The following is a 57,671-nucleotide window of genomic DNA, read 5'->3' as shown; positions in this document are numbered from 1 at the left end:
CACGTCACCAAAAAACCCATAAAGGAAACACTGCCTGAAAGAGCCTCAACATCCGGGATAAAGACCTGGGTCGTAACCTCCTGCCATTGCCGTTCGAAGGCGCTCAGGGACCGCAGGACAAACACGGACATAGCCGCGCCGCCGAGAGCTACCGCCATCAGACCGACAGAAACGGTCATGCCTAAAAGCTTAATAGATAAAAACTTTGTTGCGTTTGAGACGGCCATGATTTTTCCTGTGTTTTCCCCGATTCCAATCCTGAAAAGAAATACACAGATCTACGCCGTTACCTTCATGCAGGCTTCCCACTATAGACGAAAAATCCTGTTTTTCAAAAGAGCTTGATTCCTACACACCCGTGTCCGGTTTTGTACGGCTCCGTTTGGTAATCAGCTTATTGAGCGCGTGCACATAGGCCCTTGCAGAAGCCACCAGCGTATCGGCATCTGCGCCCTGGCCGTTCACCGTTTTGCCGGCCTCTTCCAGACGGACCGTCACTTCCGCCTGCGCGTCCGTGCCGCCGGTGACCGCATGCACCTGATAAAGCTGCAGCCTGGTGCCTTCATGCGGCACAATATCGCGGATAGCCTTGAAAATCGCATCCACGGGACCGTTGCCTTCGACTTTGGCCGTTTTGGATTCGCCCTCAACCTTCAGCTCTATCTCCGCCGTTTGGGGGCCCTTTGTGCCCGCCACAATCTGAAGCGAAACGAACTTGATCTTGTCATGTTCGCGCCCAACCTCATCTTCGATCAACGCCTCAATGTCATCATCAAAAATCTGTTTCTTTTTATCCGCCAGATTCTTAAAGCGCTTAAAAAGGTCCTGAAAAGCATTGTCGCCCAGATCATATCCCAGTTCTTCCAGACGGGCTTTCAGCGCATGGCGCCCCGAATGCTTGCCCAGCACCAGCTCGGATTTACGGAGCCCGACCGATTCCGGCGTCATAATTTCGTAGGTCGCCGCATTTTTAAGCATTCCGTCCTGATGGATGCCGCTTTCATGCGCAAAGGCATTCGCGCCGACAATTGCTTTATTGGGCTGTACGTCAAAGGCAACGATTGTCGAAAGCGTTCTGGAAACTTTCGTAATCATCGTGGTATCGATATTATTTTCAAACGGCATCATATCGTGACGCGTACGCATAACCATCACAATCTCTTCCAGCGCCGCATTTCCGGCCCGCTCCCCTATGCCGTTGATTGTACATTCGATTTGCCGGGCCCCGGCCTGCACTCCTGCCAGCGAATTGGCCACGCCCAGCCCCAGATCGTTGTGACAATGCACGGACAAAACCGCTTGGTCGATATTCGGTACGCGTTCCTTCAGCATCCTGATTTTTGCGGCAAATTCTTCCGGCAAGGCATAGCCGACCGTATCGGGAATGTTAATCGTCGTCGCCCCGCACTTGATCGCCGTTTCCACCGCGCGACATAAAAAATCGTCTTCCGTGCGGCTGCCGTCTTCCGCAGACCATTCCACATCATCCGTAAAACCACGCGCATGGGTAACGCTTTCGGCGATCGCATCCAGAACCGCCTCCGGCGTCATTTGCAGCTTGTATTTCATATGGAGCGGGGAGGTCGAAATAAAGGTATGAATCCGCTTTCTTTGTGCCGGCGCGAGCGCCTCTGCCGCCGCGTCGATATCCTTCCTGGTGGCGCGGCATAAACCGCAGACCACCGCCTTTTTCAAAATCATGGCGACTTCATTCACCGACTCCCAGTCCCCCTGGGAGGCTACGGGAAATCCGGCCTCGATCACATCCACGCCCATCTCATCCAGCAAGGACGCAATGCGCAGCTTTTCCGCCAGCGCCATGGAACAGCCCGGTGACTGCTCCCCGTCTCTTAAAGTCGTATCAAAGATGATAACCCGGTCTTTTGTATTTTCTTGCATCGCTGTTTTCTCTCTATCACCGGCTTTAAGCTGTTCTAACACAGCCCTTTTCCGTTCATATCGGTTTGTCTAAAAATTTGGAAGGTTCCCTCTGAGCGCAGACATTCAAAATGCCTCATGACCGCATCAGAGGGTCATGAGGAGAAAACCGGACAGGAGTAAGGTCAAAGCGCTCATATTCATAAGTAAAGACTATAAGCCGCAAAGCAGCCGTTTTGTCAATTATTTCCTGATTTCAGAGTCATCCATCTTGCGGGCTTCCTCCACCAGCATCACGGGAATGCCCTCCCGCACCGGATAGGCCAGTCCCGCCTGATCGGACAGAAGCTCCTGCTTTCCCGCATCATAACGCAGCGGCACCTTGGTCAGGGGACACACCAGAATTTCCAGCAATTTCGGATCAACGTTTTGAGACATCTTATTCTCCTCTTTCATCAGGCCCGGCTGCAGACAGGTCAACAATATGCGGCTTATGCCCGGCCGCTTCAATAAATTTCAGCAAATCCGCCGGCGATAAGGATACGCTCATCGTATTCAGCAGCGGATGGTACGTCACAAGTTCCGTCTCTATCATAGACTGATCGAGCAGAATTTTAACCTGTTTTTCGGTATCATTTATCACCGCAAAGGGGCAAACGGAGCCGGGCCGGACGCCAAGATACTCCCACAACCGCTCTGCCGACCCAAAGGACAACCGGCCAGAGCCAATGACAGACGCCAGTTTCTTTATGTCGACCTCCGTATCATTTTGCAGGACCAGTAGAAAATTCTGCTTCTTTTTGTCCCGCAAAAACAGGTTGCGGCAAGGTGTCCCTGGAATATCCCGGTCGATTTTTTCGGACTCCGCCACCGTGTAAACGGCTTCATGATGGTATAGGTCATATGATATCCCGATCTTATCAAAACAGGCAAAAAGTTGTTCCGGCGTTATCGGCCGGCCTTCTTCATGAAATTTTTCTGCAAAATCAGTCATTTATACTCGCTTTTTTCCCTCTTTTTCATGGAAATTAATTATTTTTGGCGCAAGGCCATATAATTCCGAAAATTTGTGAAAATGTTAACCTTTGTGGGACAATATACGAGGGAAAGGAAAAAAGACATGGCAAAACATCTATCACTTAAAGAGCTCGGCATAACGGGCATCCAGCCCCTGACCACGCTTGACGGCAACGGTCCTTCTCTGGATATGAACAAGGACTTCGGGCTTCCCGGAATTAAGGACGCGGCGCCGATGCCGACCGCCAAATTCTCTCCCCTTGACCCGACACTTACATGATCCAGCTTGGGCAAACGCAGGATGGACGGCTTATTATCGGCAGCAATCAGCCCTTTCCTGCCGATATAAAGCATGTGGAATATTACAGGGAACAGCGGCTTTTCGTACTGGCCTATGAAACACAGGAAACCGAAAGCGACCTGATGCCCTGTGAAATCTCCGCAGATATTGCCCCCCTTGTAGAAGGCCATCCCGAAATCCTGATCCTGACCGCAGGCAAAGGCGGCGCCGAACCCAGCGGATATCAGGTTCCTCTTATTCAAATTGGCGATTAACCGATTTTCCCTTGCTTTTCACCTGAACTTGCCTATAAATCTAGAACTCTCTAATGGGATGCAGGTGTAGCTCAGGGGTAGAGCACAACCTTGCCAAGGTTGGGGTCGCGAGTTCGAATCTCGTCACCTGCTCCACTTAAGGGTATTGAAAACATAAAAAAACCGGCCCAAAGACCAATCAGGTCAAACGGGCCGGTTTTTTATTTGTGTTATTGACAAAGCGTCCTATTTATCCGCTTTTTCAGCTTTCTCTTTGGCCTTGGTTTTGGATTTTGCCTTCGGCTTTTCTTCCTTCACATCTTCAGCCGTCTCGGCATCTCCCTTATCGGCCTTCTTCGCCGCTTTTTTAGCGGGCGCCTTTTTAGGCTGTTCCTTGGCAGCAGCAGCTTCAGCGCCTCCCTTACTCAGGGCGGCGCCCAGAATATCCCCGAGAGACGCCCCGCTCTCCGTAGAGCCAAAGGCCTCCAGCGCGGCTTTATCCTCGGCGATTTCATGGGCCTTGATCGACAGGGTCAGATGCTTTTTCTTCTTGTCGAAAGACATGATTTTGGCATCCACTTTTTCGCCAATGGCAAAACGATCCGGACGTTGCTCAGACCGTTCCCGGGAAAGATCGGCTTTCTTGATCGTGCCCGTGATCCCGTCATTCACCGTCACCTCAATGCCCCGGTCCCCGATTTCGGAAACGGTGCAAGTGACGATAGCCCCTTTGGCAAGGCCTTCTGCAATCCCTTCGTAAGGATCGGCGCTTAGCTGTTTAATGCCCAGTGCAACCCGTTCTTTTTCAGGATCGATATCAAGGATTTTGACCTTGATTTTCTGATCCTTTTCGAAGGCTTTCAGCACGTCTTCCGTCTGGTCTTCCCAGGAAATATCCGAGATATGCACCATACCGTCAATGTCATCGTCAACACCGACAAACAGGCCGAATTCCGTGATATTCCGGATTTCGCCTTCCAGAATTTCACCGACTTTATGCTTGTCGGCAAAATCGGCCCACGGATTGTCCTGACATTGTTTCAATCCCAGAGAGATCCGGCGTTTGCTATTGTCAACTTCCAGCACCATGACCTCAACCTCTTCGGAGGTCGAAACGATTTTGCCGGGATGGACGTTTTTCTTGGTCCAGGACATTTCAGACACATGGACCAGCCCTTCAATCCCGTCTTCCAGCTCAACAAAAGCACCGTAATCCGTGATGTTTGTCACGCGGCCTTTGTATTTCGCTTTAACAGGATATTTGGCTTCCACGCCTTCCCAAGGATCGTTTTCCAGTTGTTTCATACCCAGAGATATCCGGCCGTTTTCCTTGTTGTAGCGGATAATCTGGACGTCGATATTCTGGCCGACCTGCAAGACATCGGAGGGGTGATTGACCCGTTTCCAGGAAATATCCGTGACGTGCAAAAGCCCGTCAATGCCCCCAAGATCAACAAAAGCGCCGTAATCCGTGATGTTTTTGACAACGCCCTGCACAACGGAGCCTTCCTGCAACGTATCCATCAGATCGGAGCGGGCCTCATCCCGTGATTCTTCCAAAACCGCCCGGCGTGATACAACAATATTTCCGCGGGAGCGGTCCATTTTCAAAATCAGGAAGGGTTGAGGCGTTCCCATCAGGGGAGACACATCGCGTACGGGACGGATATCCACCTGCGAACCGGGCAAAAAGGCCACGGCCCCGCCAAGATCGACGGTAAACCCGCCTTTGACACGGCCAAAAATAAGGCCGGTCACACGTTCTTTCGCTTCGGATTGTTTTTCAAGTTCGATCCAGACTTCCTCACGGCGGGCTTTCTCACGCGAGAGAACCGTTTCCCCGTTCCTGCCTTCCATGCGGTCAACATACACCTCGACCTCATCGCCGATGCGAACCTCGGGGTCCGACCCGGGCGTTGAAAATTCGCGCAGGGAAATGCGGCCTTCGGATTTCAGCCCGACATCGACAAGGACAGCGTCGTCGTCGATATCAATAATCTTTCCTTTGATGACACTGCCTTCAAAACTTCCGGCCTGCGTCATGGAACTCGCCAAAAGGGCGGCGAATTCGGTAGAGTCTTCGTTATCTTTTAAATTTGCAGCTATATGAGCCATTGTTATTTATTCCTTTCAAATACGTCATATCGGCCCGTGACAGCGCCGCAATATTTCAGGGTGGTATGCCCGGGCGCCGCAAGGCCGTATGTGTTTTGGGGGAATTAAAAGCCTTTTGCGCGAACCTGTTCCAAAGCCTTTTCCAGCGCCTGACTTTCGTTCATTCGACTGGTGTCGATCACAAAAGCGTCCGGAGCCGGCTTAAGAGGAGCGGTTTCCCGCTGCGTATCCCGCGCATCTCGAGCGTTCATATCCGCCAAAACGGCCTCATATGTACCTTTTACGCCCCTTAATTGCAACTCTTTAAATCGCCGCAGGGCGCGAACCTCCGGATCGGCCGTAATGAAGAGTTTCAGGGCCGCGTCCGGACAGATCACCGTTCCGATATCCCGGCCGTCCAGAACCGCGCCTGCAAAACCTTCCGGCGGATTTTGAGCAAAACCGCGCTGCAGCGCGACAAGCCGTTTACGGACTTCGCCCATAGCGGCCACTTTGGATGCGGCCTCCCCGATCTCTTCCCCCCGCAATGCGGGGTTGTCCAGCGCATCGGACAAAACGGGCGCTTGAGTCAACCTCTCAACCCCCTTCAGGGCGTCGCCCTCGTCGGAAGGGTCTGCGCCCGCGCGCAGCACTTCATAGGCCACCGCCCGGTAGAGCGCCCCCGTATCCATATGCGCAAAGTTCAGTTTTTCCGCCAGCGCGCGCGAAAGCGTGCCCTTCCCGCTGGCTGCCGGACCGTCAATCGCTATGAGGGGAGAGGTTTCGGTCATCATGGAATTCTTTTAACCGCTTGCATTCATCTTTCAAAGTCGTTTTAACACTCTCCTATGCGATATTTTTCTTTCCTTCTTGGTTTCGTCTTGGCCGCCTGCGGAAGCACGGGGCTGCCCCTCAACCCCTATATGGACAAAAACGCCACGCCCCAAAAATTCACAGCATGTCATAACTATGGTTGCAGCCAGCGCACGGCCGTCGGGTTTGGCAAGCGCCAATGGAAGAAGATTTTGAAGGAATTTCGCCACGCTCCCAAAACGCCGCAGCAGGAACGCCAGCGCATTGCAAACGCGATTGCACAGATGGAAACATATGTCGGAAAAGCTGCCGGCACATACCGCGATGTGGGAGAGGCCACCGCCCGTCCGAAAGATAACGGACAAATGGACTGCATTGACGAAACCGTCAATACCACCCTGTATTTACGTTTTTTGGAAGCGGAAGGTGTCTTCAAATTCCATGAAACCGCGTTGCCCCTTCATCGCGGCTATTTTGTAGACGGGGCCTGGCCGCATAACACCGCCGCCATCCGCGAAAAGAAAACGGGCGCGATTTTCGCCGTGGATGCCTATTACAAAGACAACGGCAACCCGCCTTATATGGTTCCGAAGAAAGAATGGGTATCCGGCTGGAAACCTGAAAAATAACCAAACTGATTATCGAATATTCGCGCCGAGCCTGTTCATTAAATCCACGAAGGTCGGGAAGCTGGTTTTGATCGGGCCGGCATCGTCAATTTTCACAGGGTCTTCCGTCACGGTCCCCAACACCAGAAAGCTCATGGCGATGCGGTGGTCCAGGGCAGTCTTCACGCATGCGCCGCCTTTGGGCGGCCTGCCGGTCCCGAAAATGTTCAGGCTGTCTTCGCCCATCTCCAGCTTCACGCCGCAGGATTTCAGTCCTTCAGCCACCATCAGCAGACGGTCGCTCTCCTTGACGCGCAGCTCGGCCAGACCCGTCATCCGGGTGGGACCTTCCGCGCACGCCGCCGCCATCGCCAGCACCGGAAATTCATCAATCATCGAAGGCACCCGCCCGGCAGGAACGTCAATCCCCTTGAGAGGGCCGCTCCCCCTGACCCTGAGATCCGCAATACGTTCTCCGGCTTCGGTACGTTCATTTTCAAACGTAATATCCGCCCCCATTTCAAGAAGGCTGACATAGAGTCCGTCCCGGCGCGGATTCATCCCGATATTCGGCAAAAATATATCCGAGCCTTCCGTCAGGACGGCAGCCACAACCGGAAAAGCGGCGGAGCTGGGGTCCGCAGGAACGCTCACAGGCGCCGCCTTCAAATCCTGCTGGCCGCGCACGCGAATGGCCTGCGCGCCATCTTCCAGATCTTCAATTTCGACCTCAACGCCGAAATGGCGCAGCATGTTTTCCGTGTAGTCCCGCGTGGGCTTTTCCTCAATCACGCCCGTTTGCCCGCAGGCGCTCAGCCCCGCCAGAAGAACCGCAGACTTTACCTGCGCCGAGGCCACCGGTAACCGGTATTCAATCGGCAGGACCGTCTCGGGCCCTTTGATTGTGAGAGGAAGCCTTCCATCTTCACGCGCAGAAATTTTTGCCCCCATCATTTCCAGCGGCGTTATCACCCGTTTCATCGGACGCTTTGAAAGAGACGCATCTCCTGTGAACGTGGTTGTCATGTTGTGCCCGCCAGCAAGCCCCATCAAAAGACGGGTGGAGGTACCGCTATTGCCCATATCCAGCGCCCCTTCCGGCTCATGCAGTCCGCCGATCCCGACCCCGTGACAATGCCACAGGCCGTCCGGCGTTTTTTCGATTTTTGCGCCCATCGCACGCATGGCATGGGCCGTACAAAGAACATCCTCCCCTTCGAGAAGGCCGGAGATAACCGTCTCGCCTATCGCGAGGCCGCCCAGCATCAAAGCCCGGTGTGAAATGGATTTGTCACCGGGTATGGCCGCCGTGCCGGAAAGCGGTTTGGCTTTTGAAGACGTAAGATTGCCTGTCATCGTTTTTCAATAGCGTGGACAGCCGCCCAAAACAATCAAATTTATGAAACGTCCGGCCTTACTTGTCAAAATAGGAAAGGTTGCCGGAGTAGCTTTCTATGAAAGAGCTGAATTCCTCTGACGGAATGGCTTTTGAATAACGGAAACCCTGAACCTCATCGCAGCCCTCATGCAAAAGGAAGTCCTCATGGTCTTTTGTTTCTACGCCTTCGGCAATAACCCTTAGATTGAGAGAACGTCCAAGACTGATGATCGTTTTGGCAATTGCGGCATCGTCAGGATTGTTGAGTGCGTTCCGGGTAAAAGATTGGTCGATTTTCAAATGATCGATCGGAAACATCCGCAAATAAGACAGCGAAGAATACCCCGTTCCAAAATCGTCAATGGCCAGTTCAACACCCAAAGAATGCAGATCCTGAAGAATCTTTACCGTATGATTGACATCATCCATAAAGACGCTCTCCGTCACTTCCATCTCCAGATTCTCAGGGGCCAACCCCGTTTCCTGCAAGACCTTCGACACATGACTCACAAGATCGCCCTGATAGAATTGCGCGCCGGAAACATTGACAGCCATACGTACTTTTTGGCCGTTTTTTTGCCATTTGGCCGCAGTTTTGCAGGCCTCTTTTATAACCCATGCCCCGATGGGAACGACAAGACCCGATTGTTCGGCAATCGGCACGAACTCGGCCGGAGAAATAAATTTTCCGCCTTCCTTGCTGTTATCCTTCTTAAACCAGCGCAGCAGCGCTTCCGCCCCGATGAGGGCGCCTGTGCGCAAATCAAATTGCGGCTGGTAATGAAGCAAAAGCTCGTCATTCTCCAGCGCATCCCGAAGGTCGCGCAGCAACTGGAAGCGCTGTTGAACGGCCTGATCAAAATCTTCCGAATATTCCCTGATCCGGTCGCGGCCCTCCTCTTTTGCCCGGTTGAGCGCGATATTTGCATCTTTAAGAACCTGATCCGGATCGATATTGTCATCCGGAAAGGTCGCCACGCCAATAGAAGCGCGCACCTGAAACTCCTCGTTAAAAACCTTAAAGGGTTCGGACGAAATCACCTTGCCGACTTTCTCGGCAATTTCATGCGCGCTTGCCCCCCCTGGGATCAGCGGAGAGGTAATGGCAAACTCATCCTCTCCCGATCTCGCCACAACGGCACGTTCGGGCATGGCGGAGCGCAGACGTTTTCCAACGCCGCGTAAAATGGCATCCCCGATGCTATGCCCCATTGAATCGTTGATATCTTTGAAATGATCAAGATCGAGAGCAATAACGGCAATACGGTTTGTTTTTTCTTCCCCGGCCTGCCTGGCTTGCTCGGAGAGCTTTTGCAAAAAGAGCGTCCGGTTCGGAAGACCCGTAAGGGAGTCATAGTACGCAAGCTTATGGATTTTATCTTCCGCAGCCGACTTAATACGTGTCAGGTTATCGGCATTTTGCCGGATCAGATTTTGGGCCAGAGCAATCGCCCCTCCCACTTCATCCGCCGGATCGAAAGTGGAATCTTTGATATCCGGCTTTTCCGGGTTTTCCGACGCCGCAAGCAGGTTTTCCCTTAAAAAGAGAACGGGTTCCAAAAGCCAGCGCCCCAGAGAGATCATCAAAACAGTCGTCACAAAGGCGGACATCAGAAGCATGACCAGAACGGTCTGCTGCACGTAAGAAAGAATATCTTTTGATATATTTTCGGAATTCAGGCGTGTGACGATAACGTAAGGCCTGCGTAAATCATTTGGACGATAAACGACTTCGTAGGACTTCCCATCGCTCGACCAGTTGGTTTGGTATAGGCTGTCCTGATCCAGCATTACCATCGAGACCGGTTCGCCGAAAAGCCCCAAAAGATTCAAATCGGCGGAATATACGGCGATCCCCTTTACCAGTGTTGAGGTTAAAACACGCCCCACCCTTTCCTGCTTGATAGGGTTTTCCAGAAGGTTTGACACATTGCTTTCCATAACGGAAACGATCGCCGTCCGGCCAAGCTCACGGGTTTTATCCAGCAGGGCGATTTCCCGTTGTTTAAGAGTCAAGGTGAGGATGGCGACCTGTACGATCAGGATGGTCAGGAAGACGGACAGCGCAATGCGCCAGCTGATTTTGCTGCGCCATATGTGCGAAGATGAGCTTGTCAGTACGCGCGCGCTAAAAAACCGACGTTTCTTGACAGTCTTTCCGTCCTCATTAAGCCAATCTGTTGTCATGCTGTCCAGTTGTGCTGCTTTCCTGTGAAGGGTATTCTCTGCATTCTTCAGAATAGGCAAAATAAATTAAGAAGCTCTTTACGATGAACGCAGAAATGAAAATTTCAACTGAAGGGATTCTAATCCAATAGGCTGAAAAATAAAAGTTTTTCCGGCCAATTTAAAAATCAATTAAAATTCTTGATAAAAATAAAATAAATTTTACGATTCAGGCTTCATTCGGTGAAGACAAGAGCAGGATCGTCCTTCCCGTCAATCCGCCGGTAAAAACAGCTCTTTTTACCCGTGTGGCAGGCACCGGACCCTTCCTGATCGACGAAAAGGACAAGAGCGTCCTGATCGCAGTCGATCCGGATTTCCTTCACCTGCTGGATAGCGCCACTGGTCGCGCCTTTGTGCCAGAGTTCCTGACGGGACCGGCTCCAATAATGGGCCTGACCGGTTTCAAGCGTCTTGCGCAGCGCGTCTTCATTCATCCAGGCCAGCATCAAGACTTCACGGGTTTTAAAATCCTGCGCAATCGCAGCAATCAGCCCGTTTTCATCGAATTTCGGGGCAATTTTTGTTGCGGTGTCGTTCATGTTTCAATCGACCATGGGAGGGACGCATGTCCTAGACCGAGAGGAAGCGGTATAACCGGCCCTTCGGACGTTTCAAGTGCGGCAAGAGAACGGGATTTTTTTGTCAGGGTAAACGTCTTTTGCGACATCGGAAGACCATAAAACGCCGGGCCGTTTTCACAAAGAAAGGCCCTGAATATATGCTGGTCTTCTTTCGTGGATAAATCTGCGCCGGCCTCTTCGAAGCCTTGCGCATAGAGTTGCGGCGCGATTCCGCCCGTGAAACAGCCGGCGGCGCAGCCGCATTCGGTCGCTTTTTGTGTATGGGGTGCGCTGTCCGTGCCGGCAAAAAACTGCGTATTTCGAGAATCTGTAACGGCTTCACGCAGTGCAGCGCGATCCTTTTCGAACTTGACCACCGGCAGGCAGTAAAGATGATAGTTCAGGCCCTGCATTAAATGTCCGGCTGTATAAAGAAGATGCTGGGGAGTCACGGTCGCAGCGACATTCGGTCCGGCCTGCCGGACAAACCCGGCAGCGGCGCGGGTTGTAATATGTTCGCAGACTATTTTCAGTTTCGGAAATTTCTCGGCAAGGCGTGGCATTTGCCGGCGGTAGAAAATATCTTCCGCATTCACATCCGCATCGAAATAACTTTCTGCCGGGAGACCGTGCGCTTCGCCATGCACGCATAAAACCACCCCTTGCGATTCCATGGCCTCCAGCACGCCGTTTTCAATGAAAACGTCAAGGGGCTGCCCGTGACCCGCATTGGTCGTACCGTGCGGCGGATAATATTTGGCCGCGCGCAAAACGCCGCTCTTTACTCCTCCTTCGATCATTTGAGCTGTTGTATCTTTGGTCAGATAGAGAGGCACGATGACATCTATGAATTGATCGCCGCCGGCGGCACGGATCATGTCAAGATATTCCTCGATGCTCCAGTAAGGAAGATCGTCCCCCGCAAGAATTTTACCCACCGGCGGCTTCGTATTCGGCATGGCCAAAACACCTGCGCACCCCATATCGCGCTGGGCCTGAATAAGAGGAGCCAGCAGGGCGCCTTGCCGTAAATGCATGTGCAAATCATACCATTGGGGAAGGGTAAAAGACGTCATAGGCCGCAGTTTAACAGGAAAGCAAAAGAACTGTGACTTTTTTTTGAACGTCTTTTTCAATGCCCGGCAACGCCGCCGGGCGCCGCCACGGATTTAAAAGAGGCGTCAATCCCGCACCAGGTCCAGAAAACGGCGGCGAAGCTCTTCACTGTCCTTGAACTTGCCGGTAAATGTCGTCGTGACCGTCGAAGAAGCCGCTTTTTCAACGCCGCGTGTACTCATGCACTGATGATCGGCGCGAATCAAAACGGCGCTGCCTTTGGCTCCGAGAGCGCTATCAATGGCGCCGGCAATCTCGCGGGTCATGTTTTCCTGCGAGGTCAGACGCTTGGCAAAAATATCGACCACACGAGCAAGCTTGCTAATCCCCACAACCTTCTTATCCGGCCAGTAAGCAACGCTGGCCGTCCCGATAATAGAGGCAATATGGTGCTCGCAGTGGGAGACAAACGCGATATCCCGCACGATAACCATGTCCTCATAACCCTGAATGTCATCGAAGACCTTGCCGAGTTCCTCTTCGGGATTACGGGCATAACCGGAGAAATATTCCTCAAAGGCGCGCACGTAACGCGCCGGCGTTTCCCGCAGCCCTTCCCGCGCCGGATCATCGCCCGCCCAGCGGATCAGGACTTCCACGGCTTTTTCCGCTTCTTTGCGCGAAGGCCGCTCCTGCGCGGCGGTTTTGGTGACAAAGGATTCGACGCTCATCTTTTCCACTATTGCTTTTATTGTCGGAACTGTGTCTTTATGACGAAAAAGGACGCATAAGAAAAGGAAAATAATGGCAAATAAGCTGAAACTCTATAATTCCCTGACACGGAAAAAAGAGGTTTTCACGCCTCTCGACGCCGCGCACGTACGCATGTACGCTTGTGGCCCGACCGTCTACAACTACGCCCATGTCGGCAATGCCCGTATGGCCGTGGTGTTTGACCTCTGGGCACGCGTGCTGAAACAGCTATATCCGAAAGTAACGTACGTCTCCAATATCACGGATGTAGAGGATAAGATTATCCTTGCCGCGCGCGAATCCGGGCAGCCGATTGCCGCCGTAACCGAAAAATACGCCCGTATCTATAACGAGGATATGAGGTCTTTGGGCGTGAACCTGCCGGATATCCAGCCCAAGGCAACCGACCATATTCAGGAAATGATCGACCAGATATCCCTGCTGATGAAGCAGGGGCACGCCTATGAAGCACAAGGGCATGTTTTGTTTGACGTACCGTCCGATCCTTCCTACGGCGCACTGTCCGGTCGCAGCCGGGATGAACAAGTGGCCGGCGCGCGCGTTGAAATCGCGCCTTACAAAAAAGATCCTGCGGATTTCGTGCTCTGGAAACCCAGCCGGGACGACGAGCCGGGCTGGGACAGCCCGTGGGGCAAGGGCCGTCCGGGCTGGCATATCGAATGCTCCGCGATGGCCGAAAAACATCTGGGGCTTCCCTTTGATATCCACGGCGGCGGCGCGGATCTGAAATTTCCGCATCATGAAAATGAAATTGCGCAAAGCTGCTGTGCGCACGGAACGGAAAAAACGCCGGAAAGCTTTTCCAGATACTGGGTCCATAACGGCTTTGTCACGGTCGAAGGCGAAAAAATGTCCAAATCCCTCGGCAATGTTTTGCTGGTGCACGACCTGATCGAACAATATCCGGGCGAGGCGATCCGCCTGACCTTGCTGTCCGCCCATTACCGCCAGCCCCTGGACTGGAGCGAAAGCAGCCTGCAACAAAATAAAAAGCTGCTGGACAAGCTCTACCAGAGACTGAAAGAGATGAAAGACATTGACGCAAAAGCCAAAACGGAAAATATTCCCGCCTCCGTTCTGGCCGCTTTATGCGATGACCTGAATACGCCGCAGGTTTTGACCGAATTGAATCAGTTGCTGAAACTTGAAAATTCGCAGGACCTGAAGGCGCAGCTTTTGGCGGCCGGCGATCTGCTGGGCATTTTGCAAAACGATCCCGATGAATGGCTGGGATACGGTCAGGCGGGACATGATGCCGATGCGGCAGAGATTGAAAAATTGCTGGCGGAGCGTACGAAAGCCCGTGCCGATAAAGACTTTGCCCGCGCGGATGAAATAAGGAATATTTTGGACGCACAGGGAATCCTCATCGAGGATTCTCCGGATGGTCCCAAATGGAAAAAAATTTCGTAATCTAGTGCGCCTGCGCCCAGCTCCGCGCGCTTCCGACTTCGGCGATAAGGGGAACGTCCAGCACCGCGACATTTTCCATGACGGATTTTACGAGAGCGGCAGTGGCGTCCAGCTCTTCTTCCGGCACTTCGAAGATAAGCTCATCATGAACCTGAAGCAGCATTTTGGCAGATAATTTTTCTTTCTCCAGCGCCGCAGGCATGCGCGCCATCGCCTTTTTCATGATATCGGCGGCGGTGCCCTGCAGCGGCGCGTTAATCGCGGCGCGTTCCGCCCCGGCACGCCACGCCCCGTTTTTGGCGTTGATATTAGGCACAAAACATTTGCGGCCATAGAGCGTTCTTACAAATTCATGTTTGCGCGCCTCTTCCTTGACGGCTTCCATGTAATCCCGGATTTCGCTGAACGTATTTAGATATTTTTTGATAAATTCGTTCGCATCTGCCGGATCGCAATCAAGCTGCTTTGCCAGCCCCCAGCCGGAGATGCCGTAAATAATGCCGAAATTAACGGCCTTGGCCTGCCGCCGCAGGTCCGGCGTGACATCTTCCAGCCCCACCCCGAATACCTGACTGGCGGTCAGTGCGTGAATGTCCACCCCCTCCCGGAAAGCCGCCTTCAGGGCTTTGACATTTGCCATTTCCGCCACAAGCCGGAGCTCGACCTGGGAATAATCGACGGACAAAAGAAGATGGCCTTTCTCGGCGACAAAGGCTTCGCGGATTTTGCGCCCTTCTTCGCTGCGGATCGGAATATTCTGGAGATTCGGATCGCTCGAGGCAAGGCGCCCGGTGCTGGTCCCTGCCATCGAAAAAGACGTATGGACCCGGCCTGTTTCAGGATTGATCTGCTCCTGCAACGCATCCGTATAGGTGGATTTAAGTTTGGACAGCTGCCGCCATTCCAGAATTTTCGTGACAATATCATGCCCTTGCAGCGCAAGTTTTTCGAGCGTGCCGACATCCGTCGACCATTGCCCTGTTTTGGTTTTTTTGCCGCCCTCCAGCCCCATCTGCTCAAAAAGAATTTCCCCGATCTGCCGGGGCGAGGCCACATTGAATTCCGTACCGGCGGCCTTTTGAATATCCGATTCCAGATCGGCGAGCTTTTTGCCAAACTCATGACTCATGGACTTTAAAATGGCGGGATCGACTTTGATGCCGCTTAGTTCCATTTGCGCGATAACGGGAATCAGCGGCCGCTCGATATCTTCATAAACGCCTGCCATTTTTTCCCGCGCCAGACGCGGTTTGAAAACACGGTACAAACGGTGAGTGATCTCCGCATCCTCCGCGGCGTAATCCAGCGCGGCCTCCACGGGCACACGGTCGAACGTCACCTGCTTTTTACCCTTTCCTGCAACCTCTTCATATTTGATGGGCGTGTGATCCAGAAACTGTTTCGACAGCTCGTCCATCGCATTTGAATGGCTGGTGCCATCCAGACAATAAGAAAGAAGCATCGTATCATCACAGGGAAACATTTTAATCCCGTGCTTAAAAAGCATTTGCCAGTCATATTTTATATTCTGGCCGATCTTGAGAACGGCTTTATCCTCCAGCAACGGCTTGAGGGCCTGCAGACACTCTTCCAGCGGGATTTGCTTCAGCTCTTCTGCGGCTTCCCCCAGAAGATCGACTTCTTCCGGCGCGTGCCCGAGCGGAATATAGGCTGCGCGGCCAATGGACGGGCTGATGGAAATCCCCACCAGTTTTGCCATGGCGGGCGTAAGATTTGTCGTTTCCGTATCAATCGCCAGATATCCGGTATCAAAGGCTTCATCAATCCATGCTTTTAAAGTCTTCAGGTCATCAATCAGCGTGTATTGGTTGTCCCTGATGTCGGGTAAACCCTCTTCGACATCCCGTTGCAAAACGGGATCCGGAGCAGTGCTCTCTGAACCGGACTGGATCCCGGCCTTTGCCGGGATGCCGTCTGTGTTTTCCCCCAGCCGCGCAAGAATGGATTTAAACCCCTGCGCCCTCAAAAACGCCGCGAGCTTCGGCGTATCCGGATCGTGCGCCTCCATCTCGTTCAGGCAAACAGGCACCTCTATATGCCGGTCAAGCGTGACCAGCTTCAGGGAAATACGCGCCAGCTCCGCATTTTCAAGAAGGGCTTCGCGGCGCTTGGGCTGCCTGATATCTCCCGCCCGCGCCAGAAGCGTTTCAAGGTCGCCATATTCATTGATAAGCTGCGCCGCCGTTTTGAGTCCGATGCCGGGAACGCCGGGAATATTGTCCGTCGCATCCCCCGCCAGCGCCTGCACATCCACGACCTTTTCCGGCGGCACCCCGAATTTTTCCAGCACGTCTTCAGGGCCGATAAACTGCTGTTTCATGGGATCCAGCATCCGCACGCCGTCCCCGACCAGCTGCATCAAATCCTTATCGGAAGAAACGATGGTTACGTTTTTTCCTTTTTCCCGCGCGCGCCGGACATAGGTCGCGATTAAATCGTCGGCCTCGAACCCTTCCATATCAATCGCGGGAATGCCCAGAGCCTCGGTGGCTTCGCGCACCAGCGGAAACTGCGGCACGAGATCTTCGGGGGTTTCGTCGCGATTGGCTTTATAGTCGGGGTAGATATCGTTGCGAAAATTTTTCCGGGCCGCGTCAAAAATCACCGCAATGTAGGGGACATGACGCTCCTTGAGAAGTTTCAGCATCATATTGGTAAAACCAAAAACCGCCCCCACAGGCACGCCGTCCGGATTCGTCATGCCGCCGCCTTCGCCCCGGCCGTAGGCCATGGCGTAATAGGCCCGGAAAATAAAACCGGAGCCGTCCACCAGATAAATTTCGTCTTTCCCGGCCATTCCGGCTTTTTCTTCTTTGGCAACCTGCGTCATGGGACTGTTTTAACCGTCAAAACGGAAAGACGCCAAGATTTATCTTTTTAAGCGTTGACAGAGGCCTTCATTATGCATAATTAACAGAATAACAGAGGAGCGTAAAATGGATAAAAAGATATATATAAGATCCCTGAGAGCCTTGGAGGAAATTTTTAGAGGCGTTGCCCGGGCAGATTGCGGTGAAGTGCGCATTCTGGAAAACCTTGCCGGTTCTATGGCATCTATTTCAGATGCGTTTTTGTATCGGGACCCTCCTGAGGAGGAATTCATGGCCTTTCAGCAGATTGCTTCCCAGACATTTGAAAGATGCGCCAACGCTGTTGGCGATCTTCCGGTCTTTCAGGATGAATTAAAAGAAATGGCAACAGCATATGCCCCTGTAACGAAGGAAACAAAAAAAGCCAACACGAGCATTTTGAGAAACCCTTTGAGATTTGTTGTTCATGGGCCTAAATAGTCGGATCATAAAAAAGGGCGCCTGAAAGCGCCCTTTTTTGATTTGTCTGTAAAATTTGCAGTTATCTTCTATACTTCATCCGTCTGTTGACCGCATCTTGAATGCACGCGTCACGACGTTCACGGATATGTGCTTCCCTGTCAAAACCCCGGGAAACGGCGTCCGTCGCGCCGAGCGCGCCAAAGATAGCTGAAACCGCGCCGATAGCATCGGAAACGCCGTCATTACTGAGCCCCCGGCTTGTTCTTTTTAACGTATCGATGGATCTTTCCCGCTCCCTTGCCGCGTCTTGTGCGGATCTCTCGGCTGTGCGGGTACAATCAGAGATGACCCTGTCCATTTCTCTCTGGGACATGTGCAATCCGTATTGAGCCCTTGACTGGTCGCGGTCAATCCCCGGCGGAACATCGACAACCAGACCGCCAGTAGGAGTCCTGTAATCCGGGGCAGAGGATGACCTGTTAGGTCCTGTCGTTACACATCCGGACAAAGCCGTTGCAACAGCCGTTGCAACAGCAGCAAAAGTTACATTGGCTATAAGACTTGCTTTCTTCATAATTTCACACCTTCAAATTTGTTAAGAATTCATTAATCGGGTATTGTGGTTTTATCGCAAATTGATGGCTCTGTCAATAAAATTATGTAAATAATTTATTGTTTAACGCATAAAGCGCCACGGCGGCGGCGTTGGAGACGTTTATGCTGGGCATGGGGCCGCGCATGGGCAGGCAGGCCAGCGCGTCGCATTGCTCCCGCACCAGTCTGCGCAGGCCGGGCCCTTCCGCCCCCAGCACCAGAACGGCCTTGCTGTACTCCGGCAGCGCCGCGATATCCTCCCCGCGCTCATCCAGCCCGATCGCAAAATAGCCCGCATCCTGAAGCTTTTCGAGGGCGCGCGTGAGGTTTGTTTCATAAGCCACGGGCACATGCTCCACCGCGCCGCAGGCGGTCTTGGCGAGGATTCCGGTCAGGCCCGGCGCATGTTTGCGCTGCAGGATCATGCCCGCCGCCCCGAACGCGCAGGCGGAGCGCAAAATCGCCCCGACATTGTGAGGGTCCGTCACCTGATCCAGCATCAGAAAGACAGATTTTTCCTTCTTTTCCTCCTGAATAATCAAATCCTGCACGTCCAGCTCTTCCAGATCCTGCGCGCACAGCGCGATTCCCTGATGAACCGTGCCCTGGGGGAGGGCGCGCTCCAGTTCCTCTTTTGAAACGATCGTGGGGGCCGGACGCTTCGCCGGCGACCGCAGGTCAAAGCCTTTCAGGGCCTCATCGGTAATATAAAGCGCATGAATATGGCGCTTCGGGTTTTGCCAGGCCGCCACCGCCGCATGGACGCCAAACAGGTCGATTTTAAGTTTTGGACCGGATTTGGGTCCTTTTTGCTTATTTCTGTGATGTTTCATAGTCAGAAGTCATACGCGGACTTGACAGGAGATGCAAAAATCTTTTTCTTGACTGTCGCACCTATCCTGTTGGAGGGATGGCCGAGTGGTTAATGGCAGCAGACTGTAAATCTGCCCTCTTTGAGTACGAAGGTTCGAATCCTTCTCCCTCCACCATTTATTTTACAACCCGCCCCGTTTGGCGGGTTTTTCTATGGCCGAAAGCCCACGTCTGGCGATGTTTTGTATTTTCCCTGCGTACGGTTAGAACGTAAATCCAGCCAGAATTCTCTCTCAAATCTCGCATTCTCTCACGGCCTCTGCGTACGGAACGAAAGTTTCGTCGTCATGGCAACACATTGATTTATAACAGTTTCTGAAAAACCCATTTTGCAAATATAAAATGATGCCTTCGGACATTGTTTCGAACTTTTTTTATTTCGTCGTCGTCGTTTTGAGGTGCAACGGCAAACCAGAGGAGAAGAACAAATTAAAGGAGGTTCTTCTCTATGGATTACACGGCACGCAATCCAGATGAAATGACGAGCGCGGATCGTTATAACGAGATCATCACGATCTTGTCGGGCGCCGTTGTTCGTTATAAAATTTCCCAGCACAATCAATTAAATAGCTCAGAAAATGAGAGAAGTTTGACTGGACTTCCCGGTGCTTCGAAGCATTCATGTCCTAGCCGCAAACTCACGAGAGTGAGAGCGGAGAAAGGGGCAAAAGAATGAAAATAGACATATTAAAAGAGTATGCCGCGCTGGAGGCGATGGATGCAAAGGAGCTGCTCCAAGTCTGGAAACGTTATTTTGATGTGCCTCCCCAATCACGAAACAACCGCACTTACCTGATCAACCAGATCATCTATCGGATGCAGGAGCTGACTTATGGCGGATTGACCAAATCAACGATTGATCGCCTGGAAGCTCTGGCCGAAGGCAAAGCCGTCCAGCAGCGCCGTAGTGATGTTGGCCGCCTGGCAGTGGGAACACGATTGGTGCGGGAGGTCAAAGGCGTTGAGCATCATGTGTATGTGCTGGCTGATGGCTATGAATATCAGGGGCTGAAATATAAAAGCCTGTCCGGTGTTGCATTTGCGATTACAGGCACGCGCTGGAATGGCAATGCATTCTTTGGCTTGGGCAAGAAAGAGGACAGCGAGAAACGCAGCTATCATCGCGCCAGAAAGGCACGGGCATGATGGAAGAAAAGAAAATTCTGCGTTGCGCCATCTACACCCGCAAATCCACCGAGGAAGGTCTCGACATGGATTACAATACGCTGGATGCCCAGCGCGAGGCCGGTGAAAAATATATTGAAGCCATGCGTGGCGAGGGCTGGCGGGCTATCCCAGATCTTTATGATGACGGGGGGTTTTCGGGTGGAAATATGGATCGACCCGGACTAAAGCGTTTGATTGAGGATATCAAGGCTGGCCGCATTGATATTGTGGTTGTTTATAAGGTTGACCGCCTCTCGCGTTCCTTAATGGATTTTGCCAAGCTGGTGGAAATTTTGGACAAACACGGCGTGTGCTTTGTTTCTGTAACCCAGCATTTTAATACCAAGGATTCTATGGGACGATTGACGCTCAACATCCTGCTGAGTTTTGCGCAGTTTGAGCGCGAGGTCACAGGCGAGCGTATCCGCGATAAATTCGCCTCATCTAAAATGAAAGGCATGTGGATGGGTGGCCCGCCACCGCTGGGCTATGATGTGGTTGACCGCAAGTTGATCGTCAACCCCAAGGAAGCTGAACTGGTCAATATCATCTTTGATCGTTTTGCCGCGCTGGAGTCTATATCCCTGCTTGCTCAAGAACTAAATAGAAAAGGTTATCGCACAAAATATTATATCAGCCGAGCAAACAAGCCGGTTGGTGGAAAACCATTCACCGAAAACCCATTGCGCACATTTTTGCAGAACCGTCTCTTCCTCGGTGAAGTCCATCATAAAGGCAAATACTATCCAGGCCAGCATCAGCCGATTATAACGCAGTCGCAGTTTGATACTGCCCAAGCCATCTTTGCTGAAAGTAGCAAAGGCAAACGTAAACGAACCTATCAGGCTAAATCAAAGGCTCTGCTGAAAGGCATTCTGGTTTGCGGTGGCTGCGGCGGTGCCATGTCCCCCACCCATACGAAAAAAGGAAATAAAAATTATCATTATTATTCGGCGAATTCTTATCGCAGGCAATCTTGCGAGCTTTGTCCTGCCAATCGTATCCCCGCGGGTGAAATCGAAGATGTTATCAAAGGGCAGATGCAAAGCATTTTTGTAAAACCACAAGTCATCGTCGATGTCTGGAAAAAGGTAAAAACGGACATCCCCAAGTACAGCGAGCAAGAATTGCACAGCACGATGCAGCGCATGGGGTCTTTGTGGGACATTCTTGTGCCTGCTGAACAAAAACGCATTACGCATTTGTTGATTGACCGTGTAGCGGTGCATGGCAACTGCATCGATATTGAATACCGCGCCAATGGCATCGAAAATATTCTCTCTCAATTGCAGCAGGAAATAGAGCACAAAATTAAACATGGGGCTGAAGCATGAATCTACAATACCACGCAGAAGATCAAAAAATCATCGTTCGCATCCCAATTAACCTGCGGCGCTGGGGTGGCAAGAAAGTGTTGGTCGGCCCGCAAGGTCAAGATTTGAGAAGGCTTGATTTAGAAGTGCGGAAAGATGAAAAGCTGCTCAAGGCGCTGGGTCGTGCGTATCGTTGGCAAAAAATTCTGGCCATAGGTCAGTATAAATCTGTCTCTGAAATTGCCGCAGCAGAAAATATCAATAAATCCTATCTCCAGCGCATGATGCGCATCATGCTGCTATCGCCACGCATTATTGATGCCGTACTGAACGGACAGCAACCCGCAGGTTTCGCGCTGACCGATATTGAAAAGTCATTTTCTCCGATCTGGGCTGAACAGGAAGAGAGATTCGGTTTGGTGATGGTGGTTAAGGGCGTCCAGCGCGGTGCGGCTCTTGTCGGATTGCCAAGCGCAGTTGAGATGACCGCCGATGGTAAAAATTCAAACGCGGATTGCGCGTACGGCCAGTCGCTGGCGGCATTGCCAAGCTGGAGCTGTTTAATAATCTGCGGAAGAACCCGCCTACGAAGGAAAGCGGTGAGCCGTATCCGGCTGGATATGTTCACCTGCCGCAGGTGGATGAAGAATATTTGAAGCAGCTCTGCTCTGAGCAGCTGATTACATCGAAAAACCGCCGTGGCTATGCGGTGCGGGAATGGCAAAAGACCAGAGAGCGCAATGAAGCGCTGGATTGCTACGTTTACGCCCGCGCGGCTGCGGCTGTTGAAGGGCTTGATCGTTTCGGTGATCGCCACTGGCGTGAAATGGAACGATCCCTCGGCCTGGACGAACCCGTTAAACCAAGACCATCAGAAGAAGATCAACCCAAACCAACAACGCGTAAGCCTGTAAGACGGCGTGCGCGGAGCAAAGGCGTGAAATTATGAGTGACACATTGGAAGAAAAGCTAGAACGCGTGCAAAAAGCCATTGCCGCCATTGAAGGCGGAGGACAGAGCGTTTCCTATGAAGGCCGCGCGGTGACAAAGGGTGATCTGAAAACACTGTATGAGCGGGAAACTTATTTGGAAAAGCGGATCGAGCGGAAAAGCCGTGGCGGAATCCGGATGCGCGGAGGTGTTCCGTTATGAGCCGAAAACGCATTTCGCTACCAGAACCTACCACGCTTGATAAAGTCATTGGCTGGATTTCGCCTGAAGCAGGTGTACGCCGCCTGAAAGCCAAAACAGTCATGGCACTGTATGGCGGTTATACAGGCGCACGTAAAGACCGCCGCCAGACCAAGGCATGGCATACGATAGACGGCAGCGCCGATCAGGTCACATTGCCTGACCTTCCGGCGTTACGGGAGCGTTCCCGCGATTTAATCCGCAATGCGCCGCTGGCAACGGGTGCCATTAACACGGTGGTCACAAATGTTGTCGGCACTGGCCTCAAAGTGCAATCCCGCGTGGATCGCGATGTTCTGAAAGGCATTCTGGGCAATAAGGAAGAGGATTTCGAAGCCTTTGAGCGGGCCGCCGAGCGTGAGTTTCGCTATTGGGCCGCTTCCAAATATTGCGATACCTCCCATATGCAGGATTTTTCCGGAATGCAGGATCTGGCACTGCGCTCTGTTTTAGAAGCTGGGGATGTTTTTGTTCTGCGCCGCTTCACACAAAGGCCCGGTGCGCGATATGGCACATGTCTGCAGTTGGTCGAAGCAGACCGCATCAGCAATCCTGACTGGACGATGGATGCACCCAGATTGGCTGGCGGTGTTGAGAAAAATGCGCTGGGATCACCTCTGGCCTATCATGTTTTGCAGGCACATCCCGGTGATGTTCGGGATCCCGGATCACGGCAATGGGTGCGGCTTCGTGCTTATGACCGCGAGGGTAATTGGCTGGTCAATCATCTGGCACGTCCTACGCGGGTGGGCATGACACGGCCAGCACCTTATCTGGCGCCTGTTATTGAAAGCCTCAAGCAGCTGGATAAATATTCCGAAGCCGAGCTGATGGCAGCGGTGGTGTCGGCCATGTTCAGCGTATTCATTAAATCCGAAGATCCGGACGGCCTTGCGCCGATGGAAGATGGTGCTGGTTCTGGGCGCGATGATAAGGATTTCCAGCTTGGCCCCGGCGCAATATTGGATTTGTTACCTTACGAAAGCGTGGAGATTGCCGATCCCAAACGCCCGAACGCGGCCTTTGACCAGTTTGTGCTGGCCATCCTGCGGCAAGTGGGTGTTGCGCTGGAAATTCCCTTCGAGCTGCTGGTGGTGAAGCATTTCACGGCCAGTTATTCGGCGGCGCAGGCGGCACTGCTGGAAGCATGGAAGTTTTTCGCTCCCGCCGGGAATGGCTAGCTTGCATGTTCTGCCAGCCCGTTTATGAGGCTGTGATTACAGAGGCTGTTGCCAGAGGATATTTAAACGCTCCCGGTTTCTTCTCTGATCCTATGATCCGCGCTGCCTATTTGGGCAGTGAATGGATTCGGGCCGCCGAGAGGCCAGATCGACCAGCTTAAGGAAGGCAAAGCTGCGCGCGAACGTGTGGACATGGGTATTTCAACTCTGGCCGAAGAAACAGCGGCGCTGACAGGCGGCGATTGGGAGCGCAAGCATCGCCAACGCGCCAAGGAAAAACGCATGCGTCTGGAAGCTGGATTGGATGAAATAAGCAACACAAATAATCAAGAGAATTTCATTGATCAAGAATGAGTTTTTTTATTCATATACGCTTCCGCGAGACCGGAGAAATAAATTCATCTTGTTTATATCATTATTACTCATAACGTGATTAAGAAATGCAATATTTGCTTCATGCGAGGCGTCAATGAGGTCGCGTAATAATTCTGCATTTTTCAAGCTGGTTCCGCTCAGCGATGAACGTGCAGTGGCAATTTCATCGTGCGTTGTATTTGTTAAATAGGTGTACATTTTTCCAATCAATCCGACAACGATGTCTGAAATCTGTATACCCGGTTCAGATTTGGAATCGGCAAAACGATAATTCTTTACTGGTTGCCCATCTGATATCAGCGTCATAGATTCTAAATCATCGCGAATGGAATCTTCCATATCAAGGATGTGACTTGAATATTTGAATACCGAGATCCGCTTCAAATAAAAGATGGTGAAACTCTCTATTAGAAGGTGGGGTGTGAACCCTTCAATGAAGTCAAGGCTCGGAAGATTACTGCATATTATGCGGTGAATAAGGCTCCTATTCACCGCACAGAATTGGCTGATTCTTTTCTATCCATGTAAATCTTACATAGAATATTAAAATTACATGGTTATTTGGGTGCAAATATCCTTGGAGCCGCTACAGATATGACGCTCTTTCATATTCTAAAATTCAATTAATGTCTATTATAGTACCCCTTATATTGTCTAGCGACTATTTTTCTATACATTATATCCATCTGGCTTGATTTGTCACTTAAAGTATATTATGGTAGTCTTTATAAGAGATAACAGCTCTGATAATAACCGTAAAGGTATAAAATGGCGAAAAAAACAAATCTTCCTATTCCCGTCCAGAAAGCTCTGCGCAAGCTGGGGCAGGACATCAGCGACAGTCGCCGCCGCCGCCGTATCCCCATGGCATTAATGACGGAACGCGCCGGGCTGTCCAGAGCGACGCTCGGCAAAATTGAAAAAGGCGACCCTTCGGTTTCACTGGGGGGGTATGCCTCCGTATTGTTTGCGCTGGGACTGACAGACCGCTTGGGTGATTTGGCAGATGCCAATCATGACGTGGTGGGACGCAGGCTGGAAGAAGAAAACCTGCCCAAGCGCATTCGCCTTCCGTCTAAAGGGGAACACTCATGAGTAGCCGCGAAATTCATGTCTCCATTGAGCTGGGTGATGAAAACCATTCTGTCGGACGGTTGTGGTGTCACAACCGCAAAGGCCGTGAGAGCGCGTCCTTTGAATATTATGATAGCTGGCTGAAACATCCAGAGCATTTCGCGCTGGAGCCTGCGCTGGCCTTGACGGCGGGTTCTTTTCATACGCTAGCTGACCAAAGCTTGTTCGGTTCTATTGGCGATTCCGCGCCTGATCGCTGGGGGCGTGTTCTGATGCGCCGTGCGGAAGGGCAGCGCGCCCGCGCGGCTGGCGAAACAATGCGAACGCTGGGTGAAGCGGATTTCCTGCTGGGTGTTAATGACGAGGCGCGGCAGGGAGCGTTGCGCTTTGCGGACACGCCAGACGGCCCGTTTCTTGCTCCTAAAAGCCAAAGAACAATACCTCCACTGGTGGACTTGCCAAAACTGCTATCGGCTACCGAACGCTTTCTAGCGGATGAAGAAAACGCTGAGGATTTACGCATTCTGTTGGCACCTGGCTCGTCACTGGGCGGAGCGCGGCCCAAAGCCTCCGTGCGCGACACGGATGGCCACTTGTCTATCGCCAAATTCCCGCGCAAGGATGATGACTACAATGTCGTGGTCTGGGAAGCGGTTGCGCTGGTGCTGGCTGAAAAGGCCGGGCTGAGCGTGCCGAAATGGCGACTGGAAACGGTCATGGACAAGCCTGTCTTCATCATCCGGCGCTTTGACCGCGCAGGTGAGAGGCGCATTCCTTTCCTATCGGCCATGAGCATGCTTCAGGCTAAAGACAACGAGCCGCACAGCTATCTGGAGATTGCAGATGCGTTGCGCCAATATGGAGCGGAGCCTGTGGCAGATCTGGCCGAATTATGGCGCAGAATCGTTTTCAGCATTCTGATCTCCAATACCGACGACCATTTGCGCAACCACGGCTTCATTTACGAACGTCATAAGGGCTGGCGGCTGTCGCCTGCCTACGACATGAACCCGACGCCTGTAGAGGTCAAGCCGCGCATACTGACGACCACTATTGACCTCAATGATGGCACGGCTTCGCTTGATCTGGCCTTGTCCGTGGCAAAGGATTTCAGGCTGTCACCTGATGAAGCCAGAGCGATCATTAAAGAGGTCGGCGCTGGGGTGTCGCAATGGCGCGATGTAGCGCAACGTCACGGGCTGGATAGACGAGAAATCGACCGCATGGCCTCGGCTTTTGAACATGCTGATGCGCAAGCTGCTGGCGATATGCAATGAAAATCCGTTGGTAGCACTATGTCCGGCTGCATTTATACCTGCCCGCAAAACGAATTTCCTTTGGTAAGGAAACTCTGGAAGTACGGGGCGCAGCTCCAGGTGACGTAAAGCTTGCTGCTGTCTTGTCCATCAAAGAATACGCCAACGCAACCGGCCCCGGTATGCTTGATGGCCTGCTGCGCCTCCCGCACGAATTTATACTGACGCAAAGTTTTGGGTTCGTTGACAGGCAAACTTCGTTATCGGCCATGAATGAAGCCATGCGTAAAATGATCGCCAGCGAACAAGGCGCCAACAGCCTCATTGAAGATATTGATGAAGCAAGAGACAGCCTAGCTTCGGGGCGTTGTTCATTCGGCGAACATCATTTGACCATTACGAGCATAGCAAAAGCTCCAAGAGATCTTGACCAGGCCATAAGCGCCTGCGTATCAGAATTGGTTAATCTCGGCATCGTCAGTGTCCGCGAAGATATAAATTTAGAACCGGCATACTGGGCGAATTTACCGGGGAATTTAAGTTACATTGCCCGCCGTTCCCTTATATCCAATAATAATTTTGCTGGATTTGCCAGCTTCCATAACTTCCCGGCCGGAAGTAAAACCGGTAATCATTGGGGAGATTCCATTACGAGGCTAGAAACAACGTCCGGCACTCCATATTGGTTTAATTTCCATGAACGTGATGTTGGCAATTTTACCGTGATCGGCCCGACAGGAACGGGGAAGACTGTTCTACTCACTTTCCTATTGGCGCAAGCGCAGCGTCTAAATCCAAAAGCTGTTTACTTTGATAAAGACCGTGGCGCGGAAATTTTTATTCGCGCGATCGGCGGGGATTATACGATTGTTCATGCCGGCAGACCCACAGGGTTAAATCCACTCCAACTACCGGATACGCCTGAAAATAGAAGCTTCTTGCGAGAATGGATAAAAGTGCTTGTTACGTCCGAGAATAACAAGCCCCTCACACCACAAGAAATCGAAATTATTGCTGATGCAGTAAACGCAAACTATGAAACCAAGCCGGAAAATCGCCGCCTTGCTCATCTTTCTGAACTACTTTCAGGGTATGGCTCTGCAGGTGACTACACCTTAGCATCGAGAATTGCCAAATGGCACAGTATGGGCGAAAGAGCATGGCTTTTTGATAATGAAACTGACACGCTTTCTTTGAACAACCGGACTATTGGTTTTGACCTTACCTCCATCCTTGATGATCCAGTAAGCCGCACTCCTTGGATGATGTATATATTCCACCGGGTCAATGAGCTTCTGGATGGCAACAAAACAATTCTCATGCTCGATGAAGGATGGAAAATGTTGGATGATCCGGCATTTTCAGCCCGAATTAAGGACTGGATGAAAACCATTCGTAAACAAAATGGAATATTGGGTTTCGCAACCCAATCTGCCAAAGACGCTATAGGAAGCTCGGTTGGTGATGCCATTATTGAGCAATCCCCTACCCAAATATTCCTTCCCAACGCCAGAGCGTCAGAAAAAGATTACTGCGAAGGCTTTGGCCTTTCTAAACATGAACTCAAAATTATTCGGAATTTAACACCGGAATCTCGATGCTTCCTGGTTAGACACGGTACAGATTCCGTCATTGCGAAACTCGATCTCACCGGCCTTGATGAATTTATTGCTGTTTTGTCTGGTCGTACTGAAAGCGTTCGCGTCCTTGAAAAACTTATGGAAGATCACGGCACAAGCCCGGAAAGCTGGTTGCCTCACTTTACAAACGGGAGAGCCGCCGCATGAAAAAACTTTGCTCTATAGCCTTACTCACCATCCTTGGCTTTACTGCCATAGAGAAGCTATGGAATTACCTCAAAACTAAATGGAGTAGATGATGAAACGACTATTTTTAATTTCACTTTTAGCACTTCCAGCCTTGGCGTTAGGCGGTTGCTCGTCGCTGAAGTACAACGAGAAAAAAGCCCCCTGCCCTCCAAGTGCTTCAATGTCGGAAAACCCTTGTAACCATATACCTATCAATATGGCGGAACTTTTTAATAACGGGAAAGCAAAAGCATGAGAAAAACGACTCTTCTCTTCGTAATGGTAGCGGGGCTTGGCCTTACAGCATGTAACGACGGTAAAAACCCACTTGAAAAGCGCGATTCTAAAGAATTAGCGGAATGGATATACCAGAAAAAAACACCCGCTATTGAACAATGCGGACAGCTTTGGGTCGACCAAAGCAGCGCGACTGAAACCGCCTTAGAAAACTGTGAGAACACAGCGGAAAGCCTTGCAACAATTATGACTGAGGCCGGCTTTGGCAACGTCAAACCCGATCATGTGAAACTGCCTACTATTTGGATGGCCTTCAATGATCGTGTTCAGGCTTCAAAAGCCAACCAATACGATGCGGATAAAGCCAGAGATGCTATGCGCCTTCCTCAAAAAACAACTAAATCCAGAAAAGAACAAGAGGCCGAAGCTAGAAAAAAAGCTCTTGAAGCCATTATGCCGGAAAACCCGTAAAAAATGATAGAAACGCTTATTACAAATGTTGACAATCTAGTGTTTGCTTTGGTCAATGGGGCCTTTGGAAGCCTTACGCCTGTTGTGCAAATACTATGGCGGTTAATGTTTATCATTTTTATCGCAGTATTTGGGTATAAAGTGATTGTCAGCGGGCGTTTCTCAGCTCCAGATCTTCTCGTCAATGTCCTTAAAATCATTATTCTTCTGGTCGTAGCGACCGAGTGGAATACTTTTATGATCTTGGTCTATGACATGGCTACTGACCTTCCCTCCGATGTAGCAGGTCAGATTATGCAGGGCGCTGCAGACACATTAGCCGCCCCCGTTGCCAATGATGAAACCACCGCAAATCTTGCGTTGTCGCAATTTTATGATCGCTCTATGGAAGTTTCAGAAAAGCTTTTAGAGGGTGCTGGCTGGACAAAATGGGGGCTTTATTTCTATGCCGGGGCTATCTGGGTTGGAGCTATCTCATTTACTGCCTTTGCAGCTATGCTCATTGTTTTGGCAAAATTAGCCGTAGCCATTCTTCTTGCTGTAGGCCCGCTGTTTATTTTGCTGCTCATATTCAACAATACAAAAAACCTCTTTGAAGGCTGGCTGCGAACCCTGCTCAATTATGCTGTCATCCCAATTTTTGTATATGCCCTGCTCGCGTTAATGCTGACACTTGCAGAAATGCCGCTTCAATTCATGGAGAATAACTCGAATCCTGATGATCCTCTTATTACCGCTATCGGGCCGTTCTTGTTTACATCGGTTGTCGCAGTTTTATTGCTCGCGCAAGTAATGAATATGGCCGCTTCCATCACCGGCGGGTTATCACTCTCAACATTGGGAGCTGGCTCATGGTTTAGCCGAGCTGGTACAGCAATAGCACGTCGCGCTCCTGCGGCTACAGGGAAAGCCAGTGTCATTGGGTATAATGCTGCCCGACACCCCAAATTAACGGCGGCGGCGGCAAAAAATCGTTTGGGGCAAACTATTAAAAAGATTAGAGGGTTTTAAAGATGCTTATGAATCCTAAGCAAAAAGAAGACTATTATAAAAAAGGACAAACTTGGGAAAATGAGATTGTCGCTAATGCCGTACAGTCAAGAAACCGAGCATGGATTGTTGCGTCTGCAAGTATGGTTGTTTCTGTACTCTGCATACTCTGTCTTCTTTTCCTACTGCCGCTAAAAACTTTTGAGCCATACGTTATTACAGTCGATCGGCAAACAGGTTACACCGAAGTCACGAAGGGTCTTATTGCCGGCAATTTGACACAGGATCAGGCCGTAACAGAAGCCAATCTAGTCAAATACCTTAGCCTTAGAGAACAATAGATTAACACGATTCCTGCCGATTGTGATTTTCTTAGGTTGTTTGCTGCTTTCAGGATTTTTATATCCGGCCGCGGCGGGTACAAAACTCTACGTCAAAGACGGCGACAGTTTTGTTTTAGGCACGCGGGAAATCCGGCTCTGGGGGATTGACGCCGTGGAGCTGCATCAATTCTGCTGGCAAGACGGCCGGGAATATCCGTGTGGCCGGCAGGCACGCGAATACTTGGTCAGCTTGATTGACCCGGACGAGCTGCAATGTCAGGAGAAGCCTCGCGCCAAAAGCGAAACCCGTACTGTGGCGCAATGCTTCGTTGCTGGCGACGATCTTGCCGATCTCATGGTGCGCGGCGGGTGGGCTATTGACTACAGATATTTCAGTCATGGATTTTACGCTGCCGCCCAGGATCAGGCTCAAATCGGCAAAAGAGGTATATGGGGCGGGACGTTTCAAACGCCGCGAGAATGGCGAAAAAGCAACAAATATTGAATTTTCAGGTGAAAAAACATGCTCTCTCGTCGTTCTCACGAAAAAAAATTGCCCTCTGGTACGTTCAACAGCACCAGAGCGCCCCAAAAATTAGCTGCTGCGCTCGCTTTCCTGATAAAGTTTCAGCCTCACGCCGTTTTCGTCAGCTTCATTCGGATCCATAAAGGCATTTGTTCCCGCGAGCTGGCGCCGCGCTTCTTCAAAATCATCCCAATCGAGGCTTCTTGTATATTTTTGAGCAAAGTCGAGTGTTCGGATTAGTGGCTCTGTTAGTCCGTTATGGGTTAGTGCCTTGAGCGAAGAGAGGTAATTGCTTCTATAGATCGTGGGAATAATGATTTTTTCTTCACCAGCCGCCATCAGCTCCGCATTCATCATAATTCGTGCTGCTCGCCCGTTACCGTCCGTGAACGGGTGAATTTCACTAATCAGGAACATCATAAAAATGGCTCGGTACAAAGGGACGCTCAATGATTGGTATATTTCAAATCCTTTTTCTAGTGTGCCTTCCACCAGTTCAGGGGCGACAAAAAGACTTGAGCCGGCCTGGTTGTTTTTGATCTTGTACGCGCCGGGGTGTTTATCCGGCCGCAGCTCCATAAAAACCGCGTGACGGCTTTTCAGCAAATGGGACAATTCTTCCGCTGAAGTTGGCAATTTGGCCATTTCCGAAGTATCGGAAACAATTCTGAATGTCCCTAAAACATCGTGCGCGTCTTCAGGCCGGTCATTCGGGATGCGGCCATTAAAGACAATATCAACGGCCTCATCAATTTCAAATTCCGTCCCTTCAATGAAGTTAGAGAAATAAGCCTCAAAAAACGCCAAATTGGTTCTGGCCGCCCCGGTGGTTTCTCGCGCGCGGCGGTGTACGGGGGCAGATGCTTTTAAGGCTTCAAACAATGTGATGAATTTTTCCAATCTCACAGGATCAAAGGGCATCCCCCCTTTCCTGGCCTTGCCTATATCACTTTTCATTTCTGTGTCGCGCGTTCCAAGCAGCGATCCGATCAGCTCGTCCAGTTCCTTAAATTCTTTTTCCGCATCAAGCTTTTTTACCAATACGCGGGCTTCATCCCGAATGGCATTCAGTCCGGCATGACCGCTTTGCCGCAATACGCGGTCAAGACGTTCTTCAATTTCTTTTCGGGATAAGGTGCGGGAGGTATCGCCGCCGCGCGCGCGGGACGGCCTCATATTTTCAAGATAGGCGCGCCCGGTTGAGGACAGATGTACCCCGCCCAGGAAAGGCCGGTCTGTTTCCAAGCCCCCTACTCCCGGCCTTGGTTTAAAAATAATCCCTGGCAGGACGGTTTCTCTCTTTTTCTTTGAAACGATAAACACCGAGCCGTCTGCCGCAGGCTGGTTTTCAATCGCGGTGCGGTCGGCAATCAGGGCATCGGGGTAATAACGTTTAAGCAAAAAATACCAGTTACGCTTCACGATGCTTTCTGGCGTTGCTTCCAGATCTTTTGTGTAAAGTCTTGTGCCGAGTTTTCGGAGCTTTCCAGATTTCACGGCTTTTCTCACCAATCCTGAAATTTCGGTATTGGAGACAAAGATTTCCGGCAGATCGTCAAAAAAAGTGGGCATTAAAAATCCTTTCAAGGCCACTTTATCCAATTTTTGGGGTTTAAGGAAGGGATGATTCCAATTTTTGGGGTTTAAGGGCTTTTTTGTTTTTTCTCTTGCCTGTCTCCGTAAAGCCCGAAAGCCGAAAATTTTACTGCTTTCCGTCGCAAGCTAGGAAAGACAATAAAATTTCGCCTGCCCCTTCTACGAAGGGTTTCAAGCTTGACGGATCCTGGCGCTTAGAAGCCGCTGCGCGGCCCATAGGAAAGAAGTGCGACACGCACTTTTTAACCTAACCAAAGCAAAAAGGAGAAATACCATGACTTTGCAAACATTACCACTTTCAAAAATCCAGCCTTCAACTGGAAACCCGCGTAAAAACTTTGATGATGCCACTATCGCAGGATTGGCACTGTCCATTAAAACGGACGGATTGCTTCAAAACCTGATTGTCGGCAAACCCAAAGGCAGAAAGAAAATGCACCCGATTATTTGCGGTGAACGCCGTTTTCGGGCTTTGTCTCTATTGCAGGAGCAAGGCGATTTGCCCGAAGATTACGAGGTGACGGTTGAAATCAAAGCCGACTTATCGGATGAAGAAACACAGCGTATTGCCACAATGGAAAATATGCAACGGGAAGACCTCTCTCCAATGGAAGAAGCCGAAGCTATCAAGCTCTTGGTTCAGGATGGCGAAAGACTGGATGATATTGTCGCAAAAACGGGTCTTGCCGTGGCGACTATCAAACGCCGCCTTGCTCTGACAGACCTTTGTGAAGCGGCGAAACAGGCTTTAATCGAAGGTGAACTCACGCTTTCAAAAGCCGAAGCCTTGAGCATCGGAAGCCATGAACAGCAGGAAAGGGTCTTAGGCCGCGCGACTTCCAGTTACAATGACGCGGAAGATGTAAAAGACATGATTCTTGGCAATTTGCCGAGTGTGTCTATGGCAATTTTTGATAAAGCCGAATACACAGGCGATTTCACGCAAGACCTTCTCGCCGAGGATGATGCCACCTATTTCAACGATTTTGAGCAATTTTTCGAGTTGCAAAAAGCGGCGGCAGAAAAACTCGTAGAAGAACACTCAAACACCGCTGAATGGGCTGAATTGCTTGAAGGGCATTTCCATTCATGGGAATACGGCGAAGCCCCAGAAGGTGAGAAAGGCGGCGTTATCGTGGCTATTCATTCAGATGGTGAAGTAGAAGTCCATGAAGGACTTACCAAAACCAAGGCCGATAAATCGACCACGGATGCCCTGAAAAAGCCGAAACCCACCTACTCCACCCCGCTTGTGCGTAATATGTCCATGCACAAGAGCGTGGCAGTACAGGCCGCTTTGCTCGGAAATCCGAGAAAAGCAAAGGAACTGGCTGTGACCCAAAAGTTGTATCGCTTTAAAAATCACGATGCCTTGATTTATTTTATGCAGGAAGGATATACCCCCCCTGCCCTCAAGGTTATCAATGATAAATGCACTGATCTTCTGGGATTGTTCGGTGTCGATAAGGAAGCCATTGAACAGGACGAAGACCGCCAAAGTTGGCATAGTTTGGGCTATTTGTTTTCTTACAATATGGAAGGGGCATATATGGCCGTACAGTCCTTGTCCGATGAACAACTGGAAGAAATTCTGGTGGCCTTGGAAGTTTTAGAGTTTGGTCAGAGCTTTGTTGATCGTCTTGATACCAATGCAGACAGCCTGTTTAACAAGATAGCGGCGGATTTGAATGTCGATATGCGGGATTACTGGCGGCCTGACGAAGCGTTCCTGAAACGCCGCAACAAGGAACAGCTTTTGAAAATTATCAGCGAGGCCGGTTGCTCCCAAAAGTACGGTAGTGCGGCGGGGTACAAGAAGAAAGAACTTGTGTCCTCAATGGCAAAGCACTTCCAGCACGTTTTGACACTGGAAGCTCCGAACCAAGATGAATTAAAAGCTACGTTCTGGATTCCCGAAGCCATGCAGTTTCCCGCTATCAATCCCGATGCCAAAGATGAGCCGGAGGAAGAGAATTTTGAAGAATCCGCCGACTTTGAGGACGAGGAAGAATACGCGGAAGCGGCCTAGTCCCCTGCCCCACTTGCCACGCGGCTATAAACGCCGCGTGGTTTCCTTTTGAAACCGTTACCGCCATCATCCGAGATGAACACGCTCGCCGGGCCGGGCCTTGGCCGCAACCCGTTCTGGCTATCTCTTTCCCGAACTCTTGAGCCACCCTTGCGCCTGACGAGCCAGGCTGTCGATTTTCTCGGCAAGGTCTACGTAATGCTTACGCGGCAATATTCTTATATCATGCGACAATCTTATCAATAACTGCACCACCTGAATGCGCTCAAGGATCATTTCAATGTGATGCTCCTTGTCCTTGGCTGTGTTGGCCTTATAGATCATAACGACCAGCTCAATAATTTCTTCTTTCAGCTTCTGCCCAAGTGTGTGCCTATATTCGCGCGGAAAATTCTTCGTCACCTGCATAATCCGCAAAAGCAGATCATAGGTCAACTTGTAAATTGGCAAATGCTGGTATTGCGCCATTAAAAAACACCCTTCATACAGACCTCTATTGTGCGTATTAACCAACTGTAAGAAAAGATGTTTTTAAAAAATTCTGCAAAAAATTTGTAGCGACCCCGCTTCGCGGGGACAGTTAAATTATTAAATGATTAAATGGTTCATCTCCGGGCACAGCGGACGCTACGGAAAGGCGTCTTATTGCTGCTGCTCTGGCCACCGTCACTGAAGCGCTGTATCCATGCGCCGCCGCTATTGGGCTCCGAGGACGACCAGTACCATTGGCCGCTGAGATCAAAGCTGCTACGCAACGGACCGGTCGTGCCGCTGTTATCATCATCTGTCGCATCATTGACTGTCGGCAATGGATGGTCGGGATCGTCTGTCGCATTCAAATTGGCATAGATCACATCCAGTTCCGAAATCGCCGGCAGATACCAGCCACCGCCGGACAGAGCATTACAGGTTTCCGCCGCCGTGTGCGTACCTGATACATCGGCCACAAGCGTTGCCGTATTGCCAGGGCCATCCGTGGCATTTACATTTGTCCAAGCCGTACCCGTTCCTATATTCGTTGTGTCGGATTCCGTATTGGCATTTTTCCATTGCATCGTATCTCTGGTATTCGGATCGCCGCCGCCATTTTCACAGCGGTCGTCAACCGGGTCATAGTCCTGCCCCAGATCACAGCGGCGCACGAAGAAGTCCGTGGTTGTGCCCGGTACATCCCCGGCATAAACCATCACATCATCCATATCCGTGGGATCCGCCCCAAACAGGCGCGCACAGCCTGAATTGGCCGGGGCGGACAAATCACCGGACGGGCAAGATGAAAGACCTAGAAGGATCGTGCTTACATCAAGGCTTAAATTATGTGGCAGAGCAAATGTCGTATCCAGATCGTTGCCGGACGCATCCTCCAGCTCATCCGCCGCCACAGTGATCGCGGTAATCGTGATCCCGTCCGCGTCATTGTCCCCCGCCTGCACCGTGTAGGTAAATTCGGCGTTACCGGCATTGATCGCGGAGAAATTCGCGGTGCGGGACGTGCCACCAATATTCAGCGTTAAGCTCGGCGTGCCGCTTTGCACAAGGTCTTCATTCGCGTTTAATGTCACCGTGATTATATCGCCAATTCCTGCCGGGTCGCCGCCGCTCGATACCGCCGTAAAGCCTGCAATCGTCGGCATGGTGACATCCGGCACCGTGCCGGACAATCCGCCGCTGACCGTCCGCACCATCGGCGCGCCGTTTGTGCCGGTCAACGTACCGCCGTTCTTCTCGATTTCCTCGGCAACGATATTGGACAATGTTTCATCCGCACCCACAACATCATAAGTAAAGACAAGCGTGGATGTGCCGCTGCCGCTCGCATAATCGGCCAGACGATCCAGACCGCCCAGGGTAAAGCGTAGCCTCGGCATTCCGGTGACCGTGACGCTTCCCGTCAATGGCACGGTAAAGGTCAGTGTATTGCCCGTAGCCAGCGTGCCGGCCACACTGACCGCTTCATCGGCAAAAGGCGCGGCTTTCGGATTGGAAGGCTGCGGGCCGACGAGATCAAGCTGCGTGTGCGCTTCACTTGTATGTGTCTCATAAATGGCCGTACCTTCGGCGCGGATTTGCGGTGCCAGCCCATCCCCATCCTGTGCTTCGGCCAGTTCTTCCGTATTCACGCGCGTTGTACCGGTATCGTCTGTAAAGTCCGCTGCGCCATCACGCACCCGCAGCGTCGTGGTGCCGCCCGATACGCGCACATCCACGTCCGTTCCTATCAGGTCGATTGTACCGCCCGGCACGGCAATAACCGTTATGCCGCCACTGCCGCTGGTGAATTGTATAATCCCGGTAATCAGGACGATCTGGTCTTTTTCAATCCGCACTTGCGTATTTTGTCCCACATCCAGCCTTGCGCCGTTGCCGAAGACTACCGTGGCTCCGTCGCCGCCCGCGCCGCCGGTCGTAATCGTCGTGCCGAAGGCCAGAGATTGCCCGACACTGACATTTGCCCCTTGTGCAAAGGTCACGCGCGCCGTTACATCAGGGTCTTGACGCACCTGTACCCGTATTTCATTGTTCCGGCGCACTTTCTCAAAACGCCGATCCAGAACGGAATCAAGATTGTAAGTCGGGCGCTTCCACAAATCATCCCATCCCTGCCCGAAACGATAATTCAGGCGCATGGTAATCTGCCCTTCCATATCGTCCATTTCATTGTCTCTTGTCGCTTGGGAACGGATCGTAAAGGCATTCACCGGCGTGTATTCCGCCGCAAACTGATAGCCCCATATATCGTCCCCGTCCGGATTGATAACAGGTGTCTTTTCCTGACTCCAATGATAGCCCTTGGCAAACACTTCCAGTTCCGGGGCTTGGGGCAAACGCCCCGAAACTTCCAGATCTTCACCTCCTAATGCTTTTTCTTCATAACCGTCATCACGTCCGCGCCAGTCGGACAGGCCGACATATTTATTGAACGCCACACCGTACAGGCTGGTTTTATAATCCAGCCCCAACGACATGCGATTATGGTGATACGGCCACTGGTGATCGAAGAAGGCATTGGCCCCGAACATATGCTGTTCATCTGGTGTAATGTAGCGGTAAGCAAGCCCGGCATTCACCGTATCGCGGCGCTGGCTTGTATCCGCACCTATATCTTCAACCTGTTTGTTGGCGTAGGAAGCCTGCGCGAAAATGTTATGACGCAAATCGGCACTGTCCCAGAGCGGTTGGACGGTTAAAACCGAGTATTCATCAATTCCGTCACCCGAAAGGGAGTATTCCAGTTCCAGGTGATTCAGAGCATAAATATCGCTTGCCGACGCTGCTGCCTTTACCCCTTCCAGGCCGCTGCGAATGGCCGTTTGTTTAAGATTGCCGCCTAGATCATAGCTTTGCCCTTCCCCGGATAAGCCAATTTGCGATCCTATCTGTGATTGGGCAAAACCGTTCGCCATGTCGCCGGTTCCTCTGGCAATCTCTCCCGTTGCCGCATTCATCGCCGCTGCCGCCATTTTATTATCAATCGCGGGTAAAACATCCTGCAAATTCTCCCGCACCCAGTCCTGCGTCACGTTAGAACCATCCGGCAATATCGAGCGACCACGCTGCGCCAACGTGGACACCACATCATCAAATCTGGGGTCGCCCTCCAGCATTTGCCCCGTGGCAATGACTTCCTGCGCGATACGCCGCTCCCACGCGCTGTATTCACGCTCTTTTTTGGGATAAGGGGTGCTTTTATATAATGAAGAAGAAGCCGCCTCCTCTTTCTGCGCCAAACTTTTCAGTTCACGAATCAGGCTTTTCGCTTCTTCAGGAGAAAGGGCTTCGGGATCAATATTATCAAGTTTTTGAAATACCAGAGAGGATGAAGTTTCCCCTGCATTGACCGGGCTTGCCGAAAATCCCCAGTGGAGCGGGATGAGCAAAAGGAACATAAGTCCAGTGGTAAAATGTCTAAACTGTTTTCCCGGCAAGCGCATATCGAACAAAATCTGGGTTGAATACAATCGTGAGCGGAAAACACTTAGAATTCCACAGTTTATATTATAAAAATCGGGGGGGGGGGGACAAGGGGTAATTTAGAAAAAACGCCAGATTTTCAAGAACTTTGCAAAAAATCCACCGATTTAACAACCGCAAGAGGTGTTAGTAAAAATACTGCCCCAGATAATCACCATCAACCCACATTTTTACGTAGTTGGGTTTTGGGCGCAAAACGGCTTGGTAGCTGTCGCAATAATGATTATCATTGCTGTATCTTCCCGGCGCGCATCTTGCAACATAGCACTTTGCTTGGTTGTATTGCTGGCTTTCCCGCAATACATAGCCATCTTCACAAGGCTCGTAGCGTTCATATCCTAACTGATAATGGCCGCTGACTTTCTCCCCATTCGGGCCGGTAGTACATGACGATAGGAGCGCAAAGAATCTGCGCAAAGTTTTGTGATGTCGTGCTGCATAAGCAACCTCCTGTTAAAGGCTGGACTTGCGGTGGCCGAGAGTGTTTAAAGACAACCATGCCAGCAGGTTTAACAAAGGTTTCCTGCCTTGACTTCTTCTTCAAGGTTGCGGTTGGTCGCCGATAAAACGCGTATGTTTACAGGAACGGCTTTGCTTGCCCCGACAGGCTCAACCTCTTTTTGCTGAAGGATACGCAAGAGCTTTACCTGGGAATCCAGTGGAAGCTCGCCCACTTCATCCAGAAAAATCGTGCCCCCTTCGGCTTCGCGGAACTTGCCTGTGGCCTTATCTGTTGCGCCGGTAAAAGCCCCTTTTTCATGTCCGAACAAGGTGCTTTCAACGAGCTGTGCCGGAATAGCGCCACAGTTGACGGCGATAAACGGGTTTCCCAAGCGCGCACTTTCCCCGTGGATGGCTTGGGCGAACACTTCCTTTCCAACGCCTGTCTCTCCGGAAATAAGGACGGGTATGTCAGATGCTGCGGCTTTGCGCCCCATATTAACGGCCTCCTGCAGACCGCCGTCATGGCCTATTAAATGGTCAAATCTATAGTGGCCTTCCTTTTCGTTTTTTAGCCGTTTTACTTCTTTAGAAAGGATGCTGAGCTTAAGAGCATTTTTAGCCGTTATTGCCATCCTTTCCCCTTCATACGGCTTGGTCATGAAATCGATAGCGCCAAGCTTGATCGCCTTGACCGCCTCTTCAATATCCCTGGTCCCCGTCAGCATAATGACGGGAAGGCCCGGATAACGCTGCGCCATAATCTCCAGAGCCTCCATCCCCCCCATAACGGGCATGTCAATATCAAGAATCACAAGCTTTATAGCTCTTTTGTCATCCCTGCCAAGAATGTCCAAAGCCTCCCGCCCGTTAGGGGCGACTTGTGATTCAAACCCGATTTTCCGGCGCAGCAACGTTCCAAGCATTTTTTGCTGCATAGGATCATCTTCAACGATCAGGATTGAATCGGACATATGGCTGGTCTCCCGAAATGTTTTTACCCCTGTCATCAGGCTAACAAATAAAGATTAAAAAAGCGTTCTAATTTGAGATTTATGCATAAAAATTATCAAAATAAAACGTTTCAAAATGAGAATAACTTAAGGAAGGATTCGCATAAGCCGTTGAAAAATAAGCACAAAAATTTTGGCATGCCGGTTGCTATAAAGATATTATGAAAACTTATTTTAACGGAAGGGAGTCGAGATGAAAATTGTTAAAGAAGATGCCGAAAGGTCCTTGTTTGACTCTATTCAAAACCATTGGAAAAAGAACACATCGCAAAGATGCCTTTATTTAAAGTTCTCTCAATCCGGCATTGAGTCACAAAAATGGTTTCAGCCCTTCATAAAAGAACTTGATGCCTTTTTTGACGATAAAGCGGGGGAGGTTTTTCTTTGCAACGATAACGACGTGTTTATTTTGACAAAGTTTATCACCAAGAAAAACCTCGGCCGGTTTTTAGCCCATTTAGCCGCCAAACTTACGCCTGCCCCCTTCTCCCGGCCTCTGTTTTCGAAGGATCTGGCTTTTCTTTATGAAATCAAGGTTGATCTGGAAGCGCTCAAGCCCATTTGCGCCCGTAAAATTGAAAATAGTGAAATCGAAAAAAACAAACGCGCACAGCAAAAAGCCGAAAAAGAGGCGGAACTGTACCGGCAAAAACTTCTGGATATAGAAATTGAAAAAAAGCTTATATCCACATTATCGTCCAGACGCTCTGCAAGGGACGTCCCTGAAATCCTTTTTGTTGAAGACGATTTATTTTCGCAGCGGCTGATTAAGAACGCCCTCGGCAAAGAACATTATGTGCTTACGGCCAAAAACGGCCGTGAAGCCATTATGACTTACGCGGGCAAAGCGCCCGACATTCTTTTTCTGGATATCGGACTTCCTGACATTACGGGCCACGATGTTTTGAAAAAAATCTTTGAAATTGATCCTGACGCTTATGTGGTCATGCTGAGCGGTAAGGGAGACAGGGAAAATGTCTTAAAGGCTGTCGCGCAGGGCGCCAAAGGATTTGTCGTCAAACCTTTTACAAAGGAGAAGCTTTTCCAATACATCGAAAAATCACCGTTCGTTCAGGCAAAACAAAAGGGGGAAGGAAATGGATATTCAATCCGGTAAAAAAGACAAAAGACTGGTTCAAATTATTACATCCATCGGCAAAACCCCTTTGAGTTGGCAGGACTGGAGGTGCCTGCATATCGAATTGGACGAAGAAGGCGACAAGGCATCCTTTTCAGGCTGCATCCCTTTAATACAGCCCCTGTTACAATCGTATTTCAAAGAGATAGAAGGAGAGGTCTTTTTTTGTGAAAATTTCCAGATCCATCTTTTTTGCAAGAACGTATCAAAACGCGCTCTGGCCCAGGCCGGTGAACAGATACGCCATATAATCGAAGACGAGACTTCGTTATCGAGCGCGCTTGCCATTTATGATCTGGAACAGGAGGGGCCTTTATATGTTCGGCGCGCGCTTAAACAAGAGGATGAAAGCCTTTCGGTTTCCGCCTCGGCTTATGCCGATCTTTACGCCTTTCCTGATGAAAAAGGGGCGCCGGACATAGGAACGTTCGCTGTCAAAACCAACAAAAACAGACAAGGACAAACAAGGGTTCTTTTGGTCGAGGACGATCCCGTTACGCGCTGGATGGTAAGAAAAAGCCTCAAACATGATTGTGATCTTGTCACGGCGGCGACGGCGAACAAGTCCTTTTCCAAAATTCACTCTTTTCAGCCCGACATTGTTTTTCTGGATATTGATTTACCCGATAAGAACGGCCGTGAAGTATTAAGCTGGATTATGCGCAACGACCCGGGCCTATGTGTCGTTATGTTCAGCAGCAATAATAATCTGGACAATATCGCCGAAGCGCTGGAAGAAGGCGCCAGCGGCTTTATCGCCAAGCCGTTCCTGAAAGAGCAATTACTGCATTACATACAAAACCATTCAGGTTAGACTTTAGGATAGATTGTGAATATTTCGAAAGGAAAGGTAACGCAATGAAGGGAATCGTTTTCACAGAGCTTATTGATATGGTGGAAGCAACATTTGGCGAGGACATGATGGATGACGTCTTTGACGATTGCGATCTTGAGTCCGGAGGGGCCTATACGGCCGTCGGCACCTATGATCATCGGGAGCTGCTCGAAATCGTCGGCACCCTTAGCAAGCATTCCGGACTGAGTGTCAGGGATCTGGTCTATAAATACGGGCATCATCTTTTCTTCCGTTTCAATAAACTGATGCCCCAACTGTTCGAAGAACAAAAATCCGCCTTTGAATTTTTGGAAGGCGTGCACGACTATATTCACGTGGAAGTAAAAAAGCTCTATCCGGATGCCGTTCTCCCTTCATTTGAAACGGAAAGGCAAAACGGAAACGTGCTAAAAATGACCTACAGGTCCCAGTGCCCTTTTGCCGATTTTGCACATGGCTTGATGCAGGGCTGCGCCGATTTTTACAAGGAAAACATCACAATCGAAGGTGAAGATAAAAACACCGAAGGTCAGTTTTGCAGGATCTTTACCTTAACAAAACAATGAGTGAAGATATCGATAAAGACAGGAAAATTTCCCGGCTGGAAAAACGCCTCGCCCGTGAAAAGAAAGCGCGGAAGGAGGCAGAAACCCTATTGGAAGGAAAAAGCCGGGAAATCTATGCGTTAAACGAACAGCTGCATGAAGACGCCAGATTGCTGGAAGCGGCTGTCATTAACGCCAACGATGCCATCGTCATCACGACGGCAGATCTGGAGAACAATGGGCCGAAAATCGTCTATGTTAATGGCGCTTTTTCAAAAATATCCGGCTATGACGCCGAAGAAATCATAGGAAAAACACCGCGCATTTTACAAGGCGAAGACACCAGCCGGGAAGTCCTCGATGCCTTAAAAACATCCCTCTCCAAAGGCAGGTCGTTTCAAGGCGAATTAAAAAACTATACCAAAGACGGCGTCCCCTATTGGCTGGATATCAGCGTTGTTCCCGTAAAAGACAAAAGAGGAAACATTACTCATTTCGCCGCTATAGAACGCAACATCACAGAAAGAAAATCTTTTGAAGAAGAGTTAAGGGAAGAAAAGGAGAAAGCGGAATCTGCAAACATTGCGAAAAGCGAATTCCTCGCCAATATGAGTCATGAATTACGCACACCTCTAAACGGCATAATCGGCATGACCGAATTTATTCTGGATTCCAATCTTAGTCCGGATCAGAGAGACAATGCTGAAATACTGCATGGCTCAAGCCAAAACCTTCTATCTCTTTTAAACGATATACTTGATATTTCCAAAATTGAAGCCGGTGAGCTGGAAATCGAAAATGTGCCTTTCCATATAGGAATCGCCGCGCAACAGGTTGTCCAGCTATTCCTGCCTATTGCGAATGACAAAGGGCTTGCGTTAACGCTTGACCGCGATGAAAAAGTGCCTTCAACGGTTATTGGCGACTACAGCAGAATACAACAGGTCCTTAGAAACCTGATAAGCAACGCTATCAAATTTACCGAAAAGGGAAGCGTAACCGTTTTCCTGAAAACCGCTTTTGAAAAAGAAGAACCGTACCTGTTCATTGCCGTCAAAGACACAGGCATAGGAATCGCCGAAAATAAAAAAGACGCCATTTTTGAAAAATTTACGCAGGCCGATACCTCGGTCACAAGGGAATTCGGCGGAACGGGGCTGGGGCTTGCCATTACCCAGCAGCTTATCAATATGATGGGAGGCAAGATAGGCGTTGATAGCGTCGAAGGGCAGGGTTCGACATTTTGGTTCACGGTGCCTCTGAGCACAGCCGATGAAGATATGGAGCCGGTGAACCTTCTCGACAAAGACAAAAGCTATGACACCGAAGAGATACGGAAGAATATCAGAATACTTGCCGTTGACGACCATCCTGTAAATCAGGTTTTCATTATAAAACTGCTTAAAAAGCTCGGCTTTTCCTATGTTGATCTGGCGCATGATGGACAGGAAGCTCTGGATATGATTGATGCCAATTCCTATGATGTTGTTCTGATGGACTGTCAAATGCCCGTGCTTGACGGCTATCACGCGACGACAATCCTGCGGGAAAAAGAACAGGGAACGGACAGGCATCTCCCTGTTATAGCCTTAACGGCAAATGCCATGATCGGGGACAGGGAAAAATGTTTGAAAGCAGGCATGGACGATTATGTCAGCAAGCCCGTTAAGGCGGATAAAATCATTGAAGCCATACAAAAACAAATTTCAAATAAAACGACAAACGATGCTTCACCGACGCCGGAAAAAGAAAAACTGGAGCCGCCTGTTGATATGAAGCATTTCGAAACATTTACCGATGGCGATCCCGAAGAGGAGAAAGAGTTGCTGGATCTGTTTTTTAAACAAACGGAATTAAGCATCGGCGAACTGGAAGAAAGCTGCACGGATGATAAAAGTGAAGACTGGCAGAGGGCTGCGCATCGCATGAAAGGAGCGGCGGCGAATCTGGGAGCAAACATGCTTGCGAAGGCTTGTGCGGAAGCAGAACAAAATTATGAAGATAACCAGTCCTTTAAGGAAAACATGCTTGCGAAGATAAAAACCAGGCTTGATGCCTTACAGGCTTTCTTCCATAGCCGGGGGTATCATCAAGGCACAAATGAAAGACGGGTTTAAAATTACGCGGGAAGCGGGATAAGGGCAGCCGGAACAGGATAATATTACGGAAACTTGATATAAGCTGCCCGATTCCCCTATAATCGAAACAGGATCAGGTTGTTCCGGAACTCAGGCAAAAAAGGGTATGGGCCTGAGTAAAGACGGAACGCTTTTATTTTTTGCTCCGTTTTGCTACACCTTGAGCGTAAAGTCGAAATAACAGGAATGAAAGCTCCAGTAAAAGGCACATAGATAGAATGCACAAAAAAATATGCATGATTGCAGTTTTATTGCTCACAAGCGGTTTTTTGGCCGGATGCAGCCATACATTCGAAGGCGCGGGAAAAGATATCGAAGATGCCGGCGAATGGATTCAGGATATATTTTAGGGAGAATTTACAATGGTACGCTTTATCTTTTTATGCATGGTCCTTGTAGGACTTTCCCTGACGGTTCTTCCGGCCATGAAAATCTACAACGGCATTTCTTCCCAGCGCGACGCCGTGATGGCCGAAGCAACGCCGCCTTTGTCTTCAAAAGAACAGGTTGCCGTGGATACTGCGGCCGATCTTAACAATATTGAAGCAGCTGCAGGCGGGATCGAAGGCGCCATGGAAGACAGGGAAGACCTGACAGGCGGGTTCCGCAATACCGCACCAACGGCGCTCGAAGGACCCGCAGAACCGGCCCGATCCCCTGAAAACGCCTTTTAAATATAAAAAGGTTTTATTTTTTTCTTGAATCTTCGATCGGCCCAAGGTCGAATGGCGTATGAATTTTTATCCGGAACGCCCGTTTTCCTTTCCTTTTGTTTTTTTATGCGGCCTGATACTGGTCGTTTTTCTTTGCCTGGTTGCCCCGCGCACTGCCGGATTTACACCTTCCCTTCTGGCTCTTGTTTTTACGGGCGGGTTTTGGCTTCAAAACAGACAACTTTTAAAGCCGCGCCCGGAGGAACTCTTTTTAATGGCGGGAGTGGCCGCACTGTCGGGATTAAGCGCGTTCTGGGCCCCCGATTTTTCTTTTGCGCTGGAGCGCACCGGAAAAACAGCCTTCCTCGTTCTGCCGGGGCTATGGTTTATTGCCGCCGCCCGCACCCTTAAACCGGGCGATGTCCCCAAAAACTTTATCCTGCTTCTGGCGGGACTCTACATAGCCGCAGGTTTTACTATCGCGCTTGAATATTGCTGGGATTTCAGGCTTTACCGGCTTTTGATTTCGCCTGATGAAAATCTGATACTGGAAAACAAGCTCAACCGCTCTGTCGTTTGCCTGTCTCTTTTTTACCTGCCCGTTCTTTTCGCCGTAACCCAAAGTCTGAAAGAAAAAATGAAAAGAAGATTTGCTGTTGCCTTCATAACACTATCTCTTCTCGTTCCCCTTTTCCTGACGTCCAGCCAGACGGCCCAGCTTTCCTTCCTTGTCGGTCTTGTCTTTTTTCTGGGTTTTCCAGTCCGGAGAAAAAAAGTCTGGATTGCGCTGGCCGCATTGCTTGTGTGCCTGTCCCTGTCCGCGCCATGGATTGCCAAAGCCTCTTTAAAAGCCCTTTCCAGCCAGCAATATACGGGTGCGAGCGGAGCTCTGTTTTTAAAAGCCAGCGTGCCGCACCGGCTGGAGGTCTGGGACTTCGCCGCAACAGAAGCGCTCAAAAGCCCTGTTTATGGGCGCGGGGTCGAAGCCTTGCGCAACCTGAAATCCGAAACGCCGATGCCTTACATTCAAAGCAATCATATCCTGCATCCGCATAATGCAGCGCTCCAGATCTGGGTGGAATTCGGCCTGGTCGGAATTGTTCTGGGCAATCTGCTCCTCCTTTATATTCTAAGACAATGCTGGCGCGCCCCGGAAAAAACGCGCCCGCTTTATCTGGGAATTTTTATGGCTTCCCTGTGCGCGGCGATGACAGGATACGGGCTATGGCAGGGCTGGCAGTTGGGGCTGTTTTTTATTCTCATTGCCCTGACCACGATGGCGGGAAAAAAATACACCTTCGAATGACATAAGTCTTGCATTTACAAGGTCGCCTTGCTAAGAAGGTTTCACTACCAAATGATGAAGAGATGTGCTTGGGCTTTTGGGTTCGAGAGGTTTCGGCCTCACGTTAGGGAGCTTAAGCACCCCTCCCTTCAAGGCGACATCGGAAGACCCCTGTTTTTAGAATGAAGACGGGGGTCTTCTTTTTTATGGCATAATTTTAACTTTACGCGGCAACAGGAACCAGTATTGTCCCTTTGCTTTCATATTTCCGGCCAGTCTTTCCGCGTCTGCGCCGTACCCCCAGAAAACATCTCCGCGTACCGGCCCCCGAATGGCCCCGCCCGTGTCCTGCGCGACCATCAGACGCCGGATTTTTTCTTCTTCCCCCGCATCCAGCCAAACCGGTACCCCATAGGGAATGAGAGAATGGTCAACAGCCAGCGACCGGCCACCCGTTAACGTTACGCCTTCGCCGCCCTGCGGGCCGTCGCTCCCTTTATCGTCCGGCAGTTCCCGGAAAAAAACGTAAGATGCGTTTGTCGTCATGATCTCGCCTGCCTGTGAAGGATGGCTTTCCAGCCAGTCCCGAATAGATTGCATGGAAACATTTTCCTTCTCCAGCGCGCCGCGCTTCACAAGCTCCCGCCCGATCGCATAATAAGGATGTCCGTTCTGTCCGGCATAACCGATTCGCATTCTGGAACCGTCTTCGAACACAACCACGCCGGAGCCCTGAATCTGGACAAAAAAGGCATCCACGGGACTGTCGACCCAGACCAGTTTTTTATCCTGCGCAGCAGGCAGTTTTCCAGCCACAATCTCCGCGTGGCTTTCATAGGGTTTTAAATTACCCTCAACAACGCGGCCTGCAATGCGCTGCCCCTTAAGCTCTTCCCGAAACAAACCGAGGTCGACCATAACCAGATCTTCCGGCCGTGCGCGAAGGGGATATTGGTATTTGCCGCCTTTCTCCGGTGCCCCCTTTAAAGACGCTTCATAATATCCGGTAAAAAGCCCTTCCGGATCCTTTCCGGCCAGGACGTGATAAGGTTGAAAATATGTTTCAAAGAAATCCTTTAAATCGGCGGCAGACACGTCATTCATAGCAAGGAAAACACGGCAGGCAGGCTGCCAGTCCTGATAAAGCCCGAAGCGTTGATCGGGGCCAAAGGAGGCGCGGGCGTCTTTTTTCAGAATGCGCGCGCAGCTCTTCCCATAGGCTTCCGCCAGCCCTTTAAAATCCTCTTCGGCCCAACCCTGAAGCGTTTCAAAGGAAGAGGGTTTTAAATCCAACGGTTGCTTTTTATCCGCCGGCACAGATGCACAGGCAGATAAAAACAACGCAAGAAGAAGAGGCAAAAATTTCATATTTAAATATCAGGAACTTTCGGGAAGGGGCGTCTTATGCTCTTCTTCGATCTCCCCGTCGTTTGTTTCAGATACCAGCCAGCGCGGATCCTTTGATTTCAAATCCCGTGTAAAACGCCACACATCTATCATTTGTGTAATGCGGTCAGGGTCGCCGGAAAGAATTTCTCCATCCCTGCCCCGAATAACACAGGTTTCATCCGCTGTAAAAGCAACCGTAACCGTTGCCACTGTTTTTTCCAAAACGGCGGACCTGAACTCAACCTCCCGAACGGCGTGAATCTCCGTTAAAACGCTTTCGCCTTTTTCCTCACGAATTTTCAACGCCCCGTCAAAAGCGGCATAAACCTGTTCGGTTAAAAGATTTTTGAGCGTTTCACGGTCCCCTTGCGCAAAAGCCTCGACGATAATGACAAAAGCCTCTTTCGCCGCAGAAGAAAAACGGACCAGGTCAAAGCCCTTATCCATACGGGCAATATTATCCAGCGCTTCTTCAACATCCGCGTCTGCAAAACGAACGCCGCGCGGGAGTGAAGGGCCGTCTTCTTCCGTTACAACAGAAAGCATCGGGGGCTTTCCTTCTTTTTTATCCTTCAGAGCCGTCTTTTTCATTTTCTCGTCGGAAGGAACCGATGTAAACGGATTGGGCCGCTGGCGCTCATCGCCATGACGTGTTCCCAAAATATTACGCAGCCAGAATACAAGGCCTGCCGCAATAAGCGCGTAAAGAAGAATGTCTGCAGGAATCCCCGTCATTGCTTTTTATCCTTTAAATAGCTTAAATCTAAGACCGACGGCCAGCATAGCGCAATTTTAGGATTAGAATCCAATGCCATTTTTTCTTATGTTTTTTATCATTCCCCTGATGGAGGTTTTTGCCTTCATTCAAGTGGGCGAAGAGATCGGCGTTCTGCGCACGCTTCTTCTTTGTGTCCTCACCGCCTGCATAGGGGGTTTTCTTGTGCGCCAGCAGGGATTGGGAATTTTAATGCGTGGCCGGCGAAGCCTGCTGGAAGGCCGGATGCCTGTCGACGCCCTTTACGAAGGCTTTTGTGTTGTCGCGGCCGGCGCGATGCTTATCACGCCCGGTTTTGTAACGGATACGCTTGGTTTTTTGCTTCTTGTCCCGTCGGTGCGCAAAATTTTGCGGATTTATCTGACGCGCTACCTGAAGGTTTATACCGCAACAAACACGGTAAACGAGGACTTTCACCGCCCGCAATCCCGTGATACAGATGTTCTGGAAGGTGAATATGAACGGCTTGATAAAGATGAGGACAAGTTAAAAAATGAGTAACCCAGACCAGCCCGCCGGGGAAAATAAGGCAAATAAACAAAACGGAAGCGCCCATGCCCCGTCCTTGCCCGTTATTCTCCATGCGCAATACTTAAAAGATATCTCCTTTGAAAATCCGCACGCGCCGGCAACGCTAAAACCCGGACAGGAAAAACCGCTGATGGAACTGGATATCGGTCTGGAAGCCCATAAAATTGAGGAAGAAGGCCTTGAAAACCCGCACGAGGTTGTTATTACCTTAAAAGCTGAAGCCCGCCGTCAGGATAAAACCGTTTTCATTGTCGAAGCGATTTACGGCTGCGTGGTGTCGATACAAAATGACGTACCGCCGGAAAAAATCCACCCCATGCTTTTTATCGAGATTCCGCAAATTATTTTTCCCTTTGCGCGTCAGGCTATCGCAAACGTGACGCAACAGGGCGGTTATCCACCTTTAATGCTTTCTCCTGTGGATTTCAGGGGTATGTATCTGGCTCAATATGCAAGACATGTGGACGAAGAAGACCCGGAAAAAACAGCGCAGGCATAAGATTGCCTGTATCCTTTCCAAAATCCATTTTTTCCGTTAATCTCAACGGGTAATCAGGCAAAATATCGCCTTTTTTCTCGTTTTTTCTATGTTTTTCTTTTTATATCAAGCGCTTAATATTTTTCTGCGCTTAAAACATAAAATTCTTTGTTAATTTTATTTAAATAATTTTATGTAAACATATGAAATGGTGCTTTGTATACGGGACAAAAGCAATCAGGGGACATTGGGGAAGAAAATCATGGTAAAGCGGTTTTTCAACAAACAAAACGGCGCAAGATCAAGATGGGGGGAATCCGGGAACATTTTCTTCACCATGTTTGGCGCCGTAGCTCTTGTCGGCGCGGTAGGGGCCGCTTCCATGACGGTGATGAAAGGCCCCGTGCGCGCGATGTCCGAAATTACCAAACGGACGATTGCCGAAAACAACATGATTGCCTCTGGAAAACTTTCACTCACGGCCTCGGCTAATGCGGCAAACGGCGGGGACTGCGACAGTGACGGCCATGTGGAGCCCATCCAGTTTGTCGTTGCCACCCCCAACCCGACCGGCGGCGGACAGCTGCCCCCCAGTATCGGCGCGGCGCTTCAGGACCCGTGGCAAACCAATTACGGCTACTGTGTCTGGGACCACGGAACCACGATCGGCGATACGGGCGCGGACTGTATTGACCCGGTTGCGGCCAACAACCGTCTTGCCGGGGAAAACACCCAGACGGGCATAGCACTTGCCATTGTTTCGGCAGGGCCGGACCGGATTTTCCAGACCGTATGTAACGCCTATCCGACAGCCACCCCTGTGAACAAAAACGGGTCGGACGACCTGATTTTAAGCTACACCTATGCCGAGGCGGCTTCCGGCTCCGGGGGCCTGTGGAATCTCAAGAGCGGATCGCCGGAAATCGCCGAAATCGGCGGTAAGGACATTGAAGTCGTGGGCAGCCAGGGGGCCGGCACGGCCTCCATCGGTTATGACGCCGGCCTCGGCATTGCGGGCGTCGGGCAGTTCATGGCCATAAAAACGGACGATATTTATTCCAACGCGGCGGCCTTCGTCCAGATGCAGTCCCCGCTGCATGTGAAGTCTACTTTGTACATGGAAGATATCTTCCGCGCCGAAAACCGCTCCGGCATTGCCGCGCCGACAGGCGGGGCCTCCGGCGCCGTCATTGACGATCTGGGTGACGTCGATACGACGGGCAAGGCCCTCAACGACCTTCTGACATGGGACGGCACCAACTGGATCGCTCTGGCGAACCCCTTCACGGAAACTGATCCGCAGGTCGGCACCCTGACCGCCAACAAATGGTGCACGGCGGAGGTCGGCGGCGCGTTCATCGACTGCACAGACGATGGCCCCGCCATGGACAATCTGGGCAACCACACCGCGACAATGGCCCTCGATATGGCGACAAACGACATTGACAATGCCGGCACCATTACCGCGACGTCTTACGTCCATACGTCCGACCGGCGGCTGAAAGACAATATCGAGACGGTTGCGAATCCGTTCGACCTGCTGGAAGCCATCAGCGGAAAACATTACACCTGGAAAAAGGACGGCAGTCCTGCTTACGGCGTGATCGCGCAGGACGTGGAAACCGTCATGCCCGAGGCCGTCCATACGGACGAGGCCACCGGCATGAAGGCCGTGGATTACGACCAGCTTCTCTCCCCGCTGATCGAGGCGGTCAAAACCCAAAACAGGCAGATCAAAGCGCAGCAGGCGCAGATTGAAGCCCTGCTGCGCGACATCGACGCGCTGGAGGCAGAAGAATGAGAACCAATATGTTTAAAACGCTCCTGACCGCTTCGGCTACTTTGATCGTCGCGATCTCTTCCTTCTCGATGTTGTCCGCAACGCCGGCGCAAGCCGCCTGTGCAAACCCCGTCGGAGCGGCCGGGGACATGCTCTATAATGTCGACAGCTCTGTTTTGCAATATTGCGACGATACGGACTGGATTGGCATGAGCGGCGCCGTCGCCCCATCCGTTCTTGACGATCTCTCGGATGTCAGCACCGGCGGCAAGGTGGTGAACGACGTCCTGACATGGGACGGCACCGACTGGATCGCGCAGGCCGTCGTGCCCTCGGAAACCGACCCGCAGGTCGGCACCCTGACCGCCACCAAATGGTGCACCGCCAATGCCGGCGGCACGTTCATCGACTGCACAAGCGACATACCGGCCGGGGACAATCTGGGCAACCATACCGCCACAACAGACCTTGATATGGCGACAAACGATATTAACAATGCCGGCACCGTGACGGCGGATACGTTCCTGCACTCTTCCGATGCACGGCTGAAAGACAGCATTCAAACGGTTGCGAATCCGTTCGACCTGCTGGAAGCCATCAGCGGGAAACATTACACCTGGAAAAAAGACGGCAGCCCCGCTTACGGCGTGATCGCGCAGGACGTCGAAACCGTCATGCCCGAGGCTGTCCACACGGACGAGGTCACCGGCATGAAGGCCGTGGATTACGACCAGTTCCTCGCCCCGCTGATTGAGGCGGTCAAAACCCAGAACGTGCAGATTAAAGCGCAGCAGGCGCAGATTGAAGCCCTGCGCCATAAAATAGACATCCTAAAAGAAGGAGGCCCGAAACATGAATAAACGCTATCTTAAAACCTTGTTTCTGACCCTGGCCACGCTGGCGTCCCTGACCCTTTTGCCGGGCGGCGCGCAGGCCGCCGAGGAATATGTTATCCCCAACGGGGGCACCATCACCATTAACGAGCACGGCGTCTGCACGGCAATTACCAATAACAGCGGCAACGACCTGATGGCGCCGACCAAAACCGCCAATGAATGGAGCACCGGCGGCTCTTCCTTCCTCGAAAACGCGCCCCTCAATATCGAAACGCTGACTTGCTGCACAGGCGGGCAGCAAAATCTGGCGTATACTGGCAGCCCGTATGACAATTATCTTGGATCCTTTGTTGCAGTAGACGGAAACTGGGCCGTGTCTAGTTCAACAAACTGGACTAACGGCTATCCTCTCCATTTTTTCAAGCGCACCGGCGGTGTATGGAGCGAAAATCAGGTGTTAGGGACAGCAATATCAGGGCGTAAACCTGTTGATATAGACGGCGATACAGTCGTCGTCGGCAGAGGAGACGGCACATTCGTCTATTATTACAACGGCACCACATGGTCGCAGCAAGGCGCCGCGCTCCTTGGAATCCCTGACTCTTTTGGAGGCACGAACGTTGCAATTGACGGCGACACAATCGTAACTGGAGACAACCGCTTCGGCGATCCGTCTTATTTCGGGCGCATCTATGTTTATACCCGTTCTGCAGGCGTATGGTCATTGCAATATACCATGACCGGCGCCAGCTGGAACTATTACATAGGAAAAGTAATTGCGCTCGACGGGGATACCTTCGTCGCCAACTACAACAACACCATCCGGGTTTATACCGGCGCAGGCGCCACATGGTCGGAGCAAGCCACATTAACCCCGTCGCCCGCCCCCGCCGGTGTTTTTGGAAATGAGCTTGCGATTTCCGGCGATACCGTTGTGGTGGGGGCAAGTAACGATAATATTAGTGGCAAGAGCGGCGCCGGCAGCGTCTATGTGTTTACCCGCTCCGGCACCACATGGTCGCAGCAGGCCAAACTGATTTCTGATGATCCGTACACCAACGCGAATTTCGGATATGATGTCAGTATTTCCGGCGATCTCTTGATTATTGGGGAGCCTAAATATTACGTATCTGGTGTCGGTGAGAACGGACGTACCCATATTTTTACCCGCTCCGGCACCACATGGACGAGAGATTCTATAATAGTGGGGGCCGCAAATGCCAATTTTGGAACGGGCGTTGACACGGACGGGCTCAGCATTTTCAGCGGTGCGCCCGGGAAAGACGGCTTCGGGGTGAATGACGCCCTCTATATGGATTGCGTGCCGTAAAGACCTGCCGTCCCCGTCATTGCGAGCGACAGGGCTTTGCCCGGCGGAGCGGGCTTCGCCCTGCAAAGCCGGGAGCGCGGCAATCCAGTAAAAACTCTGGATTGCTTCGTCCTGCCGCGCTGCGCTCGCAGTTCCTCGCAATGACGGAAGGAACACCCTGATGGCCGGCCCCGCATCACGAACGGTTCAAGGCGCATCCGCCGCTCCTCTCCTGAAAAACCCCTCTCCCGATGGGAGAGAGCAGCGATGCCCCGCTTTGGCGCAAGGAAAAGCGGCGGCTGGGCGGGCGAAGGATTACCGGGGGGTTAGAGCATCGCGCCTTTACGTTAACCCTCCTTCACCGTCATCCCCCGGTTTATCCGGGGGATCCAGTGCTTTTTCCCCTGGATTCCCCGCCGGAGTTTACCCCCGGCCACGAACGGGGGCGGGGAATGACAAAGTGCAGGATTCTTAACCGGAACGGCTATAACACGAAGACCACAAAGGATACGAAATTTCACGAAGTTTTTCTTCTTCAAACAACGGCTTCGTGTTTCTTCATCAGCTTCTTAAGCTTCGTGGTGAAAACGATTTACCGGTTTTTGCAATGTCCGGTTCTTAAGCAATATTACTATATTTATTTCGCCGCGGCGCCCGAAAGCGTTTCCATCATCTTTTGATGCGCTTCCAGTTCCTCCGCCGATGCCGGGAAGGAGCGCGCCGCCCGCACGGGGCGCGCCGGGGCGTCCGAAGCATCCCCGGCCTCTTTTTGCGCCGCCCCGCTACCTGCGCGGGTTTCCTCGATCCCGAGGGCCTGCTGCCGCCCGCCCAGAAGCTCCATATAGACTTCCGCCAGAAGCTCCGAATCCAGCAGCGCGCCGTGGAGCGTGCGGTTCGTATTGTCGATGTTAAAGCGCCGGCACAGCGCGTCCAGATTGGCCGGGGAGCCGGGGAATTTCTCCCGCGCCATCACCAGCGTGTCCACCGCCCGGCGGAAGGGAAGCGGGGGGAAGCCGAAAATCTTCAGCTCCGCGTTCAAAAATTTCATATCGAATTCGGCGTTGTGGATGACCAGTTTCGCCTCGCCGATGAAATCCAGAAAATCGCCGACGATCTCGCCGAAGGTCGGCTCCGTTTTCAGCCGCGCCTGCGTCAACCCGTGCACCGCCACCGCCTCCGCCGGCACGTCGCGCTCCGGGTTGATATACTGGTGATAGGTGCGCCCTGTGGGGATGTGCCCTTCCAGCTCGACGCAGCCGATCTCGACCAGACGGTGCCCTTCCTCCGGGTCGAAGCCGGTCGTTTCCGTATCCAGAACAATTTCGCGGGTCATCGGATGCCTTTCAAAATTTTCTTCAAAGCCCTTTGCGTATAAGCATAGCCCATTCCGGTTTCTACCACAAAATCGGCGCGGCAGCGTTTTTCCCCGTCCGGCATCTGCGCGTTTATAATCGCCAGGAACCTGTCTTCGTCCATGCCCGCCCGCGCCAGGACGCGCGCGCGCTGCACATGGAACGGGGCGCTGACCAGAAGGGTGTAATCCACCCGCGCCTGCGCCCCCGTTTCGAACAAAAGCGGGATGTCCAGCGCCGCCGTCTTTCGCCCGAGGCTTTTCTGCCGCCGCAGGAAGGCTTCCTGATCCTGCCGGACGACCGGGTGCAAAATCTCTTCCAGCCTCTTTCGCTTTTCTTCATCTTTGAAAACGATCTCGCCCAGAATGTCCCGCCGGATGACATGATGCTTTTTATCCCAGCAGGCCGGAAACGTCACCGCGACTTCTTCAAATCCCGCGCCGCCCGGAGCCAGCGCTTTACGCACGCAGGCGTCGGCGTCATGCGTATCGACCCCCATCCGGCGCAATATGGCGGCGGCCGTGCTTTTGCCCATCCCGATCGACCCTGTCAGCCCTAATACGATCATGCCCGCACCAGTTTTTCCAATTCCTCCGTCACGTCCGGCCGTATACCGAACCAGCTTTCAAAAGAGGGCCGCGCCTGATGGATAAGCATCCCGATGCCGGTCACGATTTCATTTCCGCGTGCCTTCGCAGCGGTCAGCAAGTCCGTCATTTGCGGCGCATACACAATATCATGAACCAGGGAAGCGGGCGGTAAATAATCCAAAGACAATTCCAAAGGCGGGTTTCCCGCCATGCCCAAAGAGCTTGTATTGACAAGCAAGGCGGCCTGTTTCAAAGCCTCTTCCCTGTCTTCCCAATCGGCGACCTTCACCCGCTCCGGCGCCATGGAAGCCAGCTTCCGCGCTTTTTCTTCCGTCCGGTTTGTCAGGACAATTTCAGGAACGCCCTCCTGCAACAGGGCGTAAACGACCGCCCGCGCCGCGCCGCCCGCGCCCAGCACAACGGCCGCTCCGGCTGTAAAATCAAATGCCGGTTGATGCCGGCGGATATTTTCCACAAACCCGAAAGCATCCGTATTGAACCCGAAAAGCTTTTTATCTTTTATCACAACGGAATTTACCGCGCCGATGGCGCGCGCCGTTTCATCCAGTTCGTCGCACAGGCTTAACATCGATTCCTTGTGCGGAATGGTCACGTTAAATCCGCTATATCCGCCCTCTATAAGCTTCCGGACACCGCTTTCCAGATTTTCAGGCGGAATTTCAAGCGCCTCATACGTGCCCGCAAGACCGTATTTTTCAATCCAGTAGCCGTGAATAAGGGGGCTTTTGCTATGCGCGACAGGCTGCCCGATCACGCCGGTTTTGATAAAGCTCATGCGCGCGCCTCCTCCCGGTCTAGAAAATTTAAAAGCGGCAAAAGCGGCAGGCCCAGAATTGTGAAATAGTCCCCCTCGATCTTTTCGAAAAGACGGATTCCAAGGCCCTCCAGCGCGTATCCCCCGACGCAACCCGTAAGGGCATCCCCGGCATATTTCAAATATTCCTCCAGAAAATTATCGTCAAAGTCTTTTACAAAAAGCCGCGCTTCGTCCCGGTGCGACCACACTTCCTTTCCATCCCGGCAAACACTGACAGCGGAAATCAACCGGTGCGGCTTTCCCTTAAATGCCAGAAGTTTTTCTCCGGCTTCTTCTTTTGAGTTCGATTTCGAAACAATCCCGCCTTCGAAGACCAGTATCTGATCGGCGCCGACAACAAGGGCCTCCGGATATCGACCGGAGACGGTCAAAGCTTTCTGCCTGGCCAGTTCCCCCGCGACTTTTGCAGGAAGTTGCCCGGCCATTTCTTTCTGAAGGCCGGCCTCATCCAGATCTGCCGGATGCACGTCGAATGCAAGCCCCGCATGTTTGAGCATTTCGATGCGTGCCTGACTGCCGGACGCTAAAACGAATTTTTTTGTTTTCATTCCTCGGTCGTTTTCTGTCTCTTTTCCTTATGCTTGTGAAGCAGAACAAAAATTTCGGCCGCCGTTTCCTCGACGGAACGGCGGGTCACATCAATAACCGGCCATTTGTTTTTTGAAAAAAGACGGCGTGCATTGCGGATTTCCTGTTCGATCACCTCTTCGTCCAGATAAGCATTTTCATTATAGTGCGGATCGTTTTTATCCGCCTGAAGGCGCGTTTTTCGCAAATTGGCCAGCCGTTTCGGGGATTCCGTCAGCCCTACAAAAAGAGGGCCTTTCATGCCCAGAAGTTTTTCAGGAAAAGGTATGCCCGGCGCCAGCGGTATATTCGCCGCCTTGATCCCGCGCCGCGCGAGGAAAATGCATGTCGGGGTTTTAGAGGTGCGTGACACGCCGACCAAAATGACGTCCGCTTCTTCCAACCCGTCAATATCCTGCCCGTCATCATAGCTCAGGGCAAAGTCGACAGCATCAATACGTTTGAAATACGCATCGTCCAGCGCATGCTGCAAACCCGGAATTCCTTGTGTCGGCAAGCCCAGATAAGACGACATGGAACGCAGAATCGGGTCCA

Annotated in this window: 57 protein-coding genes, 2 tRNA genes and 1 pseudogene (2 of these 60 cut by a window edge); 34 read left to right on the top strand and 26 right to left on the bottom strand. The window is 51.3% G+C overall.

The features are described 5' to 3' along the window. The 4 genes from H6853_02560 to H6853_02545 form a co-directional block, all read right to left on the bottom strand. Positions 1-227: the 5' end (the start) of a methyl-accepting chemotaxis protein gene (locus tag H6853_02560; protein ID USO04172.1), read on the bottom strand. The gene continues 1,153 nt to the left of window position 1, outside the view; 227 of the gene's 1,380 nt are visible here — the first part of the coding sequence; it begins with the start codon at positions 225-227; its stop codon lies off the left edge, out of view. A gap of 121 nt (positions 228-348) precedes the next feature. Beyond that, positions 349-1,899: a 2-isopropylmalate synthase gene (locus tag H6853_02555; protein USO04171.1), complete on the bottom strand. Its 1,551-nt coding sequence runs from the start codon at positions 1,897-1,899 to the stop codon at positions 349-351. A 222-nt stretch (positions 1,900-2,121) separates the two neighbouring features. Next, a complete protein-coding gene (locus H6853_02550; protein USO04170.1) occupies positions 2,122-2,316 on the bottom strand; it encodes a Trm112 family protein in 195 nt (64 codons plus the stop codon). Between the two features lies 1 nt (position 2,317). After that, the gene (locus H6853_02545; protein USO04169.1) at positions 2,318-2,872 is read right to left on the bottom strand and encodes a prolyl-tRNA synthetase associated domain-containing protein; all 555 of its coding nucleotides are present in this window, start codon (positions 2,870-2,872) and stop codon (positions 2,318-2,320) included. A gap of 126 nt (positions 2,873-2,998) precedes the next feature. On the opposite strand from H6853_02545, the gene H6853_02540 reads away from it, so the two are divergent. The 3 genes from H6853_02540 (at position 2,999) to H6853_02530 (ending at position 3,585) form a co-directional block, all read left to right on the top strand. Further along, a complete protein-coding gene (locus H6853_02540; GenBank protein USO04168.1) occupies positions 2,999-3,175 on the top strand; it encodes a hypothetical protein in 177 nt (58 codons plus the stop codon). Then, the gene (locus H6853_02535) at positions 3,172-3,450 is read left to right on the top strand and encodes a hypothetical protein (GenBank protein ID USO04167.1); all 279 of its coding nucleotides are present in this window, start codon (positions 3,172-3,174) and stop codon (positions 3,448-3,450) included. Before H6853_02540 ends, H6853_02535 begins: the two co-directional genes overlap by 4 nt. Positions 3,451-3,510: 60 nt before the next feature. Next, a tRNA-Gly gene (locus H6853_02530) sits at positions 3,511-3,585 on the top strand. A 90-nt stretch (positions 3,586-3,675) separates the two neighbouring features. Here H6853_02530 and rpsA read toward each other — a convergent pair. Beyond that, positions 3,676-5,544, bottom strand: a complete 1,869-nt coding sequence (gene rpsA / locus H6853_02525) for a 30S ribosomal protein S1 (GenBank protein ID USO04166.1) — start codon at positions 5,542-5,544, stop codon at positions 3,676-3,678. Between the two features lie 104 nt (positions 5,545-5,648). Then, positions 5,649-6,314, bottom strand: coding sequence for a (d)CMP kinase (locus tag H6853_02520; protein ID USO04577.1), 666 nt, complete (start codon positions 6,312-6,314; stop codon positions 5,649-5,651). Between the two features lie 57 nt (positions 6,315-6,371). On the opposite strand from H6853_02520, the gene H6853_02515 reads away from it, so the two are divergent. After that, complete coding sequence (locus H6853_02515) at positions 6,372-6,965, top strand: hypothetical protein (protein USO04165.1); 594 nt, start codon at positions 6,372-6,374, stop codon at positions 6,963-6,965. 9 nt (positions 6,966-6,974) lie between these two features. Here the strand turns inward: H6853_02515 and aroA are convergent, their stop codons facing one another. The 5 genes from aroA to folE all read right to left on the bottom strand — a co-directional run bounded on the left by aroA (position 6,975) and on the right by folE (position 12,898). Further along, on the bottom strand, positions 6,975-8,300 hold the full coding sequence (aroA, locus tag H6853_02510; protein ID USO04164.1) for a 3-phosphoshikimate 1-carboxyvinyltransferase: 1,326 nt from the start codon (positions 8,298-8,300) through the stop codon (positions 6,975-6,977). A 58-nt stretch (positions 8,301-8,358) separates the two neighbouring features. After that, entirely contained in the window at positions 8,359-10,509 is a 2,151-nt protein-coding gene (locus H6853_02505) for an EAL domain-containing protein (GenBank protein ID USO04163.1), read from the bottom strand. A 215-nt stretch (positions 10,510-10,724) separates the two neighbouring features. Beyond that, the gene (hisI, locus tag H6853_02500) at positions 10,725-11,090 is read right to left on the bottom strand and encodes a phosphoribosyl-AMP cyclohydrolase (protein USO04162.1); all 366 of its coding nucleotides are present in this window, start codon (positions 11,088-11,090) and stop codon (positions 10,725-10,727) included. Next, entirely contained in the window at positions 11,087-12,187 is a 1,101-nt protein-coding gene (gene pyrC / locus H6853_02495; GenBank protein USO04161.1) for a dihydroorotase, read from the bottom strand. The genes hisI and pyrC overlap by 4 nt, the downstream gene beginning before the upstream one ends. Before the next feature lie 105 nt (positions 12,188-12,292). Next, the gene (folE, locus tag H6853_02490) at positions 12,293-12,898 is read right to left on the bottom strand and encodes a GTP cyclohydrolase I FolE (protein USO04160.1); all 606 of its coding nucleotides are present in this window, start codon (positions 12,896-12,898) and stop codon (positions 12,293-12,295) included. Positions 12,899-12,971: 73 nt separating this feature from the next. On the opposite strand from folE, the gene H6853_02485 reads away from it, so the two are divergent. Beyond that, entirely contained in the window at positions 12,972-14,354 is a 1,383-nt protein-coding gene (locus tag H6853_02485) for a cysteine--tRNA ligase (protein ID USO04159.1), read from the top strand. A gap of 1 nt (position 14,355) precedes the next feature. On the opposite strand, the gene polA is transcribed toward H6853_02485, so the two are convergent. Further along, positions 14,356-17,172 (bottom strand): DNA polymerase I, encoded by a 2,817-nt coding sequence (gene polA / locus H6853_02480; GenBank protein ID USO04576.1) that lies wholly within the window; start codon positions 17,170-17,172, stop codon positions 14,356-14,358. Positions 17,173-17,311: 139 nt separating this feature from the next. Between polA and H6853_02475 the strand changes: the two genes are divergently transcribed. Continuing rightward, positions 17,312-17,665: a hypothetical protein gene (locus tag H6853_02475; protein USO04158.1), complete on the top strand. Its 354-nt coding sequence runs from the start codon at positions 17,312-17,314 to the stop codon at positions 17,663-17,665. 61 nt (positions 17,666-17,726) lie between these two features. On the opposite strand, the gene H6853_02470 is transcribed toward H6853_02475, so the two are convergent. Both H6853_02470 and rlmB read right to left on the bottom strand, forming a co-directional pair. Then, positions 17,727-18,221, bottom strand: coding sequence for a hypothetical protein (locus tag H6853_02470; GenBank protein USO04157.1), 495 nt, complete (start codon positions 18,219-18,221; stop codon positions 17,727-17,729). Between the two features lie 82 nt (positions 18,222-18,303). Further along, entirely contained in the window at positions 18,304-19,074 is a 771-nt protein-coding gene (rlmB, locus tag H6853_02465; protein USO04156.1) for a 23S rRNA (guanosine(2251)-2'-O)-methyltransferase RlmB, read from the bottom strand. 71 nt (positions 19,075-19,145) lie between these two features. On the opposite strand from rlmB, the gene H6853_02460 reads away from it, so the two are divergent. The 8 genes and pseudogenes from H6853_02460 to H6853_02425 all read left to right on the top strand — a co-directional run bounded on the left by H6853_02460 (position 19,146) and on the right by H6853_02425 (position 24,320). Next, positions 19,146-19,230, top strand: a tRNA-Tyr gene (locus H6853_02460). Positions 19,231-19,562: 332 nt separating this feature from the next. Then, complete coding sequence (locus H6853_02455; protein ID USO04155.1) at positions 19,563-19,790, top strand: hypothetical protein; 228 nt, start codon at positions 19,563-19,565, stop codon at positions 19,788-19,790. Further along, a complete protein-coding gene (locus tag H6853_02450; protein USO04154.1) occupies positions 19,787-20,260 on the top strand; it encodes a DUF2924 domain-containing protein in 474 nt (157 codons plus the stop codon). Before H6853_02455 ends, H6853_02450 begins: the two co-directional genes overlap by 4 nt. Then, entirely contained in the window at positions 20,260-21,615 is a 1,356-nt protein-coding gene (locus tag H6853_02445) for a recombinase family protein (GenBank protein ID USO04575.1), read from the top strand. Before H6853_02450 ends, H6853_02445 begins: the two co-directional genes overlap by 1 nt. Continuing rightward, positions 21,612-22,543 (top strand): annotated as a pseudogene (locus H6853_02440) (phage terminase large subunit family protein). Before H6853_02445 ends, H6853_02440 begins: the two are co-directional and overlap by 4 nt. Then, positions 22,540-22,746 carry a hypothetical protein gene (locus H6853_02435; protein USO04153.1) on the top strand — a complete coding sequence of 69 codons (207 nt, stop codon included), beginning with the start codon at positions 22,540-22,542 and terminating at the stop codon, positions 22,744-22,746. Before H6853_02440 ends, H6853_02435 begins: the two are co-directional and overlap by 4 nt. 101 nt (positions 22,747-22,847) lie before the next feature. Next, positions 22,848-23,966 carry a phage portal protein gene (locus H6853_02430; GenBank protein ID USO04152.1) on the top strand — a complete coding sequence of 373 codons (1,119 nt, stop codon included), beginning with the start codon at positions 22,848-22,850 and terminating at the stop codon, positions 23,964-23,966. A 192-nt stretch (positions 23,967-24,158) separates the two neighbouring features. Next, positions 24,159-24,320: a hypothetical protein gene (locus tag H6853_02425; protein USO04151.1), complete on the top strand. Its 162-nt coding sequence runs from the start codon at positions 24,159-24,161 to the stop codon at positions 24,318-24,320. A 6-nt stretch (positions 24,321-24,326) separates the two neighbouring features. Here H6853_02425 and H6853_02420 read toward each other — a convergent pair whose 3' ends face one another. Further along, entirely contained in the window at positions 24,327-24,725 is a 399-nt protein-coding gene (locus H6853_02420; GenBank protein USO04150.1) for a DUF3800 domain-containing protein, read from the bottom strand. Between the two features lie 384 nt (positions 24,726-25,109). Between H6853_02420 and H6853_02415 the strand changes: the two genes are divergently transcribed. The 7 genes from H6853_02415 to H6853_02385 all read left to right on the top strand — a co-directional run bounded on the left by H6853_02415 (position 25,110) and on the right by H6853_02385 (position 31,005). Further along, positions 25,110-25,436, top strand: coding sequence for a hypothetical protein (locus H6853_02415; protein USO04149.1), 327 nt, complete (start codon positions 25,110-25,112; stop codon positions 25,434-25,436). Further along, the gene (locus tag H6853_02410) at positions 25,433-26,692 is read left to right on the top strand and encodes a HipA domain-containing protein (GenBank protein ID USO04148.1); all 1,260 of its coding nucleotides are present in this window, start codon (positions 25,433-25,435) and stop codon (positions 26,690-26,692) included. The genes H6853_02415 and H6853_02410 overlap by 4 nt, the downstream gene beginning before the upstream one ends. Positions 26,693-26,718: 26 nt before the next feature. Beyond that, positions 26,719-28,458: a VirB4 family type IV secretion/conjugal transfer ATPase gene (locus H6853_02405; GenBank protein USO04574.1), complete on the top strand. Its 1,740-nt coding sequence runs from the start codon at positions 26,719-26,721 to the stop codon at positions 28,456-28,458. Positions 28,459-28,731: 273 nt separating this feature from the next. Next, the gene (locus H6853_02400; protein ID USO04147.1) at positions 28,732-29,187 is read left to right on the top strand and encodes a hypothetical protein; all 456 of its coding nucleotides are present in this window, start codon (positions 28,732-28,734) and stop codon (positions 29,185-29,187) included. Between the two features lie 3 nt (positions 29,188-29,190). Beyond that, complete coding sequence (locus H6853_02395; GenBank protein ID USO04146.1) at positions 29,191-30,198, top strand: type IV secretion system protein; 1,008 nt, start codon at positions 29,191-29,193, stop codon at positions 30,196-30,198. An 8-nt stretch (positions 30,199-30,206) separates the two neighbouring features. Then, positions 30,207-30,518: a hypothetical protein gene (locus H6853_02390; protein ID USO04145.1), complete on the top strand. Its 312-nt coding sequence runs from the start codon at positions 30,207-30,209 to the stop codon at positions 30,516-30,518. Between the two features lie 22 nt (positions 30,519-30,540). Beyond that, on the top strand, positions 30,541-31,005 hold the full coding sequence (locus H6853_02385; protein ID USO04144.1) for a thermonuclease family protein: 465 nt from the start codon (positions 30,541-30,543) through the stop codon (positions 31,003-31,005). A 90-nt stretch (positions 31,006-31,095) separates the two neighbouring features. On the opposite strand, the gene H6853_02380 is transcribed toward H6853_02385, so the two are convergent. Further along, positions 31,096-32,598, bottom strand: coding sequence for a Fic family protein (locus tag H6853_02380; protein USO04143.1), 1,503 nt, complete (start codon positions 32,596-32,598; stop codon positions 31,096-31,098). 298 nt (positions 32,599-32,896) lie between these two features. Here H6853_02380 and H6853_02375 point away from each other — a divergent pair, with 298 nt between their 5' ends. After that, on the top strand, positions 32,897-34,651 hold the full coding sequence (locus tag H6853_02375; protein USO04142.1) for a ParB/RepB/Spo0J family partition protein: 1,755 nt from the start codon (positions 32,897-32,899) through the stop codon (positions 34,649-34,651). A gap of 120 nt (positions 34,652-34,771) precedes the next feature. Here H6853_02375 and H6853_02370 read toward each other — a convergent pair whose 3' ends face one another. The 3 genes from H6853_02370 to H6853_02360 form a co-directional block, all read right to left on the bottom strand. Then, the gene (locus H6853_02370) at positions 34,772-35,119 is read right to left on the bottom strand and encodes a four helix bundle protein (GenBank protein ID USO04141.1); all 348 of its coding nucleotides are present in this window, start codon (positions 35,117-35,119) and stop codon (positions 34,772-34,774) included. A gap of 137 nt (positions 35,120-35,256) precedes the next feature. Next, a complete protein-coding gene (locus H6853_02365) occupies positions 35,257-38,538 on the bottom strand; it encodes an inverse autotransporter beta domain-containing protein (GenBank protein ID USO04140.1) in 3,282 nt (1,093 codons plus the stop codon). A 594-nt stretch (positions 38,539-39,132) separates the two neighbouring features. Next, complete coding sequence (locus H6853_02360) at positions 39,133-40,038, bottom strand: sigma-54-dependent Fis family transcriptional regulator (GenBank protein USO04139.1); 906 nt, start codon at positions 40,036-40,038, stop codon at positions 39,133-39,135. A 232-nt stretch (positions 40,039-40,270) separates the two neighbouring features. On the opposite strand from H6853_02360, the gene H6853_02355 reads away from it, so the two are divergent. From H6853_02355 to H6853_02325, 7 genes are all read left to right on the top strand, one after another. Continuing rightward, positions 40,271-41,194: a response regulator gene (locus H6853_02355; GenBank protein ID USO04138.1), complete on the top strand. Its 924-nt coding sequence runs from the start codon at positions 40,271-40,273 to the stop codon at positions 41,192-41,194. Continuing rightward, positions 41,175-42,029: a response regulator gene (locus H6853_02350; GenBank protein ID USO04137.1), complete on the top strand. Its 855-nt coding sequence runs from the start codon at positions 41,175-41,177 to the stop codon at positions 42,027-42,029. The genes H6853_02355 and H6853_02350 overlap by 20 nt, the downstream gene beginning before the upstream one ends. Positions 42,030-42,073: 44 nt before the next feature. Then, positions 42,074-42,616, top strand: a complete 543-nt coding sequence (locus H6853_02345) for a heme NO-binding domain-containing protein (GenBank protein USO04136.1) — start codon at positions 42,074-42,076, stop codon at positions 42,614-42,616. Next, positions 42,613-44,712 carry a response regulator gene (locus tag H6853_02340; GenBank protein ID USO04135.1) on the top strand — a complete coding sequence of 700 codons (2,100 nt, stop codon included), beginning with the start codon at positions 42,613-42,615 and terminating at the stop codon, positions 44,710-44,712. The genes H6853_02345 and H6853_02340 overlap by 4 nt, the downstream gene beginning before the upstream one ends. A 239-nt stretch (positions 44,713-44,951) precedes the next feature. Next, entirely contained in the window at positions 44,952-45,083 is a 132-nt protein-coding gene (locus H6853_02335; GenBank protein USO04134.1) for an entericidin A/B family lipoprotein, read from the top strand. Positions 45,084-45,095: 12 nt separating this feature from the next. Continuing rightward, entirely contained in the window at positions 45,096-45,407 is a 312-nt protein-coding gene (locus tag H6853_02330; GenBank protein ID USO04133.1) for a hypothetical protein, read from the top strand. Between the two features lie 58 nt (positions 45,408-45,465). Next, positions 45,466-46,692: an O-antigen ligase family protein gene (locus H6853_02325; GenBank protein USO04132.1), complete on the top strand. Its 1,227-nt coding sequence runs from the start codon at positions 45,466-45,468 to the stop codon at positions 46,690-46,692. Positions 46,693-46,875: 183 nt separating this feature from the next. On the opposite strand, the gene H6853_02320 is transcribed toward H6853_02325, so the two are convergent. Together H6853_02320 and H6853_02315 are read right to left on the bottom strand one after the other, a co-directional pair. After that, complete coding sequence (locus tag H6853_02320) at positions 46,876-48,039, bottom strand: murein transglycosylase A (protein ID USO04131.1); 1,164 nt, start codon at positions 48,037-48,039, stop codon at positions 46,876-46,878. 9 nt (positions 48,040-48,048) lie between these two features. Then, positions 48,049-48,786: a Tim44 domain-containing protein gene (locus H6853_02315; GenBank protein ID USO04573.1), complete on the bottom strand. Its 738-nt coding sequence runs from the start codon at positions 48,784-48,786 to the stop codon at positions 48,049-48,051. Positions 48,787-48,868: 82 nt separating this feature from the next. Here H6853_02315 and H6853_02310 point away from each other — a divergent pair, with 82 nt between their 5' ends. From H6853_02310 to H6853_02290, 5 genes are all read left to right on the top strand, one after another. Next, a complete protein-coding gene (locus H6853_02310) occupies positions 48,869-49,336 on the top strand; it encodes an FxsA family protein (protein ID USO04130.1) in 468 nt (155 codons plus the stop codon). Next, positions 49,329-49,865 carry a protein-export chaperone SecB gene (gene secB, locus H6853_02305; protein USO04129.1) on the top strand — a complete coding sequence of 179 codons (537 nt, stop codon included), beginning with the start codon at positions 49,329-49,331 and terminating at the stop codon, positions 49,863-49,865. Before H6853_02310 ends, secB begins: the two co-directional genes overlap by 8 nt. Positions 49,866-50,106: 241 nt before the next feature. After that, positions 50,107-51,645, top strand: a complete 1,539-nt coding sequence (locus H6853_02300) for a tail fiber domain-containing protein (GenBank protein USO04128.1) — start codon at positions 50,107-50,109, stop codon at positions 51,643-51,645. Beyond that, positions 51,642-52,484, top strand: a complete 843-nt coding sequence (locus H6853_02295; protein USO04127.1) for a tail fiber domain-containing protein — start codon at positions 51,642-51,644, stop codon at positions 52,482-52,484. The genes H6853_02300 and H6853_02295 overlap by 4 nt, the downstream gene beginning before the upstream one ends. Next, a complete protein-coding gene (locus H6853_02290; protein ID USO04126.1) occupies positions 52,477-53,790 on the top strand; it encodes an FG-GAP repeat protein in 1,314 nt (437 codons plus the stop codon). The genes H6853_02295 and H6853_02290 overlap by 8 nt, the downstream gene beginning before the upstream one ends. Positions 53,791-54,406: 616 nt before the next feature. On the opposite strand, the gene dnaQ is transcribed toward H6853_02290, so the two are convergent. The 5 genes in view from dnaQ to H6853_02265 are tightly spaced (each overlapping or abutting the next) and all read right to left on the bottom strand, a layout consistent with a single transcriptional unit that may run on beyond the window. Continuing rightward, entirely contained in the window at positions 54,407-55,102 is a 696-nt protein-coding gene (dnaQ, locus tag H6853_02285) for a DNA polymerase III subunit epsilon (protein ID USO04125.1), read from the bottom strand. After that, the gene (locus tag H6853_02280; GenBank protein ID USO04124.1) at positions 55,099-55,689 is read right to left on the bottom strand and encodes a dephospho-CoA kinase; all 591 of its coding nucleotides are present in this window, start codon (positions 55,687-55,689) and stop codon (positions 55,099-55,101) included. The genes dnaQ and H6853_02280 overlap by 4 nt, the downstream gene beginning before the upstream one ends. Continuing rightward, the gene (locus H6853_02275) at positions 55,686-56,507 is read right to left on the bottom strand and encodes a shikimate dehydrogenase (protein USO04123.1); all 822 of its coding nucleotides are present in this window, start codon (positions 56,505-56,507) and stop codon (positions 55,686-55,688) included. The genes H6853_02280 and H6853_02275 overlap by 4 nt, the downstream gene beginning before the upstream one ends. Further along, a complete protein-coding gene (gene maf, locus H6853_02270) occupies positions 56,504-57,097 on the bottom strand; it encodes a septum formation protein Maf (GenBank protein ID USO04122.1) in 594 nt (197 codons plus the stop codon). The genes H6853_02275 and maf overlap by 4 nt, the downstream gene beginning before the upstream one ends. Beyond that, a protein-coding gene (locus H6853_02265) for a kinase/pyrophosphorylase (GenBank protein ID USO04121.1) crosses the window boundary here: on the bottom strand, positions 57,094-57,671 show its 3' portion. The gene runs 292 nt beyond the window's last position; 578 of the gene's 870 nt are visible here — the last part of the coding sequence; the start codon falls outside the window, past its right edge; the stop codon is at positions 57,094-57,096. Before H6853_02265 ends, maf begins: the two co-directional genes overlap by 4 nt.

It is taken from the genome of Rhodospirillales bacterium, assembly GCA_023898765.1.
Classification (GTDB): Bacteria; Pseudomonadota; Alphaproteobacteria; order Micavibrionales; family Micavibrionaceae.
Note: the sequence above shows the minus strand (reverse complement) of the source record. Positions and strands in the feature narration are given on the sequence as shown.

Coding starts and splice junctions, on each gene's coding strand:
- H6853_02555 (USO04171.1), bottom strand. CDS start 1,899: ATGCAAGAAAATACAAAAGACCGGGTTATCATCTTTGATACGACTTTA.
- H6853_02550 (USO04170.1), bottom strand. CDS start 2,316: ATGTCTCAAAACGTTGATCCGAAATTGCTGGAAATTCTGGTGTGTCCC.
- H6853_02545 (USO04169.1), bottom strand. CDS start 2,872: ATGACTGATTTTGCAGAAAAATTTCATGAAGAAGGCCGGCCGATAACG.
- H6853_02540 (USO04168.1), top strand. CDS start 2,999: ATGGCAAAACATCTATCACTTAAAGAGCTCGGCATAACGGGCATCCAG.
- H6853_02535 (USO04167.1), top strand. CDS start 3,172: ATGATCCAGCTTGGGCAAACGCAGGATGGACGGCTTATTATCGGCAGC.
- rpsA (USO04166.1), bottom strand. CDS start 5,544: ATGGCTCATATAGCTGCAAATTTAAAAGATAACGAAGACTCTACCGAA.
- H6853_02520 (USO04577.1), bottom strand. CDS start 6,314: ATGACCGAAACCTCTCCCCTCATAGCGATTGACGGTCCGGCAGCCAGC.
- H6853_02515 (USO04165.1), top strand. CDS start 6,372: ATGCGATATTTTTCTTTCCTTCTTGGTTTCGTCTTGGCCGCCTGCGGA.
- aroA (USO04164.1), bottom strand. CDS start 8,300: ATGACAGGCAATCTTACGTCTTCAAAAGCCAAACCGCTTTCCGGCACG.
- H6853_02505 (USO04163.1), bottom strand. CDS start 10,509: ATGACAACAGATTGGCTTAATGAGGACGGAAAGACTGTCAAGAAACGT.
- hisI (USO04162.1), bottom strand. CDS start 11,090: ATGAACGACACCGCAACAAAAATTGCCCCGAAATTCGATGAAAACGGG.
- pyrC (USO04161.1), bottom strand. CDS start 12,187: ATGACGTCTTTTACCCTTCCCCAATGGTATGATTTGCACATGCATTTA.
- folE (USO04160.1), bottom strand. CDS start 12,898: ATGAGCGTCGAATCCTTTGTCACCAAAACCGCCGCGCAGGAGCGGCCT.
- H6853_02485 (USO04159.1), top strand. CDS start 12,972: ATGGCAAATAAGCTGAAACTCTATAATTCCCTGACACGGAAAAAAGAG.
- polA (USO04576.1), bottom strand. CDS start 17,172: ATGGCCGGGAAAGACGAAATTTATCTGGTGGACGGCTCCGGTTTTATT.
- H6853_02475 (USO04158.1), top strand. CDS start 17,312: ATGGATAAAAAGATATATATAAGATCCCTGAGAGCCTTGGAGGAAATT.
- H6853_02470 (USO04157.1), bottom strand. CDS start 18,221: ATGAAGAAAGCAAGTCTTATAGCCAATGTAACTTTTGCTGCTGTTGCA.
- rlmB (USO04156.1), bottom strand. CDS start 19,074: ATGAAACATCACAGAAATAAGCAAAAAGGACCCAAATCCGGTCCAAAA.
- H6853_02455 (USO04155.1), top strand. CDS start 19,563: ATGGATTACACGGCACGCAATCCAGATGAAATGACGAGCGCGGATCGT.
- H6853_02450 (USO04154.1), top strand. CDS start 19,787: ATGAAAATAGACATATTAAAAGAGTATGCCGCGCTGGAGGCGATGGAT.
- H6853_02445 (USO04575.1), top strand. CDS start 20,260: ATGGAAGAAAAGAAAATTCTGCGTTGCGCCATCTACACCCGCAAATCC.
- H6853_02435 (USO04153.1), top strand. CDS start 22,540: ATGAGTGACACATTGGAAGAAAAGCTAGAACGCGTGCAAAAAGCCATT.
- H6853_02430 (USO04152.1), top strand. CDS start 22,848: ATGGCACTGTATGGCGGTTATACAGGCGCACGTAAAGACCGCCGCCAG.
- H6853_02425 (USO04151.1), top strand. CDS start 24,159: ATGGGTATTTCAACTCTGGCCGAAGAAACAGCGGCGCTGACAGGCGGC.
- H6853_02415 (USO04149.1), top strand. CDS start 25,110: ATGGCGAAAAAAACAAATCTTCCTATTCCCGTCCAGAAAGCTCTGCGC.
- H6853_02410 (USO04148.1), top strand. CDS start 25,433: ATGAGTAGCCGCGAAATTCATGTCTCCATTGAGCTGGGTGATGAAAAC.
- H6853_02400 (USO04147.1), top strand. CDS start 28,732: ATGAGAAAAACGACTCTTCTCTTCGTAATGGTAGCGGGGCTTGGCCTT.
- H6853_02395 (USO04146.1), top strand. CDS start 29,191: ATGATAGAAACGCTTATTACAAATGTTGACAATCTAGTGTTTGCTTTG.
- H6853_02390 (USO04145.1), top strand. CDS start 30,207: ATGAATCCTAAGCAAAAAGAAGACTATTATAAAAAAGGACAAACTTGG.
- H6853_02380 (USO04143.1), bottom strand. CDS start 32,598: ATGCCCACTTTTTTTGACGATCTGCCGGAAATCTTTGTCTCCAATACC.
- H6853_02375 (USO04142.1), top strand. CDS start 32,897: ATGACTTTGCAAACATTACCACTTTCAAAAATCCAGCCTTCAACTGGA.
- H6853_02370 (USO04141.1), bottom strand. CDS start 35,119: ATGGCGCAATACCAGCATTTGCCAATTTACAAGTTGACCTATGATCTG.
- H6853_02365 (USO04140.1), bottom strand. CDS start 38,538: ATGTTCCTTTTGCTCATCCCGCTCCACTGGGGATTTTCGGCAAGCCCG.
- H6853_02360 (USO04139.1), bottom strand. CDS start 40,038: ATGTCCGATTCAATCCTGATCGTTGAAGATGATCCTATGCAGCAAAAA.
- H6853_02355 (USO04138.1), top strand. CDS start 40,271: ATGAAAATTGTTAAAGAAGATGCCGAAAGGTCCTTGTTTGACTCTATT.
- H6853_02350 (USO04137.1), top strand. CDS start 41,175: ATGGATATTCAATCCGGTAAAAAAGACAAAAGACTGGTTCAAATTATT.
- H6853_02345 (USO04136.1), top strand. CDS start 42,074: ATGAAGGGAATCGTTTTCACAGAGCTTATTGATATGGTGGAAGCAACA.
- H6853_02340 (USO04135.1), top strand. CDS start 42,613: ATGAGTGAAGATATCGATAAAGACAGGAAAATTTCCCGGCTGGAAAAA.
- H6853_02335 (USO04134.1), top strand. CDS start 44,952: ATGCACAAAAAAATATGCATGATTGCAGTTTTATTGCTCACAAGCGGT.
- H6853_02330 (USO04133.1), top strand. CDS start 45,096: ATGGTACGCTTTATCTTTTTATGCATGGTCCTTGTAGGACTTTCCCTG.
- H6853_02325 (USO04132.1), top strand. CDS start 45,466: ATGAATTTTTATCCGGAACGCCCGTTTTCCTTTCCTTTTGTTTTTTTA.
- H6853_02320 (USO04131.1), bottom strand. CDS start 48,039: ATGAAATTTTTGCCTCTTCTTCTTGCGTTGTTTTTATCTGCCTGTGCA.
- H6853_02310 (USO04130.1), top strand. CDS start 48,869: ATGCCATTTTTTCTTATGTTTTTTATCATTCCCCTGATGGAGGTTTTT.
- secB (USO04129.1), top strand. CDS start 49,329: ATGAGTAACCCAGACCAGCCCGCCGGGGAAAATAAGGCAAATAAACAA.
- H6853_02300 (USO04128.1), top strand. CDS start 50,107: ATGGTAAAGCGGTTTTTCAACAAACAAAACGGCGCAAGATCAAGATGG.
- H6853_02295 (USO04127.1), top strand. CDS start 51,642: ATGAGAACCAATATGTTTAAAACGCTCCTGACCGCTTCGGCTACTTTG.
- H6853_02290 (USO04126.1), top strand. CDS start 52,477: ATGAATAAACGCTATCTTAAAACCTTGTTTCTGACCCTGGCCACGCTG.
- dnaQ (USO04125.1), bottom strand. CDS start 55,102: ATGACCCGCGAAATTGTTCTGGATACGGAAACGACCGGCTTCGACCCG.
- H6853_02280 (USO04124.1), bottom strand. CDS start 55,689: ATGATCGTATTAGGGCTGACAGGGTCGATCGGGATGGGCAAAAGCACG.
- H6853_02275 (USO04123.1), bottom strand. CDS start 56,507: ATGAGCTTTATCAAAACCGGCGTGATCGGGCAGCCTGTCGCGCATAGC.
- maf (USO04122.1), bottom strand. CDS start 57,097: ATGAAAACAAAAAAATTCGTTTTAGCGTCCGGCAGTCAGGCACGCATC.